Annotated in this window: 56 protein-coding genes (1 of these 56 running past the window's edge); 28 read left to right on the top strand and 28 right to left on the bottom strand. The window is 61.1% G+C overall.

The features are described from left to right. A protein-coding gene (locus D8U71_RS10715; protein WP_130887744.1) for a ferredoxin--NADP reductase crosses the window boundary here: on the bottom strand, positions 1–106 show its 5' portion. It extends 671 nt beyond the left edge of the window; the window shows 106 of its 777 coding nt (coding positions 1–106); its start codon is at positions 104–106; its stop codon lies beyond the left edge, outside the window. 314 nt (positions 107–420) lie between these two features. Here D8U71_RS10715 and D8U71_RS10710 point away from each other — a divergent pair, with 314 nt between their 5' ends. Beyond that, positions 421–1,131 (top strand): autoinducer binding domain-containing protein, encoded by a 711-nt coding sequence (locus D8U71_RS10710; RefSeq protein WP_177434897.1) that lies wholly within the window; start codon positions 421–423, stop codon positions 1,129–1,131. Positions 1,132–1,305: 174 nt separating this feature from the next. Beyond that, on the top strand, positions 1,306–2,430 hold the full coding sequence (locus tag D8U71_RS10700; RefSeq protein WP_130887743.1) for a class I SAM-dependent methyltransferase: 1,125 nt from the start codon (positions 1,306–1,308) through the stop codon (positions 2,428–2,430). A 72-nt stretch (positions 2,431–2,502) separates the two neighbouring features. Here D8U71_RS10700 and D8U71_RS10695 read toward each other — a convergent pair whose 3' ends face one another. The 3 genes from D8U71_RS10695 to D8U71_RS10685 all read right to left on the bottom strand — a co-directional run bounded on the left by D8U71_RS10695 (position 2,503) and on the right by D8U71_RS10685 (position 5,211). After that, positions 2,503–2,670, bottom strand: coding sequence for a DUF2474 domain-containing protein (locus D8U71_RS10695; RefSeq protein WP_016773090.1), 168 nt, complete (start codon positions 2,668–2,670; stop codon positions 2,503–2,505). 84 nt (positions 2,671–2,754) lie between these two features. Continuing rightward, the gene (gene cydB / locus D8U71_RS10690; RefSeq protein WP_024014408.1) at positions 2,755–3,762 is read right to left on the bottom strand and encodes a cytochrome d ubiquinol oxidase subunit II; all 1,008 of its coding nucleotides are present in this window, start codon (positions 3,760–3,762) and stop codon (positions 2,755–2,757) included. A gap of 3 nt (positions 3,763–3,765) precedes the next feature. After that, the gene (locus D8U71_RS10685) at positions 3,766–5,211 is read right to left on the bottom strand and encodes a cytochrome ubiquinol oxidase subunit I (protein WP_125925961.1); all 1,446 of its coding nucleotides are present in this window, start codon (positions 5,209–5,211) and stop codon (positions 3,766–3,768) included. 470 nt (positions 5,212–5,681) lie between these two features. Here D8U71_RS10685 and D8U71_RS10680 point away from each other — a divergent pair, with 470 nt between their 5' ends. The 3 genes from D8U71_RS10680 to D8U71_RS10670 all read left to right on the top strand — a co-directional run bounded on the left by D8U71_RS10680 (position 5,682) and on the right by D8U71_RS10670 (position 7,598). Then, positions 5,682–6,917, top strand: coding sequence for an MFS transporter (locus tag D8U71_RS10680; RefSeq protein ID WP_130887742.1), 1,236 nt, complete (start codon positions 5,682–5,684; stop codon positions 6,915–6,917). Between the two features lie 100 nt (positions 6,918–7,017). Beyond that, positions 7,018–7,296, top strand: coding sequence for a type II toxin-antitoxin system RelE/ParE family toxin (locus D8U71_RS10675; RefSeq protein ID WP_038861219.1), 279 nt, complete (start codon positions 7,018–7,020; stop codon positions 7,294–7,296). Positions 7,297–7,310: 14 nt separating this feature from the next. Further along, positions 7,311–7,598, top strand: a complete 288-nt coding sequence (locus tag D8U71_RS10670) for a HigA family addiction module antitoxin (protein WP_016773085.1) — start codon at positions 7,311–7,313, stop codon at positions 7,596–7,598. A gap of 4 nt (positions 7,599–7,602) precedes the next feature. On the opposite strand, the gene D8U71_RS10665 is transcribed toward D8U71_RS10670, so the two are convergent. Both D8U71_RS10665 and D8U71_RS10660 read right to left on the bottom strand, forming a co-directional pair. After that, positions 7,603–8,154 carry a DJ-1 family glyoxalase III gene (locus D8U71_RS10665; RefSeq protein ID WP_130887741.1) on the bottom strand — a complete coding sequence of 184 codons (552 nt, stop codon included), beginning with the start codon at positions 8,152–8,154 and terminating at the stop codon, positions 7,603–7,605. A gap of 67 nt (positions 8,155–8,221) precedes the next feature. Then, entirely contained in the window at positions 8,222–8,668 is a 447-nt protein-coding gene (locus D8U71_RS10660) for a DUF4879 domain-containing protein (RefSeq protein WP_130887749.1), read from the bottom strand. Positions 8,669–8,888: 220 nt separating this feature from the next. Between D8U71_RS10660 and D8U71_RS10655 the strand changes: the two genes are divergently transcribed. Further along, positions 8,889–10,184 (top strand): NCS2 family permease, encoded by a 1,296-nt coding sequence (locus tag D8U71_RS10655; protein WP_016773083.1) that lies wholly within the window; start codon positions 8,889–8,891, stop codon positions 10,182–10,184. Further along, positions 10,181–11,260 (top strand): tRNA (uridine(54)-C5)-methyltransferase TrmA, encoded by a 1,080-nt coding sequence (gene trmA / locus D8U71_RS10650; protein WP_123443299.1) that lies wholly within the window; start codon positions 10,181–10,183, stop codon positions 11,258–11,260. Before D8U71_RS10655 ends, trmA begins: the two co-directional genes overlap by 4 nt. Positions 11,261–11,314: 54 nt before the next feature. Here the strand turns inward: trmA and D8U71_RS10645 are convergent, their stop codons facing one another. Beyond that, positions 11,315–11,761, bottom strand: coding sequence for a DUF2442 domain-containing protein (locus tag D8U71_RS10645; protein ID WP_122706020.1), 447 nt, complete (start codon positions 11,759–11,761; stop codon positions 11,315–11,317). Then, entirely contained in the window at positions 11,758–12,186 is a 429-nt protein-coding gene (locus tag D8U71_RS10640; protein ID WP_130887740.1) for a DUF4160 domain-containing protein, read from the bottom strand. Before D8U71_RS10640 ends, D8U71_RS10645 begins: the two co-directional genes overlap by 4 nt. 326 nt (positions 12,187–12,512) lie before the next feature. Between D8U71_RS10640 and aroQ the strand changes: the two genes are divergently transcribed. Beyond that, positions 12,513–12,953, top strand: coding sequence for a type II 3-dehydroquinate dehydratase (gene aroQ, locus D8U71_RS10635; protein WP_016773081.1), 441 nt, complete (start codon positions 12,513–12,515; stop codon positions 12,951–12,953). A gap of 5 nt (positions 12,954–12,958) precedes the next feature. Continuing rightward, a complete protein-coding gene (locus D8U71_RS10630) occupies positions 12,959–13,825 on the top strand; it encodes a shikimate dehydrogenase (protein ID WP_130887739.1) in 867 nt (288 codons plus the stop codon). A 105-nt stretch (positions 13,826–13,930) separates the two neighbouring features. Here D8U71_RS10630 and D8U71_RS10625 read toward each other — a convergent pair whose 3' ends face one another. Next, on the bottom strand, positions 13,931–14,608 hold the full coding sequence (locus D8U71_RS10625; RefSeq protein WP_016773079.1) for a TetR/AcrR family transcriptional regulator: 678 nt from the start codon (positions 14,606–14,608) through the stop codon (positions 13,931–13,933). A gap of 102 nt (positions 14,609–14,710) precedes the next feature. Then, positions 14,711–16,612 carry a 3-dehydroshikimate dehydratase QuiC gene (gene quiC, locus D8U71_RS10620; protein WP_130887738.1) on the bottom strand — a complete coding sequence of 634 codons (1,902 nt, stop codon included), beginning with the start codon at positions 16,610–16,612 and terminating at the stop codon, positions 14,711–14,713. A gap of 385 nt (positions 16,613–16,997) precedes the next feature. On the opposite strand from quiC, the gene D8U71_RS10615 reads away from it, so the two are divergent. Then, positions 16,998–18,311 (top strand): MFS transporter, encoded by a 1,314-nt coding sequence (locus D8U71_RS10615; RefSeq protein ID WP_232245443.1) that lies wholly within the window; start codon positions 16,998–17,000, stop codon positions 18,309–18,311. Positions 18,312–18,442: 131 nt separating this feature from the next. Here D8U71_RS10615 and D8U71_RS10605 read toward each other — a convergent pair whose 3' ends face one another. Next, entirely contained in the window at positions 18,443–19,321 is an 879-nt protein-coding gene (locus D8U71_RS10605; RefSeq protein WP_041477756.1) for a DMT family transporter, read from the bottom strand. A gap of 393 nt (positions 19,322–19,714) precedes the next feature. Here D8U71_RS10605 and D8U71_RS10600 point away from each other — a divergent pair, with 393 nt between their 5' ends. Further along, positions 19,715–20,599 (top strand): neutral zinc metallopeptidase, encoded by an 885-nt coding sequence (locus D8U71_RS10600; RefSeq protein ID WP_016773076.1) that lies wholly within the window; start codon positions 19,715–19,717, stop codon positions 20,597–20,599. Continuing rightward, positions 20,600–21,553, top strand: a complete 954-nt coding sequence (locus D8U71_RS10595) for an alpha/beta fold hydrolase (RefSeq protein ID WP_130887736.1) — start codon at positions 20,600–20,602, stop codon at positions 21,551–21,553. A gap of 143 nt (positions 21,554–21,696) precedes the next feature. Here the strand turns inward: D8U71_RS10595 and D8U71_RS10590 are convergent, their stop codons facing one another. From D8U71_RS10590 to D8U71_RS10580, 3 genes are all read right to left on the bottom strand, one after another. Further along, positions 21,697–22,290, bottom strand: a complete 594-nt coding sequence (locus tag D8U71_RS10590) for an HAD family hydrolase (protein ID WP_016773074.1) — start codon at positions 22,288–22,290, stop codon at positions 21,697–21,699. Then, on the bottom strand, positions 22,287–23,156 hold the full coding sequence (gene tesB, locus D8U71_RS10585) for an acyl-CoA thioesterase II (RefSeq protein ID WP_016773073.1): 870 nt from the start codon (positions 23,154–23,156) through the stop codon (positions 22,287–22,289). Before tesB ends, D8U71_RS10590 begins: the two co-directional genes overlap by 4 nt. A 111-nt stretch (positions 23,157–23,267) precedes the next feature. Beyond that, entirely contained in the window at positions 23,268–23,837 is a 570-nt protein-coding gene (locus D8U71_RS10580) for a GNAT family N-acetyltransferase (RefSeq protein ID WP_130887735.1), read from the bottom strand. An 82-nt stretch (positions 23,838–23,919) separates the two neighbouring features. Here D8U71_RS10580 and D8U71_RS10575 point away from each other — a divergent pair, with 82 nt between their 5' ends. Together D8U71_RS10575 and D8U71_RS10570 are read left to right on the top strand one after the other, a co-directional pair. Further along, a complete protein-coding gene (locus D8U71_RS10575) occupies positions 23,920–24,840 on the top strand; it encodes a histone deacetylase (RefSeq protein ID WP_024014421.1) in 921 nt (306 codons plus the stop codon). Between the two features lie 292 nt (positions 24,841–25,132). Beyond that, the gene (locus D8U71_RS10570; RefSeq protein WP_130887734.1) at positions 25,133–26,374 is read left to right on the top strand and encodes a TIGR03862 family flavoprotein; all 1,242 of its coding nucleotides are present in this window, start codon (positions 25,133–25,135) and stop codon (positions 26,372–26,374) included. Positions 26,375–26,577: 203 nt separating this feature from the next. Here the strand turns inward: D8U71_RS10570 and D8U71_RS10565 are convergent, their stop codons facing one another. From D8U71_RS10565 to D8U71_RS10540, 5 genes are all read right to left on the bottom strand, one after another. Continuing rightward, the gene (locus D8U71_RS10565) at positions 26,578–27,918 is read right to left on the bottom strand and encodes a DEAD/DEAH box helicase (RefSeq protein WP_024014423.1); all 1,341 of its coding nucleotides are present in this window, start codon (positions 27,916–27,918) and stop codon (positions 26,578–26,580) included. Between the two features lie 52 nt (positions 27,919–27,970). Further along, on the bottom strand, positions 27,971–28,906 hold the full coding sequence (gene yedA / locus D8U71_RS10560) for a drug/metabolite exporter YedA (protein ID WP_130887733.1): 936 nt from the start codon (positions 28,904–28,906) through the stop codon (positions 27,971–27,973). Positions 28,907–29,216: 310 nt separating this feature from the next. Next, a complete protein-coding gene (locus tag D8U71_RS10555; protein WP_123443291.1) occupies positions 29,217–29,822 on the bottom strand; it encodes a 3'-5' exonuclease in 606 nt (201 codons plus the stop codon). Positions 29,823–29,857: 35 nt separating this feature from the next. Beyond that, positions 29,858–30,337 carry an NYN domain-containing protein gene (locus D8U71_RS10550; RefSeq protein ID WP_056790604.1) on the bottom strand — a complete coding sequence of 160 codons (480 nt, stop codon included), beginning with the start codon at positions 30,335–30,337 and terminating at the stop codon, positions 29,858–29,860. Positions 30,338–30,628: 291 nt separating this feature from the next. Further along, entirely contained in the window at positions 30,629–31,390 is a 762-nt protein-coding gene (locus D8U71_RS10540) for a DUF2076 domain-containing protein (RefSeq protein WP_123443290.1), read from the bottom strand. A gap of 177 nt (positions 31,391–31,567) precedes the next feature. Between D8U71_RS10540 and D8U71_RS10535 the strand changes: the two genes are divergently transcribed. Continuing rightward, positions 31,568–32,242, top strand: a complete 675-nt coding sequence (locus D8U71_RS10535) for a YciC family protein (protein ID WP_016773061.1) — start codon at positions 31,568–31,570, stop codon at positions 32,240–32,242. Positions 32,243–32,317: 75 nt separating this feature from the next. Further along, the gene (locus D8U71_RS10530) at positions 32,318–33,397 is read left to right on the top strand and encodes an endonuclease/exonuclease/phosphatase family protein (RefSeq protein ID WP_024014427.1); all 1,080 of its coding nucleotides are present in this window, start codon (positions 32,318–32,320) and stop codon (positions 33,395–33,397) included. An 11-nt stretch (positions 33,398–33,408) separates the two neighbouring features. Here the strand turns inward: D8U71_RS10530 and D8U71_RS10525 are convergent, their stop codons facing one another. The 3 genes from D8U71_RS10525 to hrpB form a co-directional block, all read right to left on the bottom strand. Continuing rightward, positions 33,409–33,834 carry a hypothetical protein gene (locus D8U71_RS10525; protein WP_130887732.1) on the bottom strand — a complete coding sequence of 142 codons (426 nt, stop codon included), beginning with the start codon at positions 33,832–33,834 and terminating at the stop codon, positions 33,409–33,411. Between the two features lie 13 nt (positions 33,835–33,847). Next, entirely contained in the window at positions 33,848–34,420 is a 573-nt protein-coding gene (locus D8U71_RS10520) for a hypothetical protein (RefSeq protein ID WP_130887731.1), read from the bottom strand. Between the two features lie 129 nt (positions 34,421–34,549). Beyond that, positions 34,550–37,069, bottom strand: coding sequence for an ATP-dependent helicase HrpB (gene hrpB, locus D8U71_RS10515; RefSeq protein ID WP_130887730.1), 2,520 nt, complete (start codon positions 37,067–37,069; stop codon positions 34,550–34,552). A gap of 110 nt (positions 37,070–37,179) precedes the next feature. On the opposite strand from hrpB, the gene D8U71_RS10510 reads away from it, so the two are divergent. Both D8U71_RS10510 and D8U71_RS10505 read left to right on the top strand, forming a co-directional pair. Further along, on the top strand, positions 37,180–37,599 hold the full coding sequence (locus D8U71_RS10510) for a hypothetical protein (RefSeq protein WP_016773056.1): 420 nt from the start codon (positions 37,180–37,182) through the stop codon (positions 37,597–37,599). 13 nt (positions 37,600–37,612) lie between these two features. After that, positions 37,613–38,509 carry a cation diffusion facilitator family transporter gene (locus D8U71_RS10505; protein ID WP_110602883.1) on the top strand — a complete coding sequence of 299 codons (897 nt, stop codon included), beginning with the start codon at positions 37,613–37,615 and terminating at the stop codon, positions 38,507–38,509. Here the strand turns inward: D8U71_RS10505 and D8U71_RS10500 are convergent. Beyond that, positions 38,503–39,441 carry a DUF6515 family protein gene (locus D8U71_RS10500; protein WP_130887729.1) on the bottom strand — a complete coding sequence of 313 codons (939 nt, stop codon included), beginning with the start codon at positions 39,439–39,441 and terminating at the stop codon, positions 38,503–38,505. The two genes, D8U71_RS10505 and D8U71_RS10500, sit on opposite strands and share 7 nt — an antisense overlap. 449 nt (positions 39,442–39,890) lie before the next feature. Here D8U71_RS10500 and D8U71_RS10495 point away from each other — a divergent pair, with 449 nt between their 5' ends. Together D8U71_RS10495 and D8U71_RS10490 are read left to right on the top strand one after the other, a co-directional pair. Then, a complete protein-coding gene (locus D8U71_RS10495) occupies positions 39,891–40,370 on the top strand; it encodes an Lrp/AsnC family transcriptional regulator (RefSeq protein ID WP_007909658.1) in 480 nt (159 codons plus the stop codon). A gap of 171 nt (positions 40,371–40,541) precedes the next feature. Continuing rightward, positions 40,542–40,751: a DUF2788 domain-containing protein gene (locus D8U71_RS10490; RefSeq protein WP_016773053.1), complete on the top strand. Its 210-nt coding sequence runs from the start codon at positions 40,542–40,544 to the stop codon at positions 40,749–40,751. Here D8U71_RS10490 and D8U71_RS10485 read toward each other — a convergent pair. From D8U71_RS10485 to D8U71_RS10470, 4 genes are all read right to left on the bottom strand, one after another. Next, the gene (locus D8U71_RS10485) at positions 40,746–41,342 is read right to left on the bottom strand and encodes a pseudouridine synthase (RefSeq protein ID WP_177180910.1); all 597 of its coding nucleotides are present in this window, start codon (positions 41,340–41,342) and stop codon (positions 40,746–40,748) included. The two genes, D8U71_RS10490 and D8U71_RS10485, sit on opposite strands and share 6 nt — an antisense overlap. A 111-nt stretch (positions 41,343–41,453) precedes the next feature. Then, on the bottom strand, positions 41,454–42,953 hold the full coding sequence (gene amn, locus D8U71_RS10480) for an AMP nucleosidase (RefSeq protein ID WP_016773051.1): 1,500 nt from the start codon (positions 42,951–42,953) through the stop codon (positions 41,454–41,456). 183 nt (positions 42,954–43,136) lie between these two features. Next, complete coding sequence (locus D8U71_RS10475) at positions 43,137–44,786, bottom strand: acyl-CoA dehydrogenase family protein (RefSeq protein WP_130887727.1); 1,650 nt, start codon at positions 44,784–44,786, stop codon at positions 43,137–43,139. 95 nt (positions 44,787–44,881) lie between these two features. Beyond that, complete coding sequence (locus tag D8U71_RS10470; protein WP_130887726.1) at positions 44,882–47,233, bottom strand: hybrid sensor histidine kinase/response regulator; 2,352 nt, start codon at positions 47,231–47,233, stop codon at positions 44,882–44,884. A gap of 301 nt (positions 47,234–47,534) precedes the next feature. On the opposite strand from D8U71_RS10470, the gene D8U71_RS10465 reads away from it, so the two are divergent. The 4 genes from D8U71_RS10465 to D8U71_RS10450 all read left to right on the top strand — a co-directional run bounded on the left by D8U71_RS10465 (position 47,535) and on the right by D8U71_RS10450 (position 51,052). Beyond that, positions 47,535–48,332, top strand: coding sequence for a hydroxymethylpyrimidine/phosphomethylpyrimidine kinase (locus tag D8U71_RS10465; RefSeq protein ID WP_130887725.1), 798 nt, complete (start codon positions 47,535–47,537; stop codon positions 48,330–48,332). An 18-nt stretch (positions 48,333–48,350) separates the two neighbouring features. Further along, complete coding sequence (gene thiE / locus D8U71_RS10460) at positions 48,351–48,974, top strand: thiamine phosphate synthase (RefSeq protein WP_076564266.1); 624 nt, start codon at positions 48,351–48,353, stop codon at positions 48,972–48,974. Between the two features lie 15 nt (positions 48,975–48,989). Further along, the gene (gene hemL, locus D8U71_RS10455; RefSeq protein WP_016773047.1) at positions 48,990–50,273 is read left to right on the top strand and encodes a glutamate-1-semialdehyde 2,1-aminomutase; all 1,284 of its coding nucleotides are present in this window, start codon (positions 48,990–48,992) and stop codon (positions 50,271–50,273) included. A 224-nt stretch (positions 50,274–50,497) separates the two neighbouring features. Further along, positions 50,498–51,052 carry a tetratricopeptide repeat protein gene (locus D8U71_RS10450; protein WP_016773046.1) on the top strand — a complete coding sequence of 185 codons (555 nt, stop codon included), beginning with the start codon at positions 50,498–50,500 and terminating at the stop codon, positions 51,050–51,052. 175 nt (positions 51,053–51,227) lie between these two features. Here the strand turns inward: D8U71_RS10450 and D8U71_RS10445 are convergent, their stop codons facing one another. Next, a complete protein-coding gene (locus tag D8U71_RS10445; protein ID WP_016773045.1) occupies positions 51,228–51,557 on the bottom strand; it encodes a DUF1820 family protein in 330 nt (109 codons plus the stop codon). A gap of 132 nt (positions 51,558–51,689) precedes the next feature. On the opposite strand from D8U71_RS10445, the gene miaB reads away from it, so the two are divergent. The 4 genes from miaB to D8U71_RS10425 all read left to right on the top strand — a co-directional run. Continuing rightward, complete coding sequence (gene miaB / locus D8U71_RS10440; protein ID WP_016773044.1) at positions 51,690–53,018, top strand: tRNA (N6-isopentenyl adenosine(37)-C2)-methylthiotransferase MiaB; 1,329 nt, start codon at positions 51,690–51,692, stop codon at positions 53,016–53,018. A 214-nt stretch (positions 53,019–53,232) separates the two neighbouring features. Then, positions 53,233–54,225, top strand: coding sequence for a PhoH family protein (locus D8U71_RS10435; protein WP_016773043.1), 993 nt, complete (start codon positions 53,233–53,235; stop codon positions 54,223–54,225). After that, the gene (ybeY, locus tag D8U71_RS10430; protein WP_016773042.1) at positions 54,218–54,712 is read left to right on the top strand and encodes an rRNA maturation RNase YbeY; all 495 of its coding nucleotides are present in this window, start codon (positions 54,218–54,220) and stop codon (positions 54,710–54,712) included. Before D8U71_RS10435 ends, ybeY begins: the two co-directional genes overlap by 8 nt. A 5-nt stretch (positions 54,713–54,717) precedes the next feature. After that, the coding region (locus tag D8U71_RS10425; RefSeq protein WP_130887724.1) for a CBS domain-containing protein at positions 54,718–55,346 on the top strand (629 nt) is incomplete at its 3' end.

Here is a 55,346-nt window from a genome sequence, read left to right as displayed (position 1 = left end):
AGCGAAAGCCGGGATCACGGCTGGTGCGCAGCGTGAACAGGTTCGGCGTCAACGGTTGCACATCGAGCAAGGTCTGGGTGGTGTACTTCTCGGCACTGGCAGTCATGAGGCACTCCTTGAAACGATTGCCCATAGTGTCCCGCAAAATCGCGCTGCCAAACACTCGTGATTGGTAATGGTATTGACGGGATCAGCGCTAGACATTCGATTTGCTGGCAGTGCTGAATCTAGAGCAATAACTTTAAGATGCCAATTAAAATATAACAGCCTGTATTGCTAAGAACACTTTATAAAAAACATCAAAGTTTCAATCTCGAAAAAATGTAAGGCGTTTCGCAGGAAAGATCCTACACTTCGATTCGTGCCGGATTTTTTGGATCCATTTGGCGCCCCGATATCAGGCTATGGAGGCGATAGTTCATGGAAACGTGGAAGGAATCACAATTGAAACAACTGACATTTGCCAAAGGCATTGAGGCGGCATACCCGATACTGCTGAGATTTGCCGAGAATCTGGGCTTTAACTATTGTGCGATAGCGGTCACCTCCCCCCATCGCGAGGTCCATTTGAATGCCTTGCAAATCAATAACTATCCGAAAGAATGGAACATCCAGTACAACAAAGAGAACTACCGGAATATTGATCCGGTAATAGCGCATTGCAATCATTCGGTATTGCCGATCGTCTGGGAAGAAAGAGTATTCACCGATGCGCCAGAATTGTGGCAGGCGTTGAAACAGAATGGACTACAGCATGGCTGGTCGCAGGCCTTTCATGACGAAACCAGTGGTTTGTGCAGCATCATCAGCCTGGCGCGCACCCACTGCCCGATCAGCCCGCTCGAACTGTATGAGCATTACGGTTATCTGTTTTTTGCCAACCGACACTTCAGTGACCTGTATGCCCGCACCGTTCCCACACCGGCCAAGCCCAGCAAGCCGAGGCTATCGTCCCGGGAGCTGGAGATCATGAAATTGTCCGCCATGGGCAAGACCGCTCACGATATTTCGAGAATACTCAGCCTGAGCGAACGCACCGTTAACTATCATGTGCAAAACGTCATCGAAAAATTCAACGTCTGCAACAAGATTTCCGCAGTGATTGCCGCCGCTCGTGCCGGCATCATCTGAAAGCTGAGCGTTATCGCGCGGTAATCCTGCGAGTATTTAGGCGCAAAAAAACGTACCATTCAGGCCTTTCCGAGTGATGACGCAACCTGCTTGCATCGCAGTCCACTCGATCGGGTCCCGTCGCACCATCTGCCGGCAACGGGATATCTGCCGAATATCCTGAGTCCCCGCCCCATGCCTTTGCTCGAAACGCCTTTCGCCCAGCTCGACCTGATCCGCCAGCCTGAACAGCAGAATGAACCACTGCAAGCCTTCGATGCGGCGGACGAATACCTGCTCAATCATCTCGCCAGCGAACAACCTGCGAGCAGCACCCGCGTGCTGGTGCTCAATGACAGCTTTGGCGCCTTGGCAATCAGCCTGCTGGGCAAGGTCGAGGTGAGCAGCAGCGGCGACTCGTTCCTGGGTTTCGTCGGGCTGGAAAAGAATCTGCTGCGCAATGGTCAGGCGTTCGATGCGATTCGTCCGATTCCGGCCAGTGAGCCCTTGGTCGGGCCGTTTGACCGGGTGCTGATCCGCGTCCCCAAAACTCTGGCGCTATTGGAAGAACAGCTGATCCGCCTGCAAGGACAACTCGCTCCCGGCGCGCAAGTGATCGCCGCCGCCATGGTCAAGCATCTGCCGCGCGCTGCCGGCGACTTGCTGGAGCGCTACGTTGGTCCTGTGCAGGCATCGCTGGCAGTGAAAAAGGCGCGATTGCTGATCGCCACACCTGAAAGCAAAGCGCCCGCCACATCGCCCTACCCGACTCGCTATCGCCTCGACGAACCAGCGATCGAATTGCTCAACCACGCTAACGTGTTCTGCCGCGAAGGCCTCGACATCGGCACTCGCGCGTTTCTGCCGCATCTACCGAAAAACCTTGGCCACGCGCGAGTCGCCGACCTCGGTTGCGGCAACGGTGTTCTGGCAATCGCCAGCGCCTTGCAGAACCCGGATGCACATTACACGCTGGTCGACGAATCGTTCATGGCGGTGCAATCGGCTGCCGAGAACTGGCGCGCGGCATTGGCCGATCGCGAAGTCACCGTGCGCGCTGGCGATGGTCTGGCCGGGCAGGCGCCGCAGTCGCTGGACGTGGTGCTGTGCAACCCGCCGTTCCATCAGCAGCAGGTGGTCGGCGATTTCCTCGCCTGGCGCATGTTCCAACAGGCGCGCGAGGCACTGGTGGTTGGTGGTGCGCTGTACATCGTCGGCAACCGGCATCTGGGCTATCACAGCAAACTGGCGCGCCTGTTTCGTGGTGTCGAGCAAGTGGCGGCGACGCCGAAATTCGTCATCCTCAAGGCGCGCAAATAAAACTGCGGCGTAAAAAAACCCTCCGTGAGGAGGGTTGCAAATCCATACCCGAAGGCGCCGGGACGGGATGTTTCAGTGGGTGGTCAAACCTGCGGCATTCATGAACATGCGCATCAGGCTGGCGGCGATGAACAACACGCCGACACTGCCAACCCAGATCAGGGCCAACCAGCCGAGCCGCTGCCACAGCGGCTTTTTTTCGGCTTCTTCAATGTCGTGCAGGGAATGTTTGCCGGTCATTGCATCGATCTCCGTTAAGCCAAGGCGTCACTGCGGACGCCTTCGCGAGCAGGCTCGCTCCCACAGGGCAAGCCCAGCATGGGATTAGTGGTAACCGTCTTCGTGGGTGACCTTGCCGCGGAACACGTAGTAGCTCCAGAAGGTATACCCCAGGATGAACGGAATGATGAACAGCGTGCCGACCAGCATGAAGCCCTGACTTTGCGGCGGCGCGGCGGCGTCCCAGATCGATATCGACGGCGGCACGATGTTCGGCCACAGGCTGATGCCCAGACCGCTGTAGCCGAGGAAAATCAGCACCAGCGTCAGCAGGAACGGCGTGTAGTTGGCGTTACGTGCCACCGCGCGAATCAGGCCGTACAAGGTGACGAGCACCAGAATCGGCACCGGCATGAACCAGAACAGATTCGGCATGCTGAACCAGCGCGAGGCGATTTCCGGATGTGACAGAGGCGTCCACAGGCTGACGACACCAATCACTGCCAGCAGCACGAATGCCAGCGGTCGCGCCAGATCATGCATCTGTTCCTGCAATTTGCCTTCGGTTTTCATGATCAGCCAGGTGCAGCCGAGCAAGGCATAGGCCACCACCAGCGCCGCGCCGCAGAACAGCGTGAACGGCGTCAGCCAGTCCAGTGAACCACCGGCGAACTGGCGATTGACCACCGGCAGACCATCGATGAACGCTCCCAGCGCCACGCCCTGAAAGAACGTCGCCGCGATCGAACCACCGATAAATGCCTTGTCCCACAGGTGACGTTTTTCATCCTTGGCCTTGAAGCGGAACTCGAAAGCCACGCCGCGAAAGATCAGGCCCATGAGCATGAAGATCAGCGGCAGGTACAGCGCCGACAACACCACCGAATAGGCCAGCGGGAAGGCGCCGAACAACGCCGCGCCACCCAGTACCAGCCAGGTTTCGTTGCCGTCCCAGACCGGGGCGACGGTGTTCATCATCACGTCGCGATCGGTCTTGCCGGGTACGAACGGGAAGAGAATGCCAATGCCCAGGTCGAAGCCGTCCATGACCACGTACATCATGATGCCGAAGATGATGATCACGGCCCAGATCAGCGGAAGATCGATACCCATGAGTCAAATCTCCTTGGTCAAGCGAGTGTTGTCTTCGTGCTCGCCCTCGGCCGGGTCGTCGGCTGCGGACAACGGACGCGCCGGGGTGCGTTTCTTGCCTGGACCACCGTCCGGTGTTTCGCTGCCTTCGCTGATCTTCGGCCCTTTGCGCACCAGGCGCATCATGTAGCCGAGACCGGCGCCGAACAGGGCGAAATAGACCACGACGAACATGATCAGGGTGATGCTCATCTGCATGAAGCTGTGGTTGGACGAAGCATCTGCGGTGCGCATCAGGCCATAGACCACCCACGGTTGACGGCCGATTTCCGTGGTGAACCAGCCAGCGAGAATCGCGATCAGACCGGACGGCCCCATCCACAAGGCCAGATGCAGGAACGGCCGCGAGGTATACAGCGAGTCACGCTTGCGCAGCCACAGACTCCACAAACCGGTGAAGATCATCAGGAAACCGAGGCCGACCATGATCCGGAACGACCAGAACACGATGGTCGAATTCGGCCGGTCTTCCGGTGGGAACTCCTTCAGCGCCGGCACTTGTTTATCCAGCGAGTGGGTGAGGATCAGGCTGCCGAGGTATGGAATCTCTACGGCGAACTTGGTGCGTTCCTCTTTCATGTCCGGCCAGCCGAACAGGATCAGCGGCGTCGCTTCGTCGCCATGGTTTTCCCAGTGGCCTTCGATCGCAGCGATTTTCGCTGGCTGATGCTTGAGCGTGTTGAGGCCGTGGAAGTCGCCGATCACCGCTTGAATCGGCGCGACGATCAACGCCATCCACATCGCCATCGACAGCATGGTGCGGATCGCCGGGTTGTCCCTGCCGCGCAGCAGGTGCCAGGCCGCCGACGAGCCGACGAAGAACGCCGTCGCGACGAACGCGGCCGTGGCCATGTGCATCAGCCGATAAGGGAATGACGGGTTGAAGATGATTGCCAGCCAGTCGGTGGGGATCACCTGACCGTTGACGATTTCAAAGCCTTGCGGGGTCTGCATCCAACTGTTGGAGGCGAGAATCCAGAAGGTCGAAATCAGCGTGCCGACCGCTACCATCACCGTCGAGAAGAAGTGCAGGCCGCGCCCGACCTTGTTCCAGCCGAACAGCATGACGCCAAGGAAACCGGCCTCAAGGAAGAACGCGGTGAGCACTTCATAGGTCAGCAACGGCCCGGTGACGGCACCGGCGAAGTCGGAAAAACGACTCCAGTTGGTGCCGAACTGATAAGCCATGACCAGCCCGGAAACCACGCCCATGCCGAAGTTGACGGCAAAAATCTTCGACCAGAAATGGTAGAGATCGCGGTAGGTGTCGTTGCGGGTCTTCAGCCACAAGCCTTCGAGCACCGCCAGGTAACTCGCCAGGCCAATGGTGATGGCCGGGAACAGAATGTGGAACGAGATGGTGAACGCGAACTGAATTCGGGCGAGATCGAGAGCCTCTAAACCGAACATATGGCTTCCTCTGTCAGGTAATACGGGTAGCTGGCCCGGAGGCCTGCACCACTGCCCCCACGGATATGGAGTGCGGCGAATTCGGATTCGTTCTTTTTTTGCAACCATCGCAACGCAGGGAGTCTGGCCAAATGGCCGCCAGATCAGTTCCGGTCGGGGTCTTGATCTGGATCAAGCAACGTTGAAAGAGTAGTCCCATTTTTGCCAATGAACTGCGTGGTGGTTTGCCGCGTGACAAGTTGCCTCACTCCCCTGTGGCGAGGGGATTTATCCCCGTCCGGCTGCGCAGCAGTCGTCGTTTCGAGATTTTGGGGCCGCTGCGCGACCCAACGGGGATAAATCCCCTCACCACAGGGCTGATTGTCAGCATGAAAGATCGATGTCTGGCTAACTGAATTGTTTCTCGTAGCAACTTCCTGTTACAGACTGGTGATAATCTCGCCGTTCACTCGTCCAAGACCTGCCTTCAGATGCGCACACAAGAGCCCCTGCTGTTACGTCACCATCGTCCGTTCATGGCTTTCTGGCTGGCGCGGATTTTCACCGCCAGCGGGTTCCAGATGCTCACCGTGGCAATTGGCTGGAACCTGTATCAACTGACCGGCAACGTGCTGGATCTGGGCCTGGTCGGGCTGGTCGAATTCGCCCCGCGGGTGCTGTTCATGCTGCACACCGGGCATGTCGCTGATCGCTACGATCGGCGCAAGGTCGCCGCGCTTTGCCAGTCATTGCAGGCGTTGATTGCCTTGGCGCTGGCCATCGGCAGCGCCACCGATCACGTCACCCGCGAGATGATTTTCATCCTCGCCTTTCTGCTCGGCGCCGCCCGTTCGTTCGAGATGCCGACGACTCAGGCGCTGCTGCCGAGCATCGTCCCCAGTGCGCTTTTCCCCCGCGCAGTTGCCGCCGCGCAATCGGCGCAACAGTCGGCCACCATCGTCGCCCCGGCCCTCGGCGGTTTGCTCTATGCATTCGGCAGCGTCTGGGTCTACGGCCCGACCGTGCTGCTGTATGTGATCGCCTGTTCGCTGATGCTCAACCTGCCGGCACGCCAGACGCCATTGAATAAAGGCAAAGCCACGCTGGACTCGCTGCTGGCGGGGATTCGCTTCATCCGCAGCCGCCCAGACATCCTCGGCGCGATCTCGCTGGACCTGTTCGCCGTGTTGCTCGGCGGCGCCACGGCGTTGCTGCCGGTGTTCGCCAAGGACATTCTGCTGACCGGCCCGTGGGGTCTGGGCTTGCTGCGTTCGGCACCAGCGGTGGGTGCCCTGCTGATGTCGCTGTTTCTCGCGCGATATGCCGTCGAACGCAACGTGGGCCGAGTGATGTTCACCGCCGTCGGCATCTTTGGCGTCGCGACCATCGCTTTCGGTCTGTCGACCTCGTTCTGGTTCTCGCTGGCGGTGCTGGTGGTGCTCGGCGCAGCGGACATGATCAGCATGGTCATCCGTGCCTCGTTCGTACAGCTGGAAACTCCTGACGAAATGCGCGGCCGGGTCAGCGCGGTCAACGGGCTGTTCATCGGCGCTTCGAACCAGTTGGGCGAATTCGAATCCGGCCTCACTGCCCACTGGTTCGGCACCGTGCCGGCGGTGGTCATGGGCGGGATCGGCACCCTGGTGGTGACGGGGACGTGGATCAAACTGTTTCCGACGTTGGCGAATCGGGACCGGATGCATGTGCCGGTGGAAGAGAAGGTCTGAGTTTTTTGGAAAAAACTCACCTGCTCAGCACATATCAAGCGACAACGTGCGGTACATAGTTACCGCACTGAGTGTAATGTATCGCCTTACACTCGCCGCCATGATCAAATCCTTTCAGCACAAAGGCCTTCGTGGCTTCTATGAAACAGGTACGACTCGTGGAATTCGTGCCGACCATGCAAAACGGCTGTCGCGCATGTTGCAGTTCATGGATCGAGCGACACTTCCCGGCGATCTGGACTTGCCGGGCTGGCGCCTGCATCCGTTGAAAGGCGAGCTGAGTGAATACTGGTCGCTCAGCGTTTCAGGCAACTGGCGAGTGATCTTTCGTTTTGTCGGTTCGGATATCGAATTGGTCGATTATCTGGACTACCACTGACAGGAGGCAGGCTCATGCCCATGCACAACCCGCCACACCCCGGTGAAACCCTGCTGCTGGATGTCTTGCCCGAGCTTGGTATCAGCGTGAGTGAATTGGCCCGGCACCTTGGCTTTGCACGCCCGCATCTTTCGCGCGTACTGCACGGACACGCGCCAATCAGCCCGGATCTGGCAGTACGACTTGAGCGTGCAGGGATCGGCAAGGCGCGCGTTTGGCTAGGCGTCCAAACCGACTACGATCTTTGGCAAGCGGAGCACCGTGAGCAACCAATGATAGAACCCCTCGCAGCCCACGGCTGACCCGTCAGGCCATCAACTCCCCCGCCACCCTCGCCCGCAACGCCTTGCCACCAAGCTGCTCGACCAGGGTCAGGGCAAATTCCAGCGCCGCGCCCGAGCCTTGGGCGGTGATGCAGTTGCCGTCGACCACCACCGGTTGATCAACAAACGTACAGCCGGACAACTGATGGCTGGCGCCGGGCAGGCAGGTCATGCGGCGCTGGCGCAGCACGCCTGATGCCTGGAGGGCGGTGGCTGGGGCTTCGCCGATGGCGGCGAACAGTCGGCCGGCGCTGGCCTGGTCCTTGAGCAATTGCTGCAAGGGCTGATGCGCCGCCAGATGCCGGGAACCGACGGCACCGCCTGGCAGGACGATCAGGTCAAAAGTCTGTGCCAGCACATCGACCAGCATGCCGTCGGCAGTCAGCCGGGTGCCGCGCGCACAGGTCAGCATGCGCCGACCTTCGATGCTGGCGGCGACCACTTCGATGCCGGCGCGGCGCAGTACGTCGATCAGGGTCACGCTTTGCAAATCGTCGATGCCCTCGGCGAGGGCAATCAGGGCTCTGGAAATCATGGGCGCTTTCCGCTGGGTAGTCAGTCAAGCGTAGTCAGCTTTGTCCCACCTTGTTCGCAGACAGCCGTTACTTGATGTAAAGCTGAGTCGAAAGCGTGTTGCGCGGAGCGTTGATCGAGGTGTTGCTGAAGTTGAAGGTGCCTTGCTGTTTGCCGGCCAGATCGAAGGTATAAAGAGAACCGACGGTTTTGCTGCCAGGGATGCATTCAGTGAGATTGCCATTATCGAAGGCGCACACCGGACCTCGGGTGCCGTTGACCTCGAAGCCATCCAAAGTCACGTGTGGCTGGTTCTGGCCATAGCCGACTTCCAGCACATAGACCTTGATATTCGGCCCGCTGTGATTGCATTGGGTTTGCGGCTGGTTATCGGCAATATCTTCCAGACCGCAGGATGGCGATTGCACTTTGATCACCTTCACCTCGGTGAGCGGCGGCGCCGATGCCGCGAACGCCGGAGCTGTCAGCAGCAGTGCTGCAATCCATCCGAAAATCCTGATCCCGCCGTTGCGCATGCCTGCCCACTCCAAAAAATCAGCGCGCAGTATGGCGCAGTTGTCGGCTGCGCAAAACTTCGCCGACGATCGACACCAACATCCGCCAAATTCCTCACGCGGCTGGTATGATGCGCGGCTTTTTCCGACCCACGACAATTTCCCAGGCGCTTGCGACGGTCTGTGCTTTGCTGTTGAGGTCGATACATTCACGGCGCCACGCGCGCCACGGGGAGCAGACATGCTGGAAAGGCTGTTTCAACTCAAGGCACACAACACAAACGTGCGCACCGAAATTCTTGCGGGCGTCACGACTTTCCTGGCCATGGCTTACATTCTGTTCGTCAACCCGAGCATCCTCGGCGAGACCGGCATGGACAAGGGCGCAATTTTCGTCGCCACCTGTCTGGCGGCCGCCATCGGCTCGACCGTGATGGGCCTGATCGCCAACTACCCGATCGCCCTCGCTCCGGGCATGGGCCTGAACGCCTTCTTTACCTACACCGTGGTGCTGCACATGGGCCACACCTGGCAGGTGGCGCTGGGTGCGGTGTTCATTTCCGCCGTGCTGTTTTTCCTGCTGTCGATCTTCCGCATCCGCGAATGGATCATCAACGCCATTCCGCTGCCACTGCGCTCGGCGATTGCCGCCGGTATCGGCCTGTTCCTGGCGCTGATCGCCCTGCACAACGCCGGTATCGTGGTCAGCAACCCGGCGACCATGGTCGGCCTCGGCGATCTGACCAAACCGGCACCGATTCTGGCCACCGTCGGCTTCGCCGTGATCGTCGCCCTCGAAGCGCTGAAAGTGCGCGGCGCGGTGCTGATCGGCATTCTCGCCGTAACCATCGCCTCGATCGTACTGAACGTCACCGAGTTCGGCGGCATCATGTCGATGCCGCCGTCGCTGGCGCCGACCTTCCTGCAACTGGACATCAAAGGCGCACTGGACATCGGTCTGGTCAGCGTGATCTTCGCCTTCCTGTTCGTCGACCTGTTCGACAACTCCGGGACCCTGATCGGCGTCGCCAAGCGCGCCGGCCTGATGGGCAAGGACGGCCACATGCCGAAAATGGGCCGTGCGCTGATCGCCGACAGTACGGCGGCCATGGCCGGCTCGCTGCTGGGCACGTCGACCACCACCAGTTACATCGAATCCGCTGCCGGCGTCAGTGCCGGTGGCCGCACGGGCCTGACCGCCATCGTCGTGGCAATCCTGTTCCTGCTGGCGCTGTTCTTCTCGCCCTTGGCGGCCAGCGTTCCGGCATTCGCCACCGCGCCAGCGCTGCTGTTCGTCGCGGTGCTGATGACTTCCGGCCTGGCGGAAATAGACTGGGACGACATCACCGTGGCAGCACCGGTTGTGGTTACCGCACTGGCCATGCCGTTCACCTATTCGATCGCCAACGGCATCGCCTTCGGCTTCATCGCCTGGACCGCCATCAAGCTGCTGTCCGGCCGTGCCCGTGAGCTGAACCCGGCTCTGGTGATTCTGTCGATTCTGTTTGTGATCAAGTTGGGTTGGTTCAACGCATGAGTTTCGATTCCCAAGCCTACGCCGAACAACTCGAGGCCAAGGTCACGCGCTTGCGTGATCTGCTGGCATCGTTCGATGCACCCGAGCCGACGGTGTTTGACTCGCCTCTGCAGAACTTCCGCCTGCGCGCCGAATTCCGCCTGTGGCGCGAGGGCGGCGAGCGGCATTACGCGATGTTCTCTCAGGACGACAAGCGCACGCCGATACTCATCGAAGAATTCCCGATTGCCAGCCTGCGCATCAACCAGTTGATGCCGCAGTTGAAGGCCGCGTGGCAAGCCAGTTCGGCGCTGAGCCACAAGTTGTTCCAGGTCGAATTCCTGACCACGCTGGCCGGCGACGCGATGATCACCCTGTGCTATCACCGTCCGCTGGACGAGCACTGGCATGCGGCGGCAACTCAGTTGTCGGCGGATCTGGGCGTGAGCATCATCGGCCGCTCCAAAGGCAAGCGCGAAGTGCTCGGTCAGGACTATGTCGTGGAGAAACTCGAAGTCGGCGGCCGCACCTTCAGCTATCGCCAGCCCGAAGGCGCGTTCACCCAGCCCAACGGCACGGTGAACCAGAAGATGCTCAATTGGGCATACGAAGCCTTGGGCGATCGCAGCGACGATCTGCTCGAGCTGTACTGCGGCAACGGTAACTTCACCCTGCCGCTGGCGACTCGCGTGCGCAAAGTGCTCGCTACCGAAATCAGCAAGACTTCGGTCAACGCGGCCCTGAGCAATCTCAGCGAAAACGCTGTGGATAACGTCACGCTGGTGCGCTTGTCCGCCGAGGAACTGACCGAAGCGCTCAACGAAGTGCGCCCGTTCCGTCGCCTGCACGGCATCGATCTGAAGAGCTACGAATTCGGCAGCGTCTTCGTCGACCCACCACGCGCCGGCATGGACCCGGACACCTGCGAACTGACCCGGCGCTTCGACAACATCCTCTACATTTCCTGCAACCCGGACACCCTGGCGGCCAACATCGCCCAGTTGCATGACACCCACCGCATTACCAAGTGCGCGATGTTTGACCAGTTCCCGTGGACCCATCACATGGAATCCGGTGTGCTGCTGACCCGGCGTTGATTGCGGGTAGCTGATACGGAAAAGCCGTCGTGATTGACGGCTTTTTTGTGGGTGCTATGGCGCGATATCAGTTTTGCGTGGACGCCCGCCTTTTTTGCCATTGGCTCGCGCTGCCGCAGATTTCGCAGCGCTGCTTTGACGCCCGTTGCGCGAGGCGACGACCGACGCGGCCATCCGCATAAGCGGCGGGCTCGCTGAAATCATTCCGGCAATGGAAATATCCAGATCCTTGCCCTCATGGCACAGCGCAGTGCCGGCGAAGCCGATCGTCAGGCTTGCATAATCGGCCGCTTCAAACCCCGCGAATTCGGGATACAGCTTCACCGGAAGCAACACACCGCTGCCGTCCTCGAAACGAATGACCAAAGAGGATTCTTCGAAGCTCACTGACACGGCCTGCAAACTATTGGCCTGTCGTACTTCGCCAAGTGTGATGGCGGCATCGAGCATCTCTTCCGTCAGGGGGCGATGCACCGACGGTTTTGCCTTGATGACCTTCATAATTCGATCTCAACTCCTTCCAACTTGCCGATCAAGGACAGCAGCACCTTGTCTGCATCGGGGTCATAGCGCGCCGATCCGATCCTGTAGGTCTCGTCGGTGACTGGTTTCATTACGGGCACTTCGTTTGCCTGGCAGTCCCATATCTGATTATCGAGACAAGCGGTCTTCACGGCCGACCACCAGATCCCTCGTGCTCTACGCAAGTGCGCCGGTTGTCCAAGTGACAGACACAAGCCGTTAAGCACAGTGAGCGGTGGTCGTCGGGACAACGGCACGACATCCCACAGATCAACTTCGTTGTGCCAGAAGCTGAACCGGAAGCGGGCATTCCAGGCACCCGCATCTACATGGGCGTGCGGTGGACAGTGTTCGTCTCTCAACATGATGCGAATCGACATTCCTTTGTAGCTGCATATCTTCATGCTAACCCATCCGTTAGGTTAATTGATTTCCAGATCTCGAATTTCCTTTCGAGTCCGACGACCGGTTAACACAAAGCGATGTGCCGGAGGTCACTGAAGACTAGCGGGCGTGGGGTTGGGGCTCGAGAAATGAGTCGAGAAAAACGTAAGAAAAGCTGTCGTTACGTTTTGAAATTACGCTTGGCATGATCCCTCCTGTGCGATCACCGAACGAAAATTACTGCTCTTAAAGTCTTCCAATTGACCGATGTAACCATCTAGTACATTTTATCTCCACAGGCCGGAACCTCTCGGCCGATGCCAAAAACAAGAAGTGGAGTTACCCCATGTCCCCTACCGTTCTGGTGCTTAACGGCCCGAACCTGAACCTGCTCGGCACTCGCGAGCCGGCGACTTATGGTCATGAAACCCTGGCGGATATTTCCGCGCTGTGTGGTCGCGCGGCTGACGAGTTCGGTCTGACCGTGGAATTTCGCCAGACCAATCATGAAGGCGAGCTGCTCGACTGGATTCACGCCGCGCGTGGTCGTTGTGCCGGGATCGTGATCAATCCGGCGGCGTGGACGCATACGTCCGTGGCGATTCGCGATGCACTGGTCGCCAGTGAATTGCCGGTGATCGAGGTGCACCTGTCCAATGTCCACGCCCGTGAGCCGTTTCGTCATCATTCATTTGTTTCCGGCATTGCCACGGCGGTGATGTGCGGGTTCGGCAGCCATGGCTATCGCCTGGCGCTGGAGCATTTCAGCCAGCGGTTGCAGAGGTAAGAACCATGTCGCGTTCCAAGGTGATACTCGCCGGGCTGATCGGCGCCGGGATTCAGGCTTCACGCACGCCGGCACTGCACGAGCACGAAGGTGATGCGCAGGGCCTGCGGTATCTGTACCAGCTCATCGACCTCGATCAATTGCACCTCGACAGCACGGCTCTGCCCGACTTGCTGCAAGCGGCGGAGCGGATGAATTACACCGGACTGAACATCACTTTCCCGTGCAAACAGGCGGTCATCCCGCTGCTTGATGAGTTGTCGCCGGAAGCCCGTGGCATCGGCGCGGTGAACACCGTGGTGCTGAAGGACGGCAAGCGTGTCGGCCACAACACCGACTGCCTCGGTTTCGCCGAGGGTTTTCGCCGGGGTCTGACAGACGCTGCCCGTCAACGCGTCGTCCAGATGGGCGCAGGTGGCGCTGGCGCGGCGGTGGCCCACGCACTGCTCAGCGAAGGCGTACGGCAATTGACGATTTTTGATGTCGACCGCGAGCGTGCCGAGAGCCTGGCAAACAATCTGAATCAACATTTTGGCGCCAGTCGCGCGCAGGCCGGAGCGGATTTGCCCGGGGCGCTGGCGCAGGCCGATGGTCTGGTCAACACCACGCCGATGGGCATGGCCAAGCTGCCGGGTTCACCGGTGCCGGCCGGGTTGCTGCGCAGGGAAATGTGGGTCGCGGAGATTGTGTATTTCCCGCTGGAAACCGAACTGCTGCGCGACGCCCGCAATTTGGGCTGCCGCACCCTGGATGGCGGCAACATGGCGGTGTTTCAGGCGGTGAAGGCGTTTGAACTGTTCAGCGGCGTGGTGCCGGATGCGCAGCGCATGCTTGAGCATTTTCAAAGCATGAATGGCTTAACAACAGGGTAACTCTGTGGGAGCGAGCCTGCTCGCGAAGGCGTCGATTCAGTCAACGAACAGGGCGACTGACACACCGCTTTCGCGAGCAGGCTCGCTCCCACAGGGAAGATCGAGTCAGGCCTTCAGGTAGCGCAACACCGACTCGCAGATCATCTCGCGATGACGCTGTTTGATGGTTTCATCCGGCAGGTCGATCTGGAAGATCTCCCCCAGCGTGTGACGGTTCGACACGCGATAGAAGCAGAACGAACTGATCAGCAGATGCACGTCCAGCGCATCGATGCCACGCCGGAACAGACCTTCGTCCGCGCCTCGTTGCAGAATCCCGCCCAAGGTATCGAGGATCGTGTTGTTCAGCGCCTTGATCGCATCGGAACGCTTTACGTACTCGGCGTTGTGGATGTTTTCGATGCTGACAATGCGCACGAAATCGACGTTGTGATCGTGGTGGTCGAAGGTGAATTCCACCAACCGACGGATCGCCAGCTCAGGCGGCAGTTCGTCCAGGTGCAGGCGGTTTTCCGTGCTGCGGATATCGCCGTAAAGCTTCTCCAGCACCTCGACGTACAACTGCTCCTTGCTGCCAAAGTAGTAATAGATCATGCGCTTGGAGGTGTGGATGCGCTCGGCGATCGCGTCGACGCGAGCGCCGGACAAGCCCTGCTGGACGAACTCGACGATCGCCTCCTGGAGAATGTTCTCGCGGGTCTTTTCCGGATTGTTCTTGCGACTCTTGCGCGGCACTGCGTCGGACTCGACAGCAGCGGCGGAAAGTTCTGAATTCATGGTCATCGCGGGCTCACGGCCATCACTGCACAAGCTGGCGATTATGGGCCGCGCGGGACAGTGAAGGAAGCCGCGCAGCCGGTGTTTAATCCCGCGTTTACGAATTCCCTACAACTTCGCCTGACGCACCGCACCGCTGCGGGATTTGGCCATCGCCGCCAGCCGCACCGCAACGTTGGCCGCGCCGTAGCCGGCATAGCCATTCTTGCGCTGGATGATCTCGAAGAAGAAACGCCCCTCGAACGGCTCGGTGTAGACGTGAAACAACTCGCCGCCCTGGGCGTCACGGTCGTAGAGCACGTTGTAATAGGCCAGCTCGCTGAGAAACTCATCGTCGAAATCGAAACGCGCCGCAAGGTCGTCGTAGTAATTCAGCGGGATGTCCAGCAGCGGCACGCCGGCCTCTTTGGCGCGACTGACATGGGCGAAGATGTCGTCACAATCGAAGGCGATGTGGTGCACACCGGAGCCGCGATAACTCGATAGCGCATGCGAAATAGCAGTGTTGCGGTTCTCGGAGATGTTCAGCGGCAGCCGGATCGAGCTGTCGCGACTGCGCAGTGCGCGGCTCTTCACCAGACCGTACGGATCGGGCAAGACCACTTCATCGTCGGCTTCGAAATCCAGCAGGCTTTTGTAGAACAGCACCCAACTGTCGAGGCTGTCGGCAGGCAGGGCCATGGCCATGTGATCGATACGCTTGAGGCCGCCGCTGGTCTGCGCGTCCGGCAACAGATTGAAATCGGTGCCGTACACGTCGGCGTCCGCATCGACCAGATAAATCAGGCTGCCGTCCGGTGCGCGCACCGCCGCCAGTTCCAGTTCATTCGGCCCGACCAGCCCGCGATAGGGCTGCCCCTTGTAAGCGACTGCGCGGGCCAGCGCACTGGCGCTGTCCTTGACCCGCACGGCCGTGGCGCACAGCGACGGGCCGTGAGCTTCGAAAAAGCTGTGGGCGAACGAATACGGCTCGGAGTTGAGGATCAGGTTGATATCGCCCTGACGCAGCAGGCTGACGCTCTTGGAGCGATGCTGCCCGGCCTTGGCAAAACCGAGGCGTTGCAGCCAGTGACTGAGCTTCGCGCCCAACGCTTCGTCGACGGCAAACTCGAGAAATTCAACCCCGTTGTATTCGCTGGCCGGCGGCGTTTCGAAAAGAATGTCACGGTTGGCCACCGGCGGCGCTTCCTGCTCGAGACGCTGACGGGTCTTCTCTTCCAGATACAGCAGCGAGCGCAATCCGTCGGCGGCGTTAGCTCGCGGGGGCGCGGCGCGGAAGCCGTCGTTGAAGATTTCCAGCGACAACGGTCCGGTATAACCACTCTTGATGATCGGCGCGAGGAAACCCGGCAGATCGAATTCGCCCTGCCCCGGGAAACAACGGAAATGCCGGCTCCACTCCAGCACGTCCATGGCCAGGATCGGCGCGTCGGCCATTTGCACGAAGAAGATCTTGTCGCCGGGAATGTCGGCGATCGCGCTGGGATCGCCCTTCAGCGACAGGGTGTGAAAGCTGTCGAGCAGCACGCCGAGGTTGGGGTGATCAGCCTGACGGACGATGTCCCAGACCTGTTGATAAGTGTTGACGTGACGGCCCCACGCCAGCGCTTCGTAACCGATGCGCAAGCCACGGGCGCCGGCGCGTTCGGCCAGCAGGCGCAAATCATCGACGAGGATTTGCTGATCGCCGACACTGTCCGGCGAGGCGTTGCTGCAGACCAGCACCAGGTCGGTGCCAAGTTCCTGCATCAGATCGAATTTGCGCTCGGCACGCTCGAGATTGCGCGCCAGGCGATCGCGGCGGCAGCCTTCGAAGTCACGGAACGGCTGGAACAGGGTGATGGCGATCCCCAGATCGGCGCACATCTGTTTAATTTCCCGTGGGCTGCCGTCGTAGTACAGGAGGTCGTTTTCGAAAATCTCCACGCCGTCGAACCCGGCGGCGGCAATGGCTTCGAGTTTTTCCGGCAGGGTGCCGCTCAAGGAAACGGTGGCAATGGAACGCTGCATGTTTCAACTCCCGGACTGCGCCGCTTTATCTTTACTGTAGGAGCTGCCGAAGGCTGCGATCGTTTGATCTTGATTACCAAAACAGCAAAATCAAAAGATCGCAGCCTTCGGCAGCTCCTACCGGGGAATGGGCTTTTATAGTGAGGGAAATTATTGGCTGCATCCCTGCGCGCAGCAATTTAAAGTGTACTACCCGGTTAGTTTTGCGTGCGATTATCGAACACTAAGGCGATTTGGCGAATTGACGATTTTTTGTTCACTGCCCAACATCGGTTGCACATCGAGTCCGGCCACTAACCACCGGGCAAGGTGTTCGACAGAAAAGAACACCAAATAACAAATCCAAAAACGGGTGGAACACATGATTCCTTCACAGACTTCCCGCATGGCTCCGGCCATAAGCACTGCCACGGGTGGCATAGGCGACAAGATCCGCGGCGCCATGGCTGTCGGCAAGACCCGCTGGGGCATGCTGGCGCTGGTGTTTTTCGCCACCACCCTCAACTACATCGACCGCGCCGCCCTCGGCGTCATGCAGCCGATCCTCGCCAAGGAAATGAGCTGGACGGCGATGGATTACGCCAACATCAACTTCTGGTTTCAGGTCGGCTACGCGATCGGTTTTGTCCTGCAGGGACGCCTGATCGACCGGGTCGGCGTCAAGCGCGTGTTCTTTTGCGCCGTGCTGCTCTGGAGCCTGGCGACCGGCGCCCATGGCCTGGCGACCTCGGCGGTCGGCTTCATGGTCTGCCGCTTCATCCTCGGCCTGACGGAAGCGGCCAACTACCCGGCCTGTGTGAAGACCACGCGCCTGTGGTTCCCGGCCGGTGAACGTGCAGTCGCTACCGGCATTTTCAACGCCGGCACCAACGTCGGCGCGATGTTCACGCCGATGCTGCTGCCACTGGTCCTGCATGTGTGGGGCTGGCAAGCGGCGTTCCTCTGCATGGCCGCACTCGGCGGGATCTGGCTGTTGTTCTGGGGCCTGAAATACTTCAATCCGGAAGATCACCCGACGGTGAAACAGTCGGAGCTCGATTACATCCAGCAGCAAGTCGAACCGGAACAGGCCCGCGTGCCGTTCAGCAAGATCCTGCGCATGCGCGGCACCTGGGCCTTCGCCCTCGCCTACTCGCTGACCGCGCCGGTGTTCTGGTTCTATCTGTACTGGCTGCCGCCGTTTCTCAATCAGCAATACAACCTCGGCATCAACGTGACGCAGATGGGTATTCCACTGATCATCATTTATGTCACGGCTGACTTCGGCAGTGTCGGCGGCGGGATTCTGTCCTCGTTCCTGATCGGTCGCGGGATGAACTCGATCAAGGCGCGGCTGCTGTCGATGTTGCTGTTTGCCTGCTGCATCATTGGCGTGGTGATGGCTGCCGGCTCGGCGAACCTGTGGGTGGCGGTGGCGGCGATCTCGCTGGCGATCGGCGCGCATCAGGCCTGGACTGCGAACATCTGGAGCCTGGTGATGGACTACACGCCCAAGCACATGATGAGCACGGTGTTCGGCTTCGGCGGCATGTGCGCGGCGATCGGCGGGATGTTCATGACCCAGATCGTCGGCCACATCCTCACCGTCACCAACAACAACTACACAGTGCTGTTCACGCTGATCCCGGCGATGTACTTCCTCGCACTGACGTGGATGTACTTCATGGCACCGCGCAAGATTCCGACCGTTACCGAATAACCTGCCTGCATACATCCCATTGTGGGAGCGAGCCTGCTCGCGAAGGCGTCACGTCAGCCGCTGAATATGGCGACTGACCCACCGCTTTCGCGAGCAGGCTCGCTCCCACAAGTTGTACCGGGATCCGCTCTTCAGCGCCGGCTCTGCTGCCACGCTGCCGCCAATCCGCTGCAACAGATCACCGCAATACCAATCACCGTCAACCCGCTCGGGGTGTGATTGAACAGCAGCCAGCCCAACAATCCGGCAAAGACAATCTGGCAATAGCCGAACGGCGCCAGCAAGGCTGGTGCTGCGTGACGGAAGGCCTGGGTCAGGAACAGATGCGCCGTCATCCCGCAGCTGCCCAGCGCCAGCATCAGCGCGGCATGAGGCAACGTCGGCACCTGCCAGAAGAACGGCACCAGCGCGCTCATCACCAAGGTATTGCACAGCCCGGCGAAGAAGTTGCTGGTGGTCGGGCTGTCCACTTCGGCGAGCTTGCGCGTCAGCAATTGGTAGAAGCAGAAGAACAGCGCCGAGCAGAACGGCAGCAGGATCGCCGGGGTGAACAGTTCGCCGCCCGGGTGGACGATGATCAGCACGCCGATGAAGCCGCAGATCACCGCGATCCACTGCCCGCGCGTCACCCGTTCCTTGAGCAACGGCACCGACAATGCCGTCACCAATACCGGTGCGAGAAAGTTGACCGCCGTGGCTTCGGCCAGCGGGATGTACAGCAGCGCCGTGGTGAAAAACAGGCTGGTGCCGAGCAGGCACAGGGCACGGGCGAGCTGCCATAACGGTTTTTTCGTGCGCAGCACGCGCAAACCGGACTGCGGCAGGAAAATCCCCGCCATCAACAAGGTGTGCACCACATAGCGCGCCCACACCACCATCACGATCGGATAAAAACCGGAGAGGTATTTCGACAACGCGTCGTGGCTGGAAAACAGGAACGTCGCCACGACAATCAGCAAGATCCCCTTGAAGGGCTGGTTGACACCGGAGAGCGGGGTGCTGACGGTCATTGGCAATCTCTGAAAAAAAAATCCGGGCGAGCGTTCGCGCTGGCGGCAATCGTTGTGGCAATCATAGTCGGCCGAGCTTTCAGCAACCGCACAGGTTGCACTCTTCTTCGCCGGGAAACCGCCGCCAGGCAAAACCTTGAGGCAAGATTCCCGCCACTTCGGCGCCCGGCCAGTGTGCAACATCACAGACTGCCGTCGGAACAGCGGGTTCATGAGTTCGACGGAAGAAATTCCACTCGGGATTGAATTCACGGCGCGCTCGACCGTCAATACCAGGCCCGCACCATGTGGGCGCGTGTGCATGGACGGACGACCGGACTGGCGCCACACTCACACAGCGGCAACACTCATCACCAGCAGATTCATCACCGGCAATAGAAAGAGGATTCCCACATGCTATGGAAAAAAGGCCGACGCAGTGACAACGTCGTCGACGCCCGGGGTGATGATGCCGGCGGTGGCGGCGGCATGCGCTTCGGTGGCGGCAAGGGCCTGAGCCTGACCGCTATTGTGCTGATCGTCGGCATCGGCTGGCTCACCGGCCAGGACCCGATGCAGATTCTCGGCCAGTTGACCGGGCAGATGGAACAACCGGCGCCCACCTCGCAAACCCGTCAGGCACCGCCGGCCAACGATGAACAGGCTGAATTCGTCCGCTCTATCCTCGGCGACACCGAAGACACCTGGGGTCCGATCTTCCAGCAGGCCGGACGCCAATACAAAGACCCGACACTGGTGCTGTTCAGCAATCGGGTGAACTCCGCGTGCGGCATGGCCACTTCTGCCACCGGCCCGTTCTACTGCCCGGCCGACCAGAAGGTCTATCTGGACATGGCCTTCTTTCAGGAGATGTCGCAGCGCTTCAAAGCCGCTGGCGATTTCGCTCAGGCTTACGTGATTGCGCACGAAGTCGGCCACCATGTGCAGACGCTGCTGGGCGTCTCGGCGAAGATGCAGGCGGCGCGTCAGCAAGGCCGGCAGATGGAGGGCGACGGCGGCTTGCTGGTTCGCCAGGAATTGCAGGCCGACTGTCTCGCCGGCGTCTGGGCGTATAACGCGCAGAAACGCCTGAACTGGCTGGAACCGGGCGACATCGAGGAAGCCTTGAACGCCGCCAACGCCATCGGCGATGATCGCTTGCAGCAACAGGGTCAGGGCCGTGTGGTGCCGGACTCGTTTACCCACGGTACGTCAGCGCAAAGGGTGCGCTGGTTCAAAACCGGATTCGCGCAAGGCCAGGTAAGCCAGTGCGACACCTTCGCGGCGAAAACCCTGTAAATGCATAAATGGCTTGTGGCGTTACTGTTCATCGTCGGCACCGCGCAAGCGGCCGGCGTCGATGCGATCAGCCCCGGTCGCCTGCAACTCAAGGCCGGGGAAATGGCGGTGGGCATCGGCCCGGCACCGGAGAAGATCGAGCGGGTGCTGATCGTCATTCACGGTCGCCTGCGCAACGCCGAGACCTACCGCAAAAGCGCGGAAAGCGCCGCCGAACTCGCCGGGCAGACCGCGCACACGCTGGTGATCGCTCCGCAGTTTCTCAATGAAAGTGACGTCACCCTGTATTCCTTGCCGCCGACGGTGCTGCGCTGGCAGGGCAACGAGTGGATGGGCGGCGGCTTGTCCACCGGGCCAAATCCGCTGAGCTCCTACGCGGCGCTGGATGAAATCGTCGCGCGGGTCAGCGATCGCAAACAGTTTCCGGACGTGAAGCAGATCGTGATCTTCGGCCACTCTGGCGGGGGCCAAGTGGTGCAGCGTTACGCCCTGCTGGCCAAGGATCAGCCAGCGCTCAAGGCCAACGGCATTCGCTTGCGCTATGTGGTGGCCAATCCTTCTTCTTATGCGTACTTCAACGAGCAGCGGCCAGTGGCGTTCGATCACGCGCAATGTCCTGGTTTCAATCGCTGGAAGTACGGCCTGGCGGACATGCCGGTGTATGCCGGCGGGCAAACGCCGTTGCAGGTCGAGAGCGCTTACGTCAAACGCGAGGTGATTTATCTGCTCGGGCAGCAGGACGTCGATCCGGAACATCCGGCGCTGGACAAGAGCTGCGCGGCCGAGGCGCAAGGGGCTTACCGGTTGATGCGCGGAAAAATGTATTTCGGCTACTTACTGCGCCGGCATCCCGAGGGGGTCAATCAGCGGCTGGTGGAGGTGCCTGGAGTCGGGCATGACGGGGATGGAATGCTGACGTCGGCGGAGGGGCAGAAGGCGTTGTTTGATCAGTAGGTTTTTTTGCTGAATTCACCGCCCCCTTCGCGAGCAAGCTCGCTCCCACATAGCTCTATGACATGCACAAAATATGTGTGCACTGAAGATCCAATGTGGGAGCGAGCTTGCTCGCGAAGGGGCCGGCTCAGGCGACGAAGATGTCAGGCAAACAGCATCCGCCGCAACTCAACACAATCCTTCGCATGCCAATCGGTCAACTCCGGCCACGGGTTATCCGGCAGGTTCACCAATACCGTCCGCGCCCCCGCTGCTCGACCGCAATCCAGATCAAAACGGTAATCGCCGACCATCACCATGTCACTGGCCGGCACTTGCCAGGCTTCGGCCAGTTTCAGCAATCCGCCGGGATGTGGTTTCGGTGGTGCTTCGTCGCGACCCAGCACATCCTCAACCGCGAAGCAGTCAGCCAGGCCGATCGCCTCCAGCGTCACGTGCGCCAGCTCACGCGCATTGCGCGTGAGAATGCCGAGGCGATAACCGCGCGCATGCAGGTCGCGCACCAGCTCAACCGCGCCGGTGGCCGGGGTCGAGCCCAGCGCCAGATCGCGTTCGTGCTCGAGCAACCAGGCATGCTTGGCCGCTGCTTCATCCGCTGGCAATGCAGCGAGATGGGTGAGGATGTCGTCCTCTGGCGGAATCGCCAGCGCCACACGAATCGCCGCGAAATCATGCACGGCGACAGTCAGCGTGCCGTCCATGTCGAACACCCAATGACGAACCTCGGTCAGGCTCATGCCCAGTCCTTGCGATGGCGGATCAGGCCTTCCTGAGTCACCGAAGCGACCAGTTGCCCGGCGCGGTTGAACACGCTGCCACGGGAAAAACCACGGGAGTTGCCGGCCCACGGACTGTCCATCGCGTAGAGCAACCAGTCATCGGCGCGCAGGTCGTTGTGGAACCACAGCGCGTGATCGAGGCTGGCGACCTGCATGTCTTTCTGCCAGACCGACTTGCCGTGGGGCAGCATCGACGTGGTCAGCAGGCCGAAGTCCGAGGCGTAGGCCAGCAGGTATTTGTGCAGCGCAGGAATGTCGGCCAGGGCGCCGTCGGCGCGGAACCACACATATTTGATCGGATCGGCCGGTTGCGGGTTGTACGGATCCTTTTCGGTGACCGGGCGTACTTCGATCGGTTTCGGGCACAGCAGTTTTTCACGCATGTGCTCGGGAATCAGGTGCGCACGCTGCTGGATCAACTCCAGCTCCGAGGGCAGGTTTTCCGGGCCGACCACCGCCGGCATCTGGCCCTGATGCTCGAAGCCTTTTTCGTCGTACTGGAACGAAGCGCTGCACGTGAAGATCGGGTGGCCCTTCTGGATCGCCGTCACACGGCGGGTGCTGAAGCTGCCGCCATCACGCACGCGATCAACCGAATAGACCACCGGCAACTTGGCATCGCCCGGGCGCAGGAAATAACCGTGCAGCGAGTGCACATGGCGCGCCTCTTCCACCGTCTGACTGGCCGCCGACAGCGACTGGCCGAGCACCTGACCGCCGAACAACTGGCGGAACCCCAGATCCTGACTACGACCACGGAACAGGTTTTCTTCGATCGGTTCCAGGGTCAGCAGATCGACCAGATCTTCCAGCACTTGGCTCATTCAGACTCTCCTCACACAAAGCAATGGCCGCGCAGTCTTGGCTGCGGCGGACGATTCAGGTTCTGGCACGGGCCAAATACGATGGCGGCCATTGTAAACGTCCGTGTCGGCTTATTCATGCAAGCTTTGCAGCCATTGTTCGCGGCTGATGCGATACAGAACATGACGGCGCAACGGGTGATCGAGCGCAAGCCTGGGGTGATCGAAATCATCCTGCGGATCGTGATGCATGCCGATCGCCTGCATGACCTTCTCCGACTGCGCATTCTGCCCGGCGGTAAACGAGACGATTTCCTCCAGTTTCAACTGGTCGAAACCCGCGCGCAGTGCGGTCCACGCCGCTTCGCTGGCGTAACCCAGGCCCCAGTGTTCCTTGGCCAGCCGCCAGCCGATCTCCACCGCCGGGGTAAACGGCGCATCGAAGCCGACCACGCCCAACCCGGTGAAACCGATGAACTCGCCCGTGTCCTTGCGCTCCAGCGCCCACAGGCCAAAGCCATGCTCGGCAAAATGCCCGCGCACGCGGCCGATCAGCGCGGCACTTTCGAGCCGGGTCAACGGCGCCGGAAAGTAGCGCATCACCTGCGGATCGGCGCACATCGCGGCGAATGCCGGCAAATCTTCGTCCTGCCATTGACGCATCAACAAGCGCGCGCTTTGCAGCTCCAGTATCGGCTCCATCGTCCCCTCCATTTCCATGCCGTTGAGTCTACATCGCTGGTAGGATCGTTCATTCTTTCCCAGGTTCTGCGCGAAACAAGCCATGCCCTTGCCGTTGATCTATCACGAAGACTACAGCCCCGAGTTTCCCGCGGATCACCGCTTTCCCATGGACAAGTTCCGGCTGCTGCGCGATCACCTGGTCGACAGCGGCCTGACCCGCGACGCCGACCTGCTGCGCCCGCAGATCTGTCCCAACGACATCCTCGCCCTCGCCCATGACCGCAGCTATATCGAACGCTACATGAGCGGCGAGTTGTCCCGCGAAGACCAACGGCGCCTCGGCCTGCCGTGGAATGAAGCGCTGGCGCGACGCACGGTGCGCGCGGTGGGCGGTTCGATTCTCGCCGCAGAGCAAGCGCTGGAACATGGCCTGGCCTGTCATCTGGCCGGCGGCACCCATCACGCTCACTACGATTACCCCGCCGGCTTCTGCATCTTCAATGACCTGGCGATCATCAGCCAGTACCTGTTACAGAGCGGCCGGGTCAATCGCGTGCTGATCTTCGATTGTGACGTGCATCAGGGCGACGGCACCGCGCGGATTCTGCATGACACGCCGGAGGCGATTACCGTTTCCCTGCACTGCGAAAAGAATTTTCCCGCACGCAAAGCCGAAAGTGACTGGGATATTCCGCTGCCCAAAGGCATGGGCGATGCCGACTATCTGCAGGTGGTCGATGACACGCTCAATTACCTGCTGCCGCTGTATCAACCGGATCTGGTGCTCTACGACGCCGGCGTCGATGTGCACAAGGACGATGCCCTCGGTTATCTGCAACTGACCGACGCCGGGGTGGCCGAGCGCGATGAACGGGTGATGCGCCATTGCCTGGGCCGCGACATCCCGGTGGTCGGGGTAATCGGCGGCGGCTACAGCAAGGACCGCCACGCCCTCGCCCGCCGCCACGGCATCCTCCATCACAGCGCGCAACGAGTGTGGGATTCACACGGCTGTCATTGAAACGTGCTGCGTTACCCACAATCGCTGTGGAACTGCCTGTGGATAACCTGAGCGAAAGGGACTGCAGGCCATGCTGGCCAAGGCGCCCAGCGCACTGTTTATTTTTTAACCAGCCTCGAAATACACCGCAGCCCCGGTGGGAGCGACCTGCTCGCGAAAGCTTTAGCACCCACACCATCTAAATTGACTGACAGACCGCGTTCGCGAGCAGGCTCGCTCCCAGATGGTGTCTCCCACAGGGTTCAGCGCTGTTAGAATGCGCGCCTTGTCCCGCCATACCGCAGCGCAGCCCATGACCCAGAATTCCGCCCCCGCCAACACCCACGTCGCCATCATTGGCGGTGGCCCCGCCGGCCTGATGGCCGCCGAGGTGCTGAGTCAGGCCGGAATCCGCGTCGACGTGTACGACGGCATGCCCTCGGTCGGGCGCAAGTTTCTGCTGGCCGGGGTCGGCGGCATGAACATTACCCACTCCGAAGCGTACCCGGCATTCCTCTCCCGCTACGCTGAGCGTGCACCGCAAATCGCCCCGCTGCTGCGCGCATTCGATGCCGATGCGCTGTGCCAGTGGATTAATGAACTGGGCATCGAAACCTTCATCGGCAGCTCCGGCCGCGTGTTCCCCACCGACATGAAAGCCGCCCCGCTGTTACGCGCCTGGCTCAAGCGCCTGCGCGACAGCGGCGTAGTTATCCACACCCGCCATCGCTGGCTCGGCTGGGACGCAAGCGGTGCACTGCGCATCGCCAGCCCGCAAGGCGAAATCAGCGTAAACCCCGACGCCACCTTGCTCGCCCTCGGCGGCGGCAGTTGGTCGCGCCTGGGCTCGGATGGCGCGTGGATGTTGCCGCTGGAGCAGCGCGGCGTGGATCTGGCGCCGTTGCAGCCAAGCAATTGCGGCTTCGAGGTGCAAGCCTGGAGCGAGCTGATGGTGAGCAAATTCGCCGGCGCACCGCTGAAAAACATTGCCATCGGTTTGAACGACGACATCCCGCGCTTGGGCGAATGCGTGATCACCGCGACCGGCATTGAAGGCAGCCTTATCTATGCGCTGTCGGCGCCGATTCGCGAAGAGATCAATCGCTATGGCGCGGCGGTTATCCACATTGATCTGCTGCCCGGTCGCCCTGTGGATAAACTGCAGGCGGCGCTGAGCAAACCACGCGGCGCGCGCTCAATGGCCAAGCATCTGCATAGTCAGGTGGGGATTGATGGCGTGAAAGCGGCGTTGTTGCGCGAGCTGACCGATGCCGAAACATTCGCTGATCCATTGCTGTTGGCGCGAGCGATCAAAGCGTTGCCGCTCACACTGGTGAAAACCCGTCCGCTGGATGAAGCGATCAGCAGTGCTGGTGGCGTGAGATTCGAAGCGATGGATGAGCGCTTGATGCTCAAGGCCCTGCCGGGGGTGTTTTGCGCCGGCGAGATGCTTGATTGGGAAGCGCCGACGGGAGGGTATTTGCTGACTGGGTGTTTTGCCAGTGGGCGGGCGGCTGGGTTGGGGATGTTGAGCTGGTTAGGGCGCGGGAACTGAGTCGCCCTCGCCCCCTCACCCCAGCCCTCTCCCCCAGGAGAGGGAGCCGACCGAGGTGTCTGACGTCATGCACGACCTGAACGATCGTGTCGATTAGGCATTCACAACTGATATATCACGTCGACGTAACTCTCAAGCATTCCCCAATCGGTCCCCTCTCCCTCCGGGAGAGGGTTAGGGTGAGGGGCTTTTGATCTTTGATCTCAAGGCTTGCGCTTGCGCGGTCCAGTATTGAACACCGGCACTTTGCGCACCGGCTTGATCGATGGCTCCGGTGCCGAGGTCTCGCCGCTGTCGACCCACTTGCCCAGATTGCGCTTACCACCGCCACCGCCCGACGCTTTCGGCTTCTTCGGTTTCTTCGGCTTCTTGATCACCTGACCGCTGGCATCGGTGTCCGGCACGCGGTGCTCGGGTTCGAAATCCGGTTCGTTCTGGCGCTTCAGGTTCTGCCGCGTCAGCATCTCGATTGCCGACAACATGTTCACTTCATCGGCACACACCAGCGAAATCGCCTCACCGGTGGCACCCGCGCGACCAGTGCGGCCGATGCGGTGAATGTAATCCTCGGCGACGATCGGCAGATCGAAGTTGACCACCAGCGGCAGATCTTCGATGTCCAAACCACGGGCGGCAACGTCGGTCGCGACCAGAATCTGCACTTCGCTGAGCTTGAACCGGTCCAGCGCGCGCTGGCGCGTAGCCTGCGGTTTGTCGCCATGGATGCCGTCAGCATTCACACCGAGGCCCTGAAGTTTTTCCACCAGCGCATCGACGCCGTTGCGGGTCTTGGCGAACACCAGCACTTGCTTCCACTTGTTCTTGCGCATCAGGTGCACGAACAGTTCAGCCTTGCGCTTCTTGTCCACGGTGACGATCCACTGCTTGACCGTGTTGGCGGCGACGTTGCGCGGGCTGACTTCGACGCTCAAAGGATCGTTGAGCATCTGCCCGGCAAGCAGGCGGATGTCATCGGAAAAGGTCGCTGAGAACAGCAGGGTCTGGCGCTTTTTCGGCAGCATGCGGTAAATGTTCGCCAGTTCTTCCGAGAAGCCCAGGTCGAGCATACGGTCGGCTTCATCCAGCACCAGCGTTTGCAGCTGATTGAGCTTCAGCGCGTTCTGGCGGAACAGGTCGATCAAGCGACCGGGTGTGGCGACCAGCACATCGACGCCGCCGCGCAGCTTCATCATCTGCGGGTTGATGCTGACGCCGCCATACACCGCGTAAGTACGCAGCGGCAGGTTTTCCGCGTACTGGCGCACGGCTTCGTGGACCTGCTCGGCCAGCTCGCGGGTCGGCACCAGAATCAGCGCACGCGCCGAGTTGGCGGTGACTTTCGGCCCTTCCATGGCCAGCAACTGCAACAGCGGCAAGGCGAAACCGGCAGTTTTACCGGTGCCGGTCTGGGCCGCTGCCATCAGGTCGCGACCGGCCAGCACCGCCGGAATGGCTTGCGCCTGCACCGGCGTCGGGGTCTGGTAGCCGAGCGTCTCGAGGGAGCGCAGCAAGGGTTCGATCAGGCCAAGGGAGGCGAAAGTCATGGGAGTACCGTAGGAAAAAATGACGCGGGGATGCAATGCCGCGCAGTTTACCCTAATTCGTACGCGCTTCCGTCGGAACGGCTTTCGCCTCTTCCACGGGTGGCTGCGCAGGTCGACGCCACTGCGGCAGGCTGATCAGCAGCACCGCGCTGATGATCACCAGCATCGCCAGCGCTTCTTCGATGCCGATGGTCTCGCCGACAAACACCACGCCGAGCAACACCGCCACCGCCGGATTGACGTAGGCATAACTGGTCGCTGCCGCCGGGCGCACGTGTTTGAGCAGATACATGTAGGAATTGAAGGCGATGATCGAGCCAAAGAAAATCAGATAGGCCAGCGCCAGCCACCCTTCGAGCGGCGGCATGGCTTGCAGGTGCTCGCCACTCAGCGCACTGCCGATCAGCAAGACCACGCCGCCGACGAGCATTTCCACCGCACTGGCCATCGCCCCTGCTGGCAGCGGCAGATGCTTGCTCCACACCGAACCGAACGCCCAGCTCGCCGCCGCGAAAATCAGCAACATCGCACCGAGCGGGCTCGATTGCAGGTTGGAACCCATGTTGAGCATGGCGATGCCAATAATCCCCAACGCGACACCCGCCCACTCCAGCCGCGTATTGCGCGCGCCCCAGAAGTAGCCGAACAACAAGGTGAACAGTGGCACCGTCGCCACCGCCAGCGCAGCAACGCCGGAAGCCACGCCAGTGTGCTCCGCCACGCTCACAGCGCCATTCCCAAAACTGAGCAGCAGAATGCCGACCAGCCCCGCCGCTTTCCACTGCGCCCAGGTCGGCGCAGGAGCACCGCGCCAGCGCAGCCAGGCGTACATCAAGCTGCCGGCAATGACGAAGCGCACCCCGGCCAGCAACAGCGGCGGCCAGTATTCGACGCCGATGCGAATCACCAGATAGGTCGATCCCCAAATCACGTACAACGCAAAAAACGCAGCGATCAACGGCAGGGAAAAACGGCGCAAGGCAGGCATGGGCAGCTCGACAGTCAGATTTCTGTGGACCGGTCATTCTAGAAAGGCCGCCGCGCAAAAATAAGTTACAAAACCTGTTTTTCGCGCCGGTACACTTTTGCATGAAAGCAGCTGAGACCGACAAGGTCCTTGTGGGAGCGAGCTTGCTCGCGAAGGCGGTGTATCAGCAGACATCCATCTTGGATCGTTCCTACGCTCCGCGTGGGAATGCCTCAACGGACGCTCTGCGTTCGGCTTTGAAAGGGACGCCGAGCGTCCTGGACTTCATTCCCACGCAGAGCGTGGGAACGATCAGTCGGAGTGCCTGGCATCAGCGATAACGCTGCAAATGCTCGCCGACTTTCGCCGCAGGGACTTTCTGCAATTTGCACAGCAGGTCGTGATTCAACTCGCGCACCCCGTGCTTGCCGCGCAACTCTTGCGCCAGATGCGCCATCAGATTGGCCGCCATCTCGGCGTCGGCCATGGCCCGGTGAGCCTGGCCCGTATGCGGCAACTGCGCGAACGTGGTGAGCGTGCCGAGCTTGTGATTCGGCGCCGCCGGCATCAGGCGCCGCGCCAGCAGCAGTGAACAGGCAAAATTCTGCAGGCGTGTGCGTTTGATCTGCCCCAGTTCGAAATCCCAGAACTTCTGGTCGAACGAGGCGTTGTGCGCCAACAGCGGCGTACAACCGACGAATTCGTTGACCTCTTCCATCACCCGCTCGGCCGGCGGCGCGGTGCGCAGCATGGCGTTGCTGATGCCGGTCAGTTGCTCGATGAACGCGGGGACGCGCACGCCGGCGTTCATCAGGCTCTGGTAACGCTCGACGATGCGGCCGTTTTCCAGCATGACCACGGCGATTTCCGTGGCGCGGCAGCTGCTGTTCGGCGACAGGCCGGTGGTTTCAAAGTCGATGACTGCAATGCGTTCCAAACCGGGGTGTACTCCGTTCAAATCTGTTGTTCAGCTCAGCTCTTGAGCAACAGCGCGCCTTCGATCGGCACGTAGCGGCTGGCGGCGCGGATCAGCGAGTTGGCGGTCAGGCCGGGCACGCCGTAGGCGACTGCTTGCACGCCGTGCTTGTTGATGATGCGTTCGAGCAGCATGTCGAAATCGCCGTCACCGGAGGCCAGCACCACTTCGTCGACATGGTCGGCGGCGTCCATGATGTCCAGGGTAATGCCCACGTCCCAGTCGCCCTTGGCCGAGCCGTCGCTGCGCTGGATGTAGGGCTTGAGCTTCACGGTAAAACCGAGGTTGCGCAGGATCTGCTGAAACTGCTGCTGCTTGCTGTCGCCACGGTCGATCGCGTAGGCGTAAGCCTCGACGATCTGCCCGTTCTTGCTGATGTCGGCCCACAATGCGGCGTAGTTGAAGTGGCAACCATAGGCCTGACGCACGGTGTAGTAGAGGTTCTGCACATCGGCGAACACTGCGATTTTTTTCACCGGAGTTCCTGTGAGCGTGCAAGCGCACGAAGCGGGGTCAGGCGATCAGGCCCGAAAAAGGCGCTCAGTATGCCAGCCCGAAGGAGGGTTCCGCGAATAATCGGCCACAGGCGCAAAGGTGCTGCTGACGAGTGGTGAGTGTGGCGAGGGGATTCATCCCCGTTGGGCTGCGCAGCAGTCCTCGCTCCAATCAGGAAAAGCGGGGCTGCTGCGCAGCCCAGCGGGGATAAATCCCCTCGCCACAGTGTACATGTCAGCCTTCAGAGACTATGTCTGCCTTCAAAGGCGATGTCAGACAAAGGAGTCGTCGTCATCGAAGAACGACGAATTGTCGCTGCTGTAATCGGCGTCGCTGAAACCGCCCTGGTCATTGCCAGAGAAGCCGTTGTCCGCCACGCGCTGATCATCGCCCCAGCCGTTGTTGCTTTGATCGGCGACCTGCGCCGGTTCTTCCTTGATGACCTCGACGATTTCTTCCGGTTGCTGATTGTGGTGGAACAGGCTGCTGATGCCCTGCGCCAGCATCACACCGCCGGCCACGCCTGCAGCGGTTTTCAGCGCGCCGCCGAGGAAGCTGTTGCCCGCCGCCGGGGCTGCCTGCTGCGCATAGTTGGGCGGCGCGGCGCCGAAGTTCTGTTGCGGTGCCGGAGTCTGGTAGCTCTGCTGCGGTGCCGGTTCACGCCAGCCGCCGGAGGACGACGGTGCGGCGCTCTGGCTCGGCGCCGGACGTGAGTTGCCGCCACCAAAAATGCTCGACAGGAAGCCACCGCCACCGCTGGATGCCGGTGCGCCGCTCTGGGCCTTGACCGATTGCAGCTCGGCCTGCAGGCGCTGGACTTGCTGGGTCAGCTGCTTGTTCTGCTCGTCGAGGCTTTTCAGCGCGGCCTCTTGCACCAGAATCGCCTGGGTCATGAAATAACCTGCCGCCGGTTGGCGCGTCAGGTGTTCCTTGATCCGCGCCTCGGCCTGGGCGTCGCGCGGGGCTGCCTCCGTTTCGGCCTGTTGCAGCCGGGAAAACAGTCCATCGATCAGGGTTTGCTCTTCGCTGTTCATGGCGACCTCGTAGATTGCCGGTAATAACGTGCCCGCGCCCACTCTGGGCGTGGTGCTCTCCTGTAATGGAGACAGTGACAAAACGTTTCAATGACCTTTACCGAATGTTTACGTTTGTGTCGGCCCGCGTTGCATCGGTTAAAGTGAGCCACTGTTTTCGACCTGCGATACCGACTGATGAATGCCCTCGAAGTACTGCGCGACTCTTTGTATTTTTTCAAACGCCATCTGGGCAGCATCGTGCAGTTGTGCCTGCCGCTGGTGATTGTCGAAGCTTTCTTGCAGCAGGCGGTCGATCACGCCACCGGGCCGGACACCTTCGCCGGCGTCAGCATCATCGTCGGCCTGCTGGTGTATCCGCTGTACACCGCCGCGCTGATCCTGTTTCTCGATGCGCGCAGCCGTGGCGAGTCGCCGCGCAACCGCGACCTGCTGGCGATGGCCGCCACCCTGTGGCCGCGCTTCGCGGTGCTGACCGCGCTCAATACCTTGCTGATTCTGCTCGGCCTGTCGCTGTACTTCCTGCCCGGCCTGATGCTGATGGTCATGCTCGCCTTCGCCGAATACCTGCTGGTGCTGCGCGGCCTCGGGCCGTTGCAGGCGATGAAGGAAAGTCTGCGCCTGACGCGCGGGCACTTCTGGCGCATCCTGCTGTGCATTCTCTGCGTGATGACACCGTTGTGGCTCCTCAAAGGCGCGACGCTGGCGGTGTACCCCGAACCGCAGAATCCGCTGATTGCCGGGCTGATCGACAGCGCTCACAGCTTTCTGCAACTGTTCACCAGTGTGGTGCTGTTCCGTCTGTTCATGCTGATCAGCGAATTGCCTGACAAACGTAACGGCGCAGTCTGACCGCGCCGTGCTTGGGCTTCGCCGCTGCCGTCAGGTATGCTCGGGGCCACTTTCTGTAACGCTATAAGCCGAGCCATGACCCGTCTGCTGCGCTACACCCTGCTCCTCGTCATCCTCGCCGCCGTCCTGTTCGGCGTGCTGCTGTTCAGCCTGACCTGGCGCCCCGATGCCCGCGAAACCCTACCGGTCAGTTGCGGCACTACCGCGCCGACGCTGGTGCCGGGGCAAGCGCTGAAAGTCATGACCTGGAACGTGCAGTTCCTCGCCGGCAAGCGCTACGTATTCTGGAATGACCTGGCCGAAGGCGACGATGAGGCGCCGACCGCCGAAGACATGGCGTTCAGCCTCGACGAAGTAGCGCGGGTGATCCGTGACGAACAACCGGATGTGGTGCTGTTGCAGGAGCTCGACGACGGCGCCAAGGCCAGTGACTACCAGAATCAGCTCAAGCTGTTGCAGGAACGCGTCGCCGACCTGTATCCGTGCAGTGCCAGCGCCTTCGACTGGAAAGCCGATTTCGTCCCCGAGCCACATATCTACGGCAGCGTCGGCCGCCAGTTGGCCACGCTGAGCCGCTATCGCATCGAACACGCCGAACGCCTGCAACTGCCCGTCGCCCCGAGCAACTTCATCAGCCGCCAGTTCCAGCCCAAAGACGCTTTGCTCGCAGTCAAACTGCCGCTCAGCGATGGCGGACAACTGACCGTGTTCAACACCCACTTGCAGCGCGCCAGCCAGGCGGACGGCAACGTGCAGGCGCAAGTGGCTGCCGTGGCCAAAGTCCTCGACAAGTATGAAAGCCAAGGCCTGCCGTGGCTGATCGGTGGCGATTTCAATCTGCTGCCGCTGGGCCAGTATCGACGCCTGCCGGTCGAGCGGCGCACGCCCTACTCTGCCGACAGCGAACTGCATCTGCTGTGGGACAAGTACCCGATGATCCCGACCAACAACGAGGCCGGCGGTATCGATCGAGCCAAATGGCTGACCCATTACCCCAACGACCCCGGCCTCAACGGCCCGGATCGCACGGTGGATTATCTGTTCTACAGCCCGAAGCTCAAACGCCTGCAAGCGCAGGTGCGGCAGGACGATACCTTGCGCATCTCCGACCATTTGCCGGTGATTGCGCGGTTCCTCCTGCCCGCTGCGCCCTGAGCGCTTTGCCCTTATAAGCCGGGCGGAACGTAGCCCGGAACATAGCGGACATTGGCGCACTTGCCATGCAGTATTCGCCCGTCTTCAATCAGGAACTGGGCGATCTTCTTCTGTTGATTGATCTTCGCCTGCAACTTGCAGGTAGAACTGTGGCCGACCTGTTGATAGTGCTCGGTGTACACCATGCCATTGCCGGTATGGGTCATCGAAGTGCCGGCCGCTTCGGTGGAGGTCCAGCTCGCGGACTTGTGCCAGGTCAGTACGGCCAAGGGTTCGCCGTTCGGGCCGGTTTCCTTTGCCATCGAGTCGGGCGTGCCGAACAGGTCCAGTGCTTCCTGCATATCACGGCCTTCCCAGCGGCTCTGCGCGATAGTGGAACAGCCGCTCAAGAGCAATCCTGCCAGCAGGGCTGCCAGCCATAAACGTGTGTAAGTCATTGGATGCCTCGGCTTATTTCTTCAGTTCGAGCAGGCTGTCGATGTTGTCCATCATCTGGCTCTTTTGCTGAATCGGCGCGAGCTTGAAGAACATCTGCTGCAGCATCTCGATCATTTGCAGGTATTCCATCTTGCCCACGGCGGCCATGTCGTTTTTCGCGCGACTGCCCGGCGCACAGGCAAACTTCAGCGCTTGCTGGACCCAGAACTCTTTCGGCGCCTGCCATTGGTTGGCAACTTTCAGATGACGCATGGTGTAGGCGAGACGCTCAATGGACTGGCCATTGATAAAACGCACCTTGCCCGTAGAGCATTGGGCTTCGAGGTTATAGACGTCGATCATCGGTTTGCCCGGCTCTTCATAAACCAGAGTCACCGCGACCAAGGTTGCGCCTTTGGTTTTCTGCGAAGGCACCACCGACGTCGCATCGGCGACGTACATGATGTTTTTCTGGGGCACGCCGTTGCCGTAGATAATCCACCAGTCGCCAATCGGATCGGGCTCTTCGGCCATGGCCGAACTGGAGGCGGCCAATAGCGCAGCCGACAAGAAGATCAACTTCTTGAGCTTGAAAAAAGTGGTCATGGGCAGTTCCGTTCCTTGGGCGCAAGTTGCCAGGCAACAAGGCTGTTATTGTTCAGGCGGCGATTTTGCGAGCCGGAACAACCAAGGGCAATTAGCACGGATGGGCTAATGGCGCGCAGCCATTGCGGGTCAGGTGCCGCGTGGTTTCGCCCGCGCCGTGGCTTCGGCGACCAAGGGATCGTCCGGCCAATAGTGCTTCGGATAACGCCCCTTGAGATCCTTCTTCACTTCGGCATAGGTGCTGCGCCAGAAGTTGGCCAGGTCCTGCGTGACCTGCACCGGCCGCCGCGCTGGCGACAGCAAATGCAGCTTGACCACTTGCCGGCCGCCGGCGATCCGTGGCGTATCGGCCAGACCAAACAGCTCCTGCAAACGCACCGCGAGAATCGGTGGATGTTCGCTGTAATCCAGGCGAATCGATGAACCCGACGGCACGTTCAAATGATGCGGCGCCAGTTCGTCGAGCTTCTGCGGCAGCGGCCACGGCAGCAGATTGCGCACGATGCTCGACAGGTCGAGGTTCGCGAAATGGCTGAGCCGCGAGACTTTGCCCAGATACGGCATCAGCCAGTCTTCCAGGGTATTCAACAATGCCGCATCGCTGACATCCGGCCATTGGCTGTCGTCCTGAGTGCTCAGATCGAGCTGGCGCAACAGCGCCACTCGCGCTTGCCATTGGCGCAGTTCCGGCGTCCACGGCAACAACTCCAGACCCTTGCGCCGCACCAGATTGACCAGCGCCTGACTGCGCGCGTTTTCATCCAGACCGGTCAAAGGTTCGCGGCTCAGAATCAGCTCGCCGACCTTGCGCTGGCGCTCGGCACGCAGCACGCCTTCGCGTTCATCCCAATCGAGTTGATCGACGCTGCGCACTTGCTCGGCGAGCACCGAATCGAACAGCGCCGGATCGAAATCCGCCGCCAGATAGATGCGTTCTTCGCGCTGGCCCTGACGGCTGCCGAGGTCGGCAATAACAATCCACTCGTGCTTCATCAGGCTATCGGCCTCAGCGAACAGCGCCGCGCGACCGTTGGCCAAACGGTATTCGGCCCCACCGGCACGCCGTTGCTGGGCGACGCGATCCGGGTAGGCCAGCGCCAGCAGCGCGCCGAGCCAGCGCGGATGCTCGGGATCGTTTACCGGTTCGCTCGGCTTGCCACGCAAGTAGCCGCGATACTGCCGAGCCAATTGCCGGGCACGTTGCACCCCGCCCTGCGCGACACGACCGGCACGTTCTTCGCCGGAAAGCAGGACCAATCGGCTGTGCAGATCCGCACCAGCGCCGCGCAGGATATCGCGCTCGCCGAGCAGCGCCGCCACATCGCAGGCCATCGCCGCCAGCCCCAGCGCCTGACCGCGCAACAGCAAATGCGCGATGCGCGGATGCGCCGGCAGTTCGGCCATGGCTTGGCCGTGGGCCGTCAGCGTGTCGCCGTGCAAGGCGCCGAGGCGTTGCAGCAGATCCTGCGCTTGGGCATACGCGGCGGCGGGCGGTATGTCGAGCCAGACCAGTTCGCCCGGGGTCACGCCCCAGCGCCCGAGTTGCAAAGCGAGGCTGGCCAGATCCGCCGAGAGAATTTCCGCGCTGCCATAAGCCGCCAGTTGTTCGTGCTGATCCTGTGACCACAAGCGATAACACACGCCCGGCTCCAGTCGCCCGGCGCGGCCGGCACGCTGGGTGGCGCTGGCCTTGGAGATGCGTTGGGTGTCGAGGCGGGTCATGCCGCTGCCCGGGTCGAAGCGCGGCACCCGCGCCAATCCGGCATCGATGACCACGCGCACGCCGTTGATGGTCAGGCTGGTCTCGGCGATGTTGGTTGCCAGCACCACTTTGCGCTGACCGGGCGGCGCCGGATCGATCGCTGCACGTTGCGCATTGAGGTCGAGTTCGCCGTGCAACGGGCACAGCAGAACGTCTTTGCGCTCGCCGATTGCGTCGACCAGTTGCTGATGTACGCGACGGATCTCCGCCTGTCCCGGCAGGAACACCAGCAGGCTGCCGGTCTCGTCGTGCAGCGCTTCGAGCACGGTTTGGGTAACGCGCTGGTCGATATATTCGCCCGGCTGGAACGGCCGGCCCCAGCGCATCGTCACCGGGTACATGCGCCCTTCACTGCGCAGGATCGGCGCGTCATCGAGCAAGCCGGCCAGGCGCTCGCCTTCGAGGGTCGCCGACATCAGCAGAATCTTCAGCGGCTGTTCAGCGCGAAACAGCTCGCGACCGTTCAGACTGAGGGCCAGCGCCAGATCGGCGTCGAGACTGCGTTCATGAAATTCGTCGAAGATCAGCAGGCCCACACCCTCCAGCGCCGGGTCGTCCTGCAAGCGCCGGGTGAGGATGCCTTCGGTGACCACCTCGATACGCGTCTTCGGGCCGACCTTGCTGTCGAGGCGGATGCGATAGCCGACAGTTTCACCGACCTGCTCGCCGAGCTCGCTGGCCAAACGCTCCGCCGCCGCCCGCGCAGCCAAGCGCCGTGGTTCGAGCATGACGATGGTCTGCCCGACCAGCCAGGCCTCGTTGAGCAAGGCCAAAGGCACGCGGGTGGTTTTACCGGCGCCGGGCGGTGCTTCGAGCACGGCTTCGTGGCGTGACGCGAGGGCTTCACGCAGGGCGGGTAAAACATCGTCGATCGGCAAAGAAATCATGCTGGCTCCCAAACAGAGGGCCGAGTATAACGGCGAACTGCCGGGCGTTCGTCAGGGTCTTAACTTCACAAGACGAAGCTTCGTTATTTGATGACTCAGGAGACATTTCCATGCGCTTACCCTCTCGCCTGATCGGCGGTGTTCTGGTTGCCACTCTGCTCACGCAACTGTCGGCGTGCGGTTCGATTTTCTACCCGGACCGGCGTGGCCAGATCGACGGCAAGATCGACCCGGCGATTGCCGTGCTCGATGCCGTCGGCCTGCTGTTCTACATCATTCCCGGGCTGATCGCGTTTGCCGTCGACTTCGCCACCGGGGCGATCTATTTCGAACCGGGCCACACCGCGCAGATCGATCCGGCCAAGCTCAAGCAAGCCATCGGCCCCGACGGTCAGGTCGACAATCACAAGTTGCAGGCGATTCTCGAGAGCGAGCTGGGCCGAGATTTTCCTCTGGATGATCCGCGCCTGATCCAGCACAAGGGCAGCACTCAGCAACTGGCGATGTTCGGCCTGCAACCGGCTGCTTGAATAAGGACGTTCAATGACCTCCAGCCCTGAACACGCCCGCCTGCTGCGGCTGGCGACCCGCGCCTCGGTGGCGGTCGCCTGCACGCTGATCGTCGCCAAGGCGATTGCCTGGTGGCTCAGCGGATCGGTGAGCATGCTCGCCGGCCTCACCGACTCGGCGCTGGATGGAGTCACCTCGATGCTCAACCTGCTGGCGGTGCATTACGCCTTGCGCCCGGCGGATGATGATCACCGTTATGGCCACGGCAAAGCCGAATCGCTGGCGGGCATGGCCCAGGCGTTGTTCATCGGTGGCAGCGCGGTGCTGATCGCGTTTCAGGCCTACCAACGCTTGCAGACGCCGGAACCGCTTGGCGCACCGTGGCTGAGCATCGGTGTGATCGTGTTTTCCCTGCTGCTGACGGCGGCGCTGCTGATGTTGCAGCACCGGGTGATCAAGCAGACCGGCTCCAACGCCGTGCGTGCCGACTCGCTGCATTACCGTTCGGACCTGCTGCTCAACGGCAGCATCCTGATCGCGCTGGTGTTGGCCGCGATGGGTTTTGCGCAACTGGATGCGTGGTTCGGGCTGGGGATCGCCGTGTACATTTTCTGGAGTGCGATTCAGATCGCCCGGGAAAGTTTTTCGGTGTTGATGGACGAGGAACTGCCGACCGATGTCAGCCAGCACATGCTCGAACTGGCATGCAGCGTCCCCGGCGTACTGGGTGCGCACGACCTGCGCACGCGGATCTCGGGCAACCACTGGTTTGTGCAATTGCACTTGGAACTGCCGGGCGAACTGACCCTGTCAGTCGCCCATGGCATCAGCGACCAAGCGGCGGCGGCGATTCACAAGGCCTATCCGAAGGCCGAAGTGCTGGTGCACGCTGACCCACAGGAAGTAGTGCTCGCCGCCCGCACTCAGTAATTGACCTGATAACCGCGACTGCTCAGGCAGTTGCCCTGCGCCTGGCGATAGGCCTGAACCACTTCGGGTGCCGGTTGATAGGTCGCGGCGCGCGGGTCGAAACCGCTTTGCTGCACCGCGTACTGAGAGCACTGGTAACCGTCCTGCTGCACTTGCTGCGGCGACTGGCCGTTGGCCGGGTAGGCTTCGACGTCATAGCCCTGAGCTTGCGGTTGCGGCGGTTGCTGCAGCGGCGGCTCGACCACCACGTAATCCTGCGTCGCCTCTTGATAGGCGTAATACGAGCCGGCGGCGAGGAACAGCAGCGAGCCGCCGATCCACACTTCACGGGCGTAATCCGGCAAATACTGGACGCGGATCCCGCGCGGTGGTTGCACGACGATGTAGCGCGGGCCTTGCGGGCGATACCAGTAGCCGCCGGAATAGAAGTAATCCTGACCGCGATACGGCACGCGGTAATCACGATCCGGGAAACGATCGATCACATGGCCCGGACGATACTGCGGGCCAGGACCCCAGCCATTGCCATGACCGTTCGGCCGTCCCGGCCAGCGGTTGTCATCGGGACGCGGCTGCGTCTGCCATTGCTGATTGTGGTAACCGTTTTGCGGGCGCTCGTCGCGGTAGTAACCCTGACGCGGTTCCTGGGTCTGGCGCACGGCGTCGGGTCGCGGCTGGATCGGCAGGTTGTTGCCCGGCTGGCGAGGCGGTTGCGGACGCTCATCGGCACGGTTGCGGTTCTGCCATTGACCGTCATTGTTATGCGGCTGGCCGTTGTGCTCGAACTGACGGCTGTTGTCGCCACGGATGATCCCGTCGTTCTGCGGCCCGTTGCCCGGCCCGCGATTCTGCGGCTCATCGGCCAGCGCTTGCGCACTGACCCCCACACACAGCAAACCAACACCGGCCAGACGCCAGATGCGCGAATTCATGCCTTTCCTCACTGCGGGAGCCTGTCGTTGGCAGGGCTTGTTGCTGAGACTCGAAACAGCCCCACCGGGTTCTGCAACAGGTTATCAGTCGCGCGACTTATTTATTGAGGCGCCAAGATGAAATCGCAGGCAAGAAAAAAGGGAGACCCGTCGGCCTCCCTTCTGAGAACTTCGTCCTGGCTCGACGCTTTTGACGTCGGCTCACCTCACGCCGTCTTCTGGACAGTGTGCAGCTCGGGGGCCGGCACATCCCCGGTGGGGGTGGCGGCCGCGGCGGGCCTGATTGGGCGGGCCGCGTGGACTGTGTTACCGAGCAGTGATTCTGGTGATAAGAATAGGCCTGAAGCCGCGACAGAGGATTGCGAAAATTGCTCAATTAAACACTGCTTGCGCAATTTTTAACCCTGGATAGATAATCCGCCGCAATAGTTACGACCAAGGACAGATTGATGAGCAAACTCGACCGGTATGACCTGAGTATTTTGGCGGAATTGCAGCGCGACGCCCGTATCTCCAACCAGGAACTGGCCGAGCGCATCGGTCTGTCGCCCTCGCCTTGCTCGCGCCGGGTCAAGCAACTGGAAGACGATGGCTATATCTCGCGCCAGGTTGCATTGCTCGATCGCAAGATGCTCGGGCTGAGTCTGACCGCGTATGTGCTGATCGGCATGGACCGGCACACGCCGGAACGCTTCGAGAATTTCGAAGCGGCAATCCGCACATTGCCGCAAGTGCTGGAGTGCAGTCTGGTGACCGGAGTGGATGCTGACTACCAGTTGAAAGTGGTGGTGCCGGATATGGATCACTATCAGAAATTACTGCTGGGGCACCTGACCCGGATCGAGGGGGTCACCAGCGTGCGGTCGAGTTTTGTGCTGAATCAGGTGCTCAACAGCACCGAACTGCCGCTGACTCATTTGCGTAGCTGATATCCCTTTCGCGAGCAGGCTCGCTCCCACATTTGGAATGCATTTCAACCTGTGGGAGCGAGCCTGCTCGCGAAGGGGCCGGCACAGGCGACGCAGATCAATGCCCCGCCATCCGCCCTTGGCGTATACTCGCCGCCGCCCTTTCAGCCCTGTCCGCGCCGGAGATCGCCAATGGATCCAGCACTGTTCGAAGAGTGGATGATGACCGGTCTGGTCAGCATCCTGATCATTTTCATGGGTTTCATCGTCTGGGATCTGGCGAAGAAGTCCAAGGCCGGGCGGTTCGGCTCGTTCATTCTGTTTTTCGTGCTGGGCCTGGGCGTGGCCGCGTTCATCATCAAAAGTGTGGTGATCGGCCTGATTGAATCCGGCGCCTTATAAGCGCGCCGGCACTTCCCGCCACTGGCCCTGATCCAGCCCTTCAATGGTCCAGTCACCAATCCTGACCCGCACCAGACGCAACGTCGGCAATCCGACCGCTGCCGTCATGCGCCGCACCTGACGGTTGCGCCCTTCGCGAATCACCAATTCCAGCCACGAGGTCGGTATGGTCGCGCGAAAGCGTACCGGCGGATTGCGCGGCCATAACTGCGGCTCAGCCAGTTGCCGCGCTTCGGCGGGCAGGGTCATGCCGTCATTCAACTCGACGCCATCGCGCAGGCGCTGCAACTGCTCGGCCGTCGGCTCGCCCTCCACCTGCACCCAATAAGTCTTCGCCAGTTTGTGTTTCGGATCGGCGATGCGCGCCTGCAACTGGCCGTCGTTGGTCAGCAGCAACAAACCTTCGCTGTCACGATCCAGACGTCCGGCCGGATAAATCCCCGGCACATCGATGTAATCCTTGAGTGTCGCCCGCCCTTCACCGTCGCTGAATTGCGTCAGCACATCGAAGGGTTTGTTGAACAGGATCAGTTTCGGCTCGGCCGGTGGTGCCTTGGCAACACGGCGCGGGGCAGAAGACTGAGGCTTCATGCCGGGACGGCGGGAAGGTGGACGCGGGGGACGGGACATAAGAGACAGAACATTTAGCGATCAGGGCTGACAATGCTAGTGCCCCGACCGCCAAATGACCACGACTAACCGTTAACGGAACGGCGGCTCGTCGAAGCTGCGCAGTTTGCGCGAGTGCAGCGAGTTGAGTTCGGTACGCAGCAGATCCACCGCTTCGATGCCGATTTTCAAATGCTGGCTGACCGCGCGCTCATAGAAGGCGTTGGCCGAGCCCGGCAGTTTGATTTCGCTGTGCAGTGGTTTGTCCGAAACGCAGAGCAACGTGCCGTAAGGCACACGCAGGCGATAACCTTGCGCTGCGATCGTGCCGCTTTCCATGTCCACCGCAACCGCGCGGGACAGGTTGATCAGCGGCCGCTCCTGAGCCCAGCGCAATTCCCAGTTACGGTCGTCATAGGTCAGAACCGTGCCGGTGCGCAGGCGCTTCTTCAGATCGTCGCCCTTCTCGCCAGTGACATTCGCCGCCGCCTGCTGCAGAGCAAGCTGCACTTCGGCCAGTGCCGGGATGGGAATATTCGGCGGCACCACACGATCAAGAATGCCGTCGCGACGCATGTAGGCGTGGGCCAGCACGTAATCGCCAATGGTCTGCGACTGACGCAGGCCGCCGCAGTGGCCGATCATCAGCCAGCAATGCGGGCGCAGCACGGCCAGGTGATCGGTGATGTTCTTGGCGTTGGACGGGCCGACACCGATGTTGACCAGCGTCACGCCGTGGCCATCGCTGGCGATCAGGTGATAGGCCGGCATCTGGTAACGGTGCCAGACCACACCGGCGGCAATCGCCGAGGCTTCGCCGTGGTCCATGCTCTTCTCGATGATCACGTTGCCCGGCAGGACCATGCGCACGAAACGCGGGTCGCGGCGCAACTGCTCCAGACCATGAACGATGAACTGGTCGACGTAGCGGTGATAGTTGGTCAGCAGAATCCACGGCTGCACATGGCGCCAGTCACTGCCGGTGTAATGCACCAGCCGGCGCAGCGAGAAATCCACGCGCGCGGCGTCGAACAGCGCCAGTGGCAGCGGATCGGTGTTTTCCCAGTCGTAGAGGCCGTCGGCAATGCCATCGGTGGCGGCGGACAGATCCGTGCTCGGGAACACCCGCGCCAGCACCGCTGCAGTGACGCCGGAACCGGCCAGTTCATCGCCCTGCTCGACCACGTACGGATAAGGAATGTTCTGCTGGCTGACGCCGACTTCGACGGTCACGGTGAAGTCGTGCATCAACGGCGTCAGTTGTTCGAGCAGGTATTTGCGAAACGCCGCCGGGTGGGTGACGGTGACGCTGTAAGTGCCCGGCAACTGCACCTTGGCGTAAGCGCGGGTAGTCTGCGGCACTTCGCCCTGGCAGTGGTAGGTCAGACGCAGTTCGGGATAACGAAACAGGGCACGCTGTTCGGCGTCGGGCTCGACGCGGTCCTTGAGGTAACGCTTGAGGGCAGAATTCAGCGCAGTGGTGGCCCGCTCATGCAGCTCGGCCAGACGATCCACGGCTTGTTCGGCGGTTTGAACGACAATAAACGCTTCGGTCACGATCAGCTTCCTGTGTTCTGACTTGCAGAGCTTCATCTTGCCTGCATCGTGGACGCACGGGAACAGTGGCGTTGTGGCGATACTTAAATCTGCAGACCAATGATGTCCCCTGTGGGAGCGAGCCTGCTCGCGAATGCGGTGGATCATCCAATAAAGATGTCGACTGACACACCGCTTTCGCGAGCAGGCTCGCTCCCACAGGGGGAGATTTGAGGTGGGTCAGAAAAGCGGTGGAGTCGAGCGGGCGACGATCGCTTCAACGTCCAGCCCACGCGGCAACGCGCCGTAGACGCGACCGCCACCGCTCAGACGGCTGGCAATGAAAGCATCGCTTACGGCTGAATTCCCCGCCTCCAACAGAAGCCTGGCCTGCAACCCGAGCGCGATGTCTTCGGTCAACTGCCGCGCCCGATACTGAATATCACTGGTGTCCTTGAACTGCGCCTGCAACTGCTGAATGTGCGCGGCCAGACGCTTGTCGCCATGGCCGTCGCCCAGTTCGCTGAACAGCACATCCAACACACCCGGCTCCTTCGACAATGCGCGCAGCACATCCAGACATTGCACATTCCCCGAACCTTCCCACGTCGAGTTCACCGGCGCTTCCCGGTACAGGCGCGGCAGGATGCTGTCCTCGACGTATCCAGCACCGCCCATGCATTCGGCGGCTTCGTTGATCATTCCTGGCGCGCGCTTGCAGATCCAGTATTTGCCCACTGCCGTCACCAGCCGCGCGAACTGCGCTTCGTGGCGATCATCCAGATGATCGAGCGCCTTGCCCATGCGCAGACTCAGCGCCAACGCCGCTTCGCTCTCCAGCGCCAGATCGGCCAGCACGTTTTGCATCAGCGGCTGCTCGCTGAGCAATTTGCCGCCGACCTTGCGGTGCGCGCAGTGATGGCTGGCCTGGGTCAGCGCCTGGCGCATCAGCGAGCTGGAGCCGACCATGCAATCGAAACGGGTCATCGCTACCATCTCGATAATGGTCGGCACGCCGCGCCCTTCTTCGCCGATCATCCACGCCAGCGCCCCACGAAACTCCACTTCGCTGGAGGCGTTGGACTGGTTGCCGAGTTTGTTTTTCAGACGCTGGATGTAGAACTGATTGCGCGTGTCGTCCGGGCGATGGCGCGGCAGCAGGAAGCAACTCAAGCCCTTTTCGGTTTGCGCCAATGTCAGGAAGGCGTCGCACATCGGCGCCGAACAAAACCACTTGTGCCCGACCAGTTCATAGGCCTGACCCGGGCCGCTGGCGCCGACCGGATAGGCTTTGGTGGTGTTGGCGCGAACGTCGGTGCCGCCCTGCTTCTCGGTCATCGCCATGCCGATGGTCACGCCGGCCTTGTGCGCCATGCCGACGTTGCGTGGATCGTATTCGGTGGCGAGGACTTTCGGCAGCCACTGCTCAGCCAGCTCCGGCTGCAAGCGCAGGGCCGGCACGCTGGCGAAGGTCATGGTCAGCGGGCAACCACTGCCGGCCTCGGCCTGGCTGTGCAGATAGGTCATCGACGCGCGGGCGACATGCGCGCCGTCCTGAGGGTGTGCCCAAGGCAGCGAGGTCAGGCCATGTTCGATCGCCGTGCGCATGAGCTCATGGTAAGCCGGGTGAAACTCGACCAGATCGATGCGATGGCCGTAGCGATCATGGCTGGCAAATAGCGGTTTGTTCTGGTTGGCGAGAAACCCCGCCTCCATCAGCGGCCCACCCGCCAGTGCGCCATAGGCATCGATGCGCGACTCGGCCCAACCGGCACCAAAACGCCGCGACCACTCCTGCAGCGGCAGGTCGATGCGGTACAGGTTGGTGCCGTCCAGCGACGGCGGCTGATTGGTGACTTCGTGGGTTTCGGCGAACTGATGCAGGTTCATGACGGCGCTCCGTGTTCAGCAATGGCACCAGTTAAGCACTGGTGCTTTTTTGAACAAAGTGTCATAGGCGCCGTTTTTGCGGCGCTTTTACCCCATCAGCAACTGAGTACGCGGCGCTGTAAAGCAGCCTGCAGATCCTCGAACTTCACCGGTTTGTGCAGATAGTCGATAGGCGCGCCCGGGGCGCATTGCTCGCGATCCGCACCCAGCGCCAGCATGAACACTGGCAAATGCGCGCAGCCTGGCAATGCATGGATCTGGCAGCACAGCGATGCGCCGTCGTGGTTGGGCAACTGGCAATCGATCAGCACTGCATCGAAGCTTTCCCGTTGCAGGCAGTCCAGCGCGGCGGCGCCGTTATCCGCGCTGCGCACGCGGAAACCGAGCTTGAGCAACATGCCGCGCATCACCAATTGATTGACGCTGTTGTCGTCCACCAGCAGCACTGTGCAGTCCTGCGGCGCACGAATGCAATCGCGAGGCGGCTGATCCGCAGGCGCTTCGATCACCGGCAGTTCGAATTCGACATCGAGCTGGAAGCGGCTGCCGCGTCCCGGCTCGGAGCGATGGGTGAGTTTGCCGCCGAGCAATTCGACCAGTTGCCGACAGATCGCCAGACCAACACCGAGACCGCCGTATTCGCGAGTCATCGAACCGTCGAGCTGGAAGAAACGCTGATACAGGGTCGCCTCACCCAGGTCAGTGAAACCGATACCGGTGTCGATCACCGCAAACGACAGCGCCATGCGCTCATCCGCCGACGGCCGCCCGGTGACGCGCAGCGCCAACCCGCCGACGCGGGTGAACTTGATCGCATTGTCCAGCAGGCATTCCAGGCACTGCGCCAGTTTCGCGCTGTCCCCGAGCAAGCGATCCGGCAAGGTCGGCAGCACCTCGACTTTGAAGTCCAGCGACTTGCTCGCCGCATTACCTTCGAACTGCACGCGCAACGCCTCGACCACTGCGCGCAGGCTGAAACTGCCCGGCGTCGCCTTGAGCTTGCCGGCCTGCAATTCAGTGAGCGTGAGGATGCCATTGACCATGCGCATCATGTCGCGGGCGGAACCGGCGGCGGTCTGTTGATATTGCTCAAGCTCGGGATCGAGGTCGACGGTCTGCATCAGCTCCAGCGAACCGATCACCCCATTCATCGGCGTGCGCAATTCGTGGGTCAGCGTCGCGAGGAATTCGTCCTTGAGCTTGTTGCTGTGGGCCAGTTGCTGGTTGAGCACTTCGAGTTTCTGCCCGGCGTCGAACAAGGTCTGCGCCTGTTGTTCGCGCATGGCGTTGATGCGATCGGCCAGCGCCAGCGACAGCAGCGCAACCTCGATCGCCGAGCCGATCTGGCTGGCGTACATGGTCAAAAACACGTTGGGCAGCAGGCCCAGCACCATCAGCGTATTGACGATGCCGCCGAGCAGGAATGCCGACCAGGCGATGATGAAGTAACGCGCCACGCGCAGGCCGCGCCACCAGGCAAGGATCCCGGCGGCAAAGATCACCACGGTGAAGGTCAGCGCCAGTGTGGTCGCCAGGCGCAGGGCCAGGGCGTAACTGGTCATCAGCGACAGACCGATCACCAGTGCACTGAAGGCAATCAGGCCGATCAGCAAGCGATCCAGCCAGGGGCTGTGGGTCTTGGTCTGCAGGAAACTGCGGGCGAACTGGCTGCCGAACAGCCCGGCGCAACCGATGAAGAACGGCGTCGCGGCGTTGGCCCACCATGGGTTGTCCGGCCAGAAATACTCGACCGCCGCGCCATTCACCGACAATTGATAGAGGCCGAACGAGCCGATATAGAAGATGTAATAGAGGTAACTGGTGTCGCGCACGCTCAGGTAGATGAACAGGTTGTAGACCAGCATCCCCAGCAGTACGCCATAAATGATGCCGAGCACATACAGGCGCACCGGTTGATCTTCGAGGTACGCGGTGCTCGACCACAACGTCACCGGCGCCTGGATCGAGCCTTCGCTGGCCAGTCGCAGGTACAGCGTCTGCTGTTGATCCGGTTTGAAGGGCAGGTCGAACAGGTAGTTGTTCTGGCGGATCTCGCGACTGGCGAAGGGCAAGGCATCGCCGGTCTGGCGCACCAGTCGGTATGCACCGGTGGCGTCGGGCAAATAGAGATCGAGATGATCGAGCGGCGGATACGCCAGTTCGAGCAGCCAGGTGCGCTGGGCGGCCGGGTTGCTCGGGCGGTAATGCAGGTCGATCTTCAGCCAGAACGCCGAACGCGAGTAACCGGCATTGAGCGTGGCTTTGTCGTGGGCTTTGAACTGGCCGGCGGCATCTTGCGCGCGGACGTCGGCAATCGTCGCCTGACCGCTCGGGTCTTCGAACACTTGCAGCGATCGGCCCAGTGGCAGGCTCTGGGTGAATTCGTCGAATTCGACGGCGCTCGCCATAAGGGGCAAGCAGAACAGCAACATCAGCAAATAGCGCATTGAAGCCCCAGCGTGGCTCGTCCGGTTGTGTCAGGAAGCCCCCCATTCCCTTTGAGTAGACGTAAAACCGGTATTACCTGTGATTGTTTGGATCCAGCCTAGCATAGCCGTTGATGGCCATTGAGCACCATGGAAATTTTTCCTACAACGGCTCTAGAACGGGCGTTCCAGGGCAAAGCACCGAGATAGAGCTGTTGGAATGGTCAGGAACGTCAAAGATCGCAGCCTCCGGCAGCTCCTGCATTTATCTTGCTCTGCCACCCACACCCCAAAATCAGCTTTGGTGGTAAGCTCGCGCACCATGAATATCTACAGCTCCCGCCCCGTTGTCCTCTGTCTCTCCGGCCACGACCCCAGTGGTGGCGCCGGCTTGCAGGCAGATATCGAAGCCCTGCTCGCGCAGGGTTGCCATGCGGCTCCGGCCGTCACCGCCCTGACCGTGCAAGACACCGTCAACGTCACTGACTTCCGCGTCCTCGACCGTGAGTGGGTACTGGCCCAGGCCAACGCCGTGCTCAACGATTCCGAAGTCGCCGCAGTGAAACTGGGCATGCTCGGTTCGCTGGAGATGGTCGACACCGTGGTCGAACTGCTCTCGGCGCACCCGCATCTGCCGGTGGTCTGCGACCCGGTGCTGCGTGCCGGCGGCGGCGGACGCCTGGGCAAGGACGAGGTCGGCTACGCGATGCGCGAGCGTCTGCTGCCGCTGTCGATTATCGCCACGCCCAATCTTCCTGAAGCGCGCATCCTCGCCGAACTGCCCGAAGGCACGGCCGACGAGTGCGCGGAAAAACTCCTGCCATTCGTCAAAAACCTGCTGATCACCGGCGGCCATGGCGACGAATCTGAAATCCACAACCGCGTGTACAGCCGCGACGGCCTGCGCGAAACCTTTATCTGCCAGCGTCTGCCGGGCAGCTATCACGGCTCCGGTTGCACATTGGCCAGCGCTTTGGCCGGGCGACTCGCTCAGGGCGAACACCTGGCCAGTGCCGTGCGCAGTGCGCTGGATTACACCTGGCGGACTTTGCGCGATGCCGAACAACTGGGCAAAGGCCAGTTCGTGCCGCGTCGCCTGCCGCTGGATTTCTGCTCGTAACGTCGTGAGGTCTGCCCGATGAAACTACGTGGCCTGTATGCCATTACCGACAGCCAGTTGCTGGCCGGCAAGTTTCTGTCTTACGTGGAGGCGGCGCTCGACGGCGGCGTCACCCTGCTGCAATACCGCGACAAGAGCAGCGACGAGGCCCGCCGTCTGCGCGAGGCCGAGGCGTTGCGCAACCTGTGCGAGCGCTACAAGACGCAACTGATCATCAACGATGACGCCGAGCTGGCCGCACGCCTCAACGTCGGCGTGCACCTCGGGCAGACCGACGGCCCGCTGTCGCCGACCCGCGCCCTGCTCGGTTCGAAAGCGATCATCGGTTCGACCTGCCACGGGCAAATCGCCCTGGCCGAACAGGCTGCCAAAGAAGGCGCGAGTTACGTTGCCTTCGGCCGCTTCTTCAATTCCACCACCAAACCCGGTGCGCCGAGTTGCAGCCTCGACTTGCTCGACGAAGCCAAACGCACGCTGCACTTGCCGATCTGCGCGATCGGCGGGATCACCCTCGATAACGCCGCGCCACTGGTCGAGCACGGTGTCGATCTGCTCGCCGTGATCCACGGTTTGTTCGGCGCCGAGAGCAGCGCCGAAGTGACCCGCCGCGCCCGCGCCTTCAACGAACTTCTGAAAATCTGATTTGAGAGCCCGATCATGTCTCGTTCCGAAACCCTGTTTGCCAATGCTCAGAAACACATCCCCGGCGGCGTCAACTCGCCGGTGCGCGCGTTCAAGAGCGTCGGCGGCACCCCGCTGTTCTTCAAACACGCCGAAGGCGCTTACGTCACCGACGAAGATGACAAGCGTTATGTCGATTACGTGGGTTCGTGGGGGCCGATGATCCTTGGCCACAGCCATCCGGACGTGCTCGACGCGGTGCGCAATCAACTGCAACACGGCCTGTCCTACGGCGCGCCGACGTCGATGGAAACCGAGATGGCCGATCTGGTCTGCTCGCTGGTGCCGTCAATGGACATGGTGCGCATGGTCAGCTCCGGCACCGAAGCGACCATGAGCGCGATCCGTCTGGCCCGTGGTTACACCGGTCGCGACAGCATCATCAAATTCGAAGGCTGCTACCACGGCCACTCCGACAGCCTGCTGGTCAAGGCCGGTTCCGGCGCTCTGACCCAGGGCGTACCAAGCTCGGCCGGCGTGCCGGCAGCGTTCGCCAAACACACCCTGACCCTGCCGTTCAACGACATCGACGCGGTTGAAGCGATGCTCGCTGAAGTGGGCGAGGACGTCGCGTGCATCATCGTCGAACCGGTCGCCGGCAACATGAACTGCGTGCCGCCAGCGCCGGGCTTCCTCGAAGGCCTGCGTTCGCTGTGCGACAAACATGGTGTGGTGCTGATTTTTGACGAAGTGATGACCGGTTTCCGCGTCGCCCTCGGCGGTGCCCAGGCGCACTACGGTGTGACACCGGACCTGACCACGTTCGGCAAGATCATAGGCGGCGGCATGCCGGTGGGCTGCTTCGGCGGCAAACGCGAAATCATGCAGCGCATCGCCCCACTGGGCCCGGTGTATCAGGCCGGTACGTTGTCGGGTAATCCGCTGGCGATGGCTGCCGGTCTGACGACCCTGCGTCTGATCAGCCGCCCGGGCTTCCACGCCGAACTGACCGACTACACCGCGCGCATGCTCGACGGTCTGCAACAGCGTGCCGATGCTGCGGGCATCCCGTTCGTGACCACTCAGGCCGGCGGCATGTTCGGTCTGTACTTCAGCGGCGCCGACGACATCGTCACCTTCGACGACGTGATGGCCAGCGACGCGGCAATGTTCGGTCGCTTCTTCCACTTGATGCTGGAAGGTGGCGTGTACCTGGCGCCGAGCGCTTTCGAAGCCGGTTTCACCTCGATCGCCCACGGCGAAGCCGAGTTGCAACTGACGCTGGACGCTGCCGAGCGCGCCTTCGCCGCATTGAAATAGTCGCCGTACCGCTGACGTTGGCTATGGCCAGCGTCAGCTTTCGCCTACATCCGCTCGGCTTTTCCGACGCGTCTGCGAAAATCCTGCCTGAATCGGGCGATATATTCCCCACGCAGCAGAAAAACGAGTAAAGACTTTGTAAGGTTGGCCCTGCTTATTTCATAATGCGCGCTTATTGGATCCCTCGACGGGTCCGCGTGCCCTTCAGAGGTAAGTCGATTCCCATGAACCGCACCGGCCGCACCCTTGCATTGGGCTGCCTGTTGCTCCTTCAGCCCCTGCTCGCGCATGCACAAGCAGGCGGCAACTCGTTGTTGATCCCGGCGATGGGTCGTTGCACCCTCAATACTCAGCCGCAAGACGTCACGCAGGCATTGGCCGCCTGCCAGAAAGCGGCGGACGAAGGGGACGCGCAAGCGCAATACGAGTTGGGTGAGTTCTACTACGACGGCAAGAACGCGCCGCGCGACCTCAATCAAGCCCTGAGCTATTTCGAAAAGGCCTCGCTGCAAGGCCACGCCCAGGCGCAATTCAAGCTCGGCAGCATGTTCTTCCACGGCGAAGGCGTGCAGGCCAACAATATCCAGGCCTACATCGTGCTGAAGATGGCAGCGGTCAACGGTGCTGAAGAGGCATTGGACACGGCTGACGAAGTCTCGGAAAAAATGTCCCGCGAAGATCTCGAAACCGCCACTCAGGTGCTCGGGCAGATTTTCCGCAAATACCTGATGGAACTGCAGAACGCCGACGGGCGCACGCCATTCTCCCCACTGCCCTAAAGGCTGTGGAGATGACCTGTGGCGAGGGGATTCATCCCCGTTGAGCTGCGAAGCAGCCCCAAACCCTGCAACCCGGTTCTGTCTGACACATATTGCTGGATGGATTGCGACTGCTTCGCAGCCGAGCGGGGATAAATCCCCTCACCACAAACTCATTCCAATCCAGAATCCGCTGTTACTTTTCAGGCATCGGCATCGGAAACGGCATGACATTGCCGACCGCGCCCCGGGCCTCGCTGATTTTCGGCGTGCCCAGACGTTCCACTTCGTCGATGCGCACGATCGAATGCATCGGCACAAAACTGCGCACCACGCCTTCGAATTGCGCCTTGAGCTTTTCTTCGCTCGGATCGACGACCATTTGCGTGCGCTCGCCAAAGACGAATTCTTCAACTTCCAGGAAACCCCACAGATCACTTTGATAGATCTGCTTGGCGTACATTTCGAACACCTGGCCCTGGTTGAGGAAAATCACCTTGTAGATTGGAGCTTCGCGTTTGGTCATGGCGGGCGGATAACATCGGGGTAAAAATGAGGGCGCGAACTATAGCATAGCCACCGGACGCACAGCGGTAGGAACCTGACGGCTTGTTCCCTATAATGCGCGGTTCTTTGAATCACGTGACGACCCGAATCCATGGCCAAGAAGCTTTACATCGAAACCCACGGTTGCCAGATGAACGAGTACGACAGCTCGCGCATGGTCGATCTGCTGGGCGAACATCAGGCCCTGGAAGTCACCGCCCGCGCGGAAGACGCCGACGTGATTCTGCTCAACACCTGCTCGATCCGCGAACGTGCGCAAGACCGCGTGTATTCGCAACTCGGCCGCTGGCGCGAACTGAAGCTGGCCAACCCCGATATGGTCATCGCCGTCGGCGGTTGCGTGGCCAGTCAGGAAGGGGCGGCGATCCGCGATCGCGCTCCTTACGTTGACGTGGTGTTCGGCCCGCAGACCCTGCACCGTCTGCCGGAGATGATCGACGCCGCGCGCAGCAGCAAGCTGCCGCAGGTCGACGTGTCGTTCCCGGAAATCGAAAAATTCGACCACCTGCCGGAGCCGCGTATCGACGGCCCGAGCGCTTATGTGTCAGTGATGGAAGGTTGCAGCAAGTACTGCACGTTCTGCGTGGTGCCGTACACCCGTGGCGAAGAGGTCAGCCGACCGTTCGACGACGTGATCGCGGAAATCATTCACCTGGCCGAACACGGCGTGCGTGAAGTGACCTTGCTCGGGCAGAACGTCAACGGCTATCGCGGCCAGACCCATGACGGTCGTCTGGCCGATCTGGCCGAACTGATCCGCGTGGTCGCCGCTGTCGATGGCATCGACCGCATCCGCTACACCACGTCGCATCCGCTGGAGTTCTCCGACAGCCTGATCCAGGCCCACGCCGAAGTGCCGGAACTGGTCAAGCACCTGCACTTGCCGGTGCAGTCGGGCTCGGACCGGATTCTCGCGGCGATGAAGCGCAACCACACGGCGCTGGAGTACAAATCCAAACTGCGCAAATTGCGCGCCGCCGTACCGGGGATCTGCATCAGTTCGGACTTCATCGTCGGTTTCCCCGGCGAAACCGAGAAGGACTTCGAACAGACCATGAAGCTGATTGCCGATGTCGGCTTCGATTTCTCCTACTCGTTCGTCTACAGCCAGCGCCCGGGCACGCCCGCTGCCGATCTGGCCGATGACACGCCGGAAGAACTGAAGAAAGAACGCCTCAACGCGCTGCAACATCGTTTGAATCAGCAGGGCTTCGAGATCAGCCGACAAATGGTCGGCTCGATCCAGCGCATTCTGGTGACCGATTACTCGAAGAAAGACCCGGGCGAGCTGCAGGGCCGCACCGAGAATAACCGTATCGTCAACTTCCGCTGCGACAATCCCACCCTGATCGGCCAGTTCGCCGACGTGCACATCGACGCCGCGCAACCGCACTCGCTGCGTGGTTCTTTAATTCAATAACGCCGCATTTCTCCTGTGGGAGCGAGCCTGCTCGCGAAGGCGGTCTGTCAGACACATCAATTTTGAATGTGTCGCCGCCTTCGCGAGCAGGCTCGCTCCCACAGGTAAAGCGCAGCGGCGCTGATCGGCTGAGATATTTAAGAGCTTTCGCACCCACGCCACTGGCGTTATCCTTGATTTCATCCTAATTGCCCCAGGGCGGCTAAATACGACCTTGAACGCACCCATCGAACCACATCGTTTTCTCCTCGAGCCTTTTGAGGCTCGCCGCTTCGCCAATCTGTGCGGGCAATTCGACGAGCATTTGCGCTTGATCGAACAGCGCCTGGCCATCGAGATCCGCAATCGCGGAAACCAGTTCGAGTTGATTGGCGATCCAAAACTCACCACGTCCGCGGAAAACCTGCTGCGCCGCCTGTACCGCGAAACCAAGGGTACCGAGCTGTCGCCAGACCTGGTTCACCTGTTCATTCAGGAATCAGCAGATATCGACAACCCGGCCCCTGCCGAAGCGACCGTCGCCCTGCGCACCAAGAAAGGCATGATTCGCCCGCGCGGCTTGAATCAGCAGCGCTACGTGAAGGAAATCCTCGGCAACGACATCAATTTCGGCATCGGCCCGGCCGGTACCGGCAAGACCTATCTGGCCGTGGCCTGCGCGGTAGATGCGCTGGAGCGCGAGCAGATCCGCCGCATCCTGCTGGTGCGTCCGGCGGTCGAAGCGGGGGAAAAACTCGGCTTCCTGCCCGGCGACCTGTCGCAGAAGATCGACCCGTACCTGCGCCCGCTCTACGACGCGCTGTACGAAATGCTCGGTTTCGAATACGTCGCCAAGCTGATCGAGAAACAGGTGATCGAAGTCGCGCCGCTGGCCTACATGCGCGGTCGTACGCTGAACAACAGCTTCATCATTCTCGACGAGAGCCAGAACACCACCGTCGAGCAGATGAAGATGTTCCTCACGCGCATCGGCTTCGGCTCCACCGCCGTGATCACCGGCGACATCACCCAGGTCGACCTGCCGCGCGGCACCAAGTCCGGCCTGCACCATGTGATCGAAGTGCTCAAAGACGTGCCGGGCATCAGCTTCACCCATTTCCAGCCCAAAGACGTCGTGCGCCACCCGTTGGTGCAGCGGATCGTCGAGGCCTACGAGCGCTTCGAGACCCGTGCCGAAGCTGCGAAGGAAGCCTCGCGCGATGCTTGAGCTGGATCTGCAAATCGCCACCGAGGCCAGCGCGCCGAGTGAAGCCGAGTTCCGCCAGTGGTGCGAACTGGCCCTGCGCCAGCGCAGCGCTGATTCGGAAATGACCATTCGTCTGGTCGACGAGGAAGAAGGCCGCGAGCTCAATCACACCTGGCGCCACAAGGACTACGCGACCAATGTGTTGTCGTTCCCGGCGGAAGTGCCTGACGAGTTTCTCGATATTCCGCTGCTCGGCGATCTGGTGATCTGCGTGGCCGTGGTCGAACGCGAAGCCGCCGAGCAGGGCAAGGAACTAAAGGCCCACTGGGCACATCTGGTCATTCACGGCTGCTTGCATCTGCTCGGTTACGACCATATAGATGACGACGAAGCCGAAGAAATGGAAGCACTGGAACGCGAGTTGCTTGCTGAACTGGGCTATCCCGATCCGTACGCGGATGACGAAACCGAACACTCCCCCATCGTTACAACAAAGGATTCAGAGTAATCGCTATGAGCGAAGATCGATCGAGCAACGGGCAGAAGTCATGGCTGGGTAAACTGACCCAGGCTTTTGCCCACGAGCCGAAGAACCGTCAGGAGCTCCTCGAGCTGCTGCGTGATGCACATCAGAACAAACTGCTGGACAGCGAAGCGCTGGCCATCGTCGAAGGCGCCATCCAGGTGGCTGACCTGCAAGTGCGCGACATCATGGTGCCGCGCTCGCAGATGGTCAGCATCAAGGCGACCCAGACACCCCGCGAATTCCTCCCTGCCGTGGTCGACTCGGCCCACTCGCGCTATCCGGTCATCGGCGAAAGCCACGACGACGTGATGGGCGTGCTGCTGGCCAAGGATCTGCTGCCGCTGATCCTCAAGGAGAACGGCGACAGCTTCAACATCAAGGACCTGCTGCGCCCGGCCACCTTCGTGCCGGAGTCCAAGCGTCTGAACGTGTTGCTGCGTGAATTCCGCGCCAACCACAACCACATGGCGATCGTCATCGACGAGTACGGCGGCGTCGCCGGTCTGGTGACCATCGAAGACGTCCTCGAGCAGATCGTCGGCGACATCGAGGACGAGCACGACGTCGAAGAAGACAGCTACATCAAGCCGCTGCCCAGCGGTGACTTCCTGATCAA

It is taken from the genome of Pseudomonas sp. Sample_21, from assembly GCF_004307525.1.
Lineage (GTDB): Bacteria > Pseudomonadota > Gammaproteobacteria > Pseudomonadales > Pseudomonadaceae > Aquipseudomonas > Aquipseudomonas atacamensis.
The sequence above is the reverse complement of the archived record's forward strand: the minus strand, read 5'-3'. Positions and strand labels throughout refer to the sequence as shown.

Excerpts from the sequence above, each read along its gene's own strand:
- D8U71_RS10710 (WP_177434897.1), top strand. The coding sequence starts at position 421 with ATGGAAACGTGGAAGGAATCACAATTGAAACAACTGACATTTGCCAAA.
- D8U71_RS10700 (WP_130887743.1), top strand. The coding sequence starts at position 1,306 with ATGCCTTTGCTCGAAACGCCTTTCGCCCAGCTCGACCTGATCCGCCAG.
- D8U71_RS10695 (WP_016773090.1), bottom strand. The coding sequence starts at position 2,670 with ATGACCGGCAAACATTCCCTGCACGACATTGAAGAAGCCGAAAAAAAG.
- cydB (WP_024014408.1), bottom strand. The coding sequence starts at position 3,762 with ATGGGTATCGATCTTCCGCTGATCTGGGCCGTGATCATCATCTTCGGC.
- D8U71_RS10685 (WP_125925961.1), bottom strand. The coding sequence starts at position 5,211 with ATGTTCGGTTTAGAGGCTCTCGATCTCGCCCGAATTCAGTTCGCGTTC.
- D8U71_RS10680 (WP_130887742.1), top strand. The coding sequence starts at position 5,682 with ATGCGCACACAAGAGCCCCTGCTGTTACGTCACCATCGTCCGTTCATG.
- D8U71_RS10675 (WP_038861219.1), top strand. The coding sequence starts at position 7,018 with ATGATCAAATCCTTTCAGCACAAAGGCCTTCGTGGCTTCTATGAAACA.
- D8U71_RS10670 (WP_016773085.1), top strand. The coding sequence starts at position 7,311 with ATGCCCATGCACAACCCGCCACACCCCGGTGAAACCCTGCTGCTGGAT.
- D8U71_RS10665 (WP_130887741.1), bottom strand. The coding sequence starts at position 8,154 with ATGATTTCCAGAGCCCTGATTGCCCTCGCCGAGGGCATCGACGATTTG.
- D8U71_RS10660 (WP_130887749.1), bottom strand. The coding sequence starts at position 8,668 with ATGCGCAACGGCGGGATCAGGATTTTCGGATGGATTGCAGCACTGCTG.
- D8U71_RS10655 (WP_016773083.1), top strand. The coding sequence starts at position 8,889 with ATGCTGGAAAGGCTGTTTCAACTCAAGGCACACAACACAAACGTGCGC.
- trmA (WP_123443299.1), top strand. The coding sequence starts at position 10,181 with ATGAGTTTCGATTCCCAAGCCTACGCCGAACAACTCGAGGCCAAGGTC.
- D8U71_RS10645 (WP_122706020.1), bottom strand. The coding sequence starts at position 11,761 with ATGAAGGTCATCAAGGCAAAACCGTCGGTGCATCGCCCCCTGACGGAA.
- D8U71_RS10640 (WP_130887740.1), bottom strand. The coding sequence starts at position 12,186 with ATGAAGATATGCAGCTACAAAGGAATGTCGATTCGCATCATGTTGAGA.
- aroQ (WP_016773081.1), top strand. The coding sequence starts at position 12,513 with ATGTCCCCTACCGTTCTGGTGCTTAACGGCCCGAACCTGAACCTGCTC.
- D8U71_RS10630 (WP_130887739.1), top strand. The coding sequence starts at position 12,959 with ATGTCGCGTTCCAAGGTGATACTCGCCGGGCTGATCGGCGCCGGGATT.
- D8U71_RS10625 (WP_016773079.1), bottom strand. The coding sequence starts at position 14,608 with ATGACCATGAATTCAGAACTTTCCGCCGCTGCTGTCGAGTCCGACGCA.
- quiC (WP_130887738.1), bottom strand. The coding sequence starts at position 16,612 with ATGCAGCGTTCCATTGCCACCGTTTCCTTGAGCGGCACCCTGCCGGAA.
- D8U71_RS10615 (WP_232245443.1), top strand. The coding sequence starts at position 16,998 with ATGGCTCCGGCCATAAGCACTGCCACGGGTGGCATAGGCGACAAGATC.
- D8U71_RS10605 (WP_041477756.1), bottom strand. The coding sequence starts at position 19,321 with ATGACCGTCAGCACCCCGCTCTCCGGTGTCAACCAGCCCTTCAAGGGG.
- D8U71_RS10600 (WP_016773076.1), top strand. The coding sequence starts at position 19,715 with ATGCTATGGAAAAAAGGCCGACGCAGTGACAACGTCGTCGACGCCCGG.
- D8U71_RS10595 (WP_130887736.1), top strand. The coding sequence starts at position 20,600 with ATGCATAAATGGCTTGTGGCGTTACTGTTCATCGTCGGCACCGCGCAA.
- D8U71_RS10590 (WP_016773074.1), bottom strand. The coding sequence starts at position 22,290 with ATGAGCCTGACCGAGGTTCGTCATTGGGTGTTCGACATGGACGGCACG.
- tesB (WP_016773073.1), bottom strand. The coding sequence starts at position 23,156 with ATGAGCCAAGTGCTGGAAGATCTGGTCGATCTGCTGACCCTGGAACCG.
- D8U71_RS10580 (WP_130887735.1), bottom strand. The coding sequence starts at position 23,837 with ATGGAGCCGATACTGGAGCTGCAAAGCGCGCGCTTGTTGATGCGTCAA.
- D8U71_RS10575 (WP_024014421.1), top strand. The coding sequence starts at position 23,920 with ATGCCCTTGCCGTTGATCTATCACGAAGACTACAGCCCCGAGTTTCCC.
- D8U71_RS10570 (WP_130887734.1), top strand. The coding sequence starts at position 25,133 with ATGACCCAGAATTCCGCCCCCGCCAACACCCACGTCGCCATCATTGGC.
- D8U71_RS10565 (WP_024014423.1), bottom strand. The coding sequence starts at position 27,918 with ATGACTTTCGCCTCCCTTGGCCTGATCGAACCCTTGCTGCGCTCCCTC.
- yedA (WP_130887733.1), bottom strand. The coding sequence starts at position 28,906 with ATGCCTGCCTTGCGCCGTTTTTCCCTGCCGTTGATCGCTGCGTTTTTT.
- D8U71_RS10540 (WP_123443290.1), bottom strand. The coding sequence starts at position 31,390 with ATGAACAGCGAAGAGCAAACCCTGATCGATGGACTGTTTTCCCGGCTG.
- D8U71_RS10535 (WP_016773061.1), top strand. The coding sequence starts at position 31,568 with ATGAATGCCCTCGAAGTACTGCGCGACTCTTTGTATTTTTTCAAACGC.
- D8U71_RS10530 (WP_024014427.1), top strand. The coding sequence starts at position 32,318 with ATGACCCGTCTGCTGCGCTACACCCTGCTCCTCGTCATCCTCGCCGCC.
- D8U71_RS10525 (WP_130887732.1), bottom strand. The coding sequence starts at position 33,834 with ATGACTTACACACGTTTATGGCTGGCAGCCCTGCTGGCAGGATTGCTC.
- D8U71_RS10520 (WP_130887731.1), bottom strand. The coding sequence starts at position 34,420 with ATGACCACTTTTTTCAAGCTCAAGAAGTTGATCTTCTTGTCGGCTGCG.
- hrpB (WP_130887730.1), bottom strand. The coding sequence starts at position 37,069 with ATGATTTCTTTGCCGATCGACGATGTTTTACCCGCCCTGCGTGAAGCC.
- D8U71_RS10510 (WP_016773056.1), top strand. The coding sequence starts at position 37,180 with ATGCGCTTACCCTCTCGCCTGATCGGCGGTGTTCTGGTTGCCACTCTG.
- D8U71_RS10505 (WP_110602883.1), top strand. The coding sequence starts at position 37,613 with ATGACCTCCAGCCCTGAACACGCCCGCCTGCTGCGGCTGGCGACCCGC.
- D8U71_RS10500 (WP_130887729.1), bottom strand. The coding sequence starts at position 39,441 with ATGAATTCGCGCATCTGGCGTCTGGCCGGTGTTGGTTTGCTGTGTGTG.
- D8U71_RS10495 (WP_007909658.1), top strand. The coding sequence starts at position 39,891 with ATGAGCAAACTCGACCGGTATGACCTGAGTATTTTGGCGGAATTGCAG.
- D8U71_RS10490 (WP_016773053.1), top strand. The coding sequence starts at position 40,542 with ATGGATCCAGCACTGTTCGAAGAGTGGATGATGACCGGTCTGGTCAGC.
- D8U71_RS10485 (WP_177180910.1), bottom strand. The coding sequence starts at position 41,342 with ATGAAGCCTCAGTCTTCTGCCCCGCGCCGTGTTGCCAAGGCACCACCG.
- amn (WP_016773051.1), bottom strand. The coding sequence starts at position 42,953 with ATGAAGCTCTGCAAGTCAGAACACAGGAAGCTGATCGTGACCGAAGCG.
- D8U71_RS10475 (WP_130887727.1), bottom strand. The coding sequence starts at position 44,786 with ATGAACCTGCATCAGTTCGCCGAAACCCACGAAGTCACCAATCAGCCG.
- D8U71_RS10470 (WP_130887726.1), bottom strand. The coding sequence starts at position 47,233 with ATGCGCTATTTGCTGATGTTGCTGTTCTGCTTGCCCCTTATGGCGAGC.
- D8U71_RS10465 (WP_130887725.1), top strand. The coding sequence starts at position 47,535 with ATGAATATCTACAGCTCCCGCCCCGTTGTCCTCTGTCTCTCCGGCCAC.
- thiE (WP_076564266.1), top strand. The coding sequence starts at position 48,351 with ATGAAACTACGTGGCCTGTATGCCATTACCGACAGCCAGTTGCTGGCC.
- hemL (WP_016773047.1), top strand. The coding sequence starts at position 48,990 with ATGTCTCGTTCCGAAACCCTGTTTGCCAATGCTCAGAAACACATCCCC.
- D8U71_RS10450 (WP_016773046.1), top strand. The coding sequence starts at position 50,498 with ATGAACCGCACCGGCCGCACCCTTGCATTGGGCTGCCTGTTGCTCCTT.
- D8U71_RS10445 (WP_016773045.1), bottom strand. The coding sequence starts at position 51,557 with ATGACCAAACGCGAAGCTCCAATCTACAAGGTGATTTTCCTCAACCAG.
- miaB (WP_016773044.1), top strand. The coding sequence starts at position 51,690 with ATGGCCAAGAAGCTTTACATCGAAACCCACGGTTGCCAGATGAACGAG.
- ybeY (WP_016773042.1), top strand. The coding sequence starts at position 54,218 with ATGCTTGAGCTGGATCTGCAAATCGCCACCGAGGCCAGCGCGCCGAGT.